We start from the raw sequence: 57,200 nt of genomic DNA on the forward strand, positions 1-57,200 counted from the left end.
CAGTCGCGGTTGAGGCGTTCGGCATCGTGGTCGGTAAGGGTAAAGCGATTGCCGGGGGCGAGCTCGGGCAGGTCGCTCTCGGCCTCGGCGGTCAGCGCATCGTGGCGCAGGTGTTCCAGGCGGATGCGGGTGAAGGCCTCGCCGGAGGCGTCGGCCTTGTAGCGGCCGGGGTAGTCGTAGTGTTCATACCCTTTATCAACGACGCCCCGCTGCGCCTCCAGTCCTTCGGCCATATGTTCGTGCAGCTGGGCCTGATGTAACTGTGAATAGCCCGGCTGCCTGAAGGAGTAGTCCTTGAGCATGGCCGAGGCGGGGCGGACNNNTGAAGGAGTAGTCCTTGAGCATGGCCGAGGCGGGGCGGACCCGGGAGACCTGGCTGAGCTTGCGCAGGTGGCGCAGCGGCGGCGTGCCGCCGGCGCGGCCGTGATAGGTGCGCTCGCCCAGGCTGGCCAGCACCTGGGGAGCGTCGGCGAAGACCAGGCGGTGGCCGCCGCCGGGCTGGTCCTCGCCTGTTTCGAAGCCTGTTTCAAAGAACTCGTGAAAATAGAACAGCCCCTCCTCGGCGGCCAGGCGCTGGATAAAGGCCAGGTCGGTCTCGCGGTACTGCACGCAGTATTCGCGCCTGGCGGGTTCGCGGGTGGCGGCGAAGGCCACGTCGGTGATGCCGCGCTCGTCGCACAGGGTGTTGATGATGGTCAGCGGCGAGACGTTCTGGAAGATGCGCGAGTTGTGGCGCAGCGAGAGGCGCCACAGTGCCGGCTGGATGGTCAGCGAATAGACGGTGCGGCGGTGCCCGCGGTCGCCGCGGCCGAAGGCGGTGGCGATGCCGTGGACCCGGCGCAGCACCGCGCCGTCCTGCCAGATCGTCAGGCTCAGCTCGCGGTCGAGGAAGGCCTCGGGGGCGAGGTCCGGGTCGCGGCTGGCGAGGTTGACCGCCAGATGGAAGGGCCGGGAGAGCGCCTCGGTCAGCGTGAAGTCGACCACGGCCAGGTCGGGCTCAATGGCCCCAGGCAGGGTGAGGGTGAATTGCAGACCGGTCGAGTTAGCCATGTGCCGTTCCCTGACAGATAAGCGTGACGGAGAGGAATCAATGCAGATTACCGGCCGCTTAGGAATGCACAAGGCAGGGATGCGGTGTGACGTAAATCGCTGATATGAATTTAAGAGATGTCTTACAAAAAGCAGAATTTCTGGTGTGCCCGGCAGTGCCGGGGCGTCGTGTGCTCTTGAGAGGAGACAGGCTCAATCGGCGGGAAGAAGACGATACCCGCCAGATCGCAGTGTTGGAATCCCACCTTGCGCAGGGTAGTGAATGGTATTGGCTGGTCCTCAGATACCCAGATAGCGGTCGCGGATATCGTCATCCAAGGCATCCGGCTGGCCGGTCCAGGCGGTGCGGCCCTTCTCGAGGATGACGCATTGGTCGGCCAGCGGCAGCAGCTCGGAGAGCGACTTGTCGACGATTACCGTCGACTGCCCCTCTTGCTTCAGCCGTCGTATGGCCGACCAGATCTCCTTGCGTATCACCGGGGCAAGGCCCTCGGTGGCTTCGTCCAGCACCAGCAGTCGCGGATTGGTCATCAGCGCCCGGCCAATGGCCAGCATCTGCTGCTCGCCGCCCGACAGGGTGCTGGCCATCTGGTAGCGACGTTCGGAAAGCCGTGGAAAGAGCGCTTCGACACGCTCGAGGCTCCAGTGGCCAGAGCGAGCCGTGACCACCAGGTTTTCGCGTACCGAGAGATTAGGAAAGCAGCGTCTCCCCTCGGGTACCAGGCCCAAGCCGGCCTGGGCGATGCGGTAGGCCGGCAGCCGTCGCAGATCGCGGGACTCGAACTCGATGCTGCCGCTGCGGGCCGGAGTGAGGCCGAAGATGGAGCGGATGGTGGTGGTCTTGCCCATGCCGTTGCGGCCCATCAGGGCGACAAGCTCACCGGCCTTGACGGAGAGGTTGACGCCGAACAGAGCCTGGGAGGGGCCGTAGAAGGTGTGGATATCGGTGACGGTTAACATGTCAGTCTCCCAGGTAGGCTTCGCGCACATCGGGGTTGCGGCGGATCTCGGCGCTGTCGCCCTGGGCGATGACACTGCCGGCGACGAGAACCGAAATACGGTCGGCGAGCCGGAACACCGCATCCATATCGTGCTCGATCAGCAGGATCGGAACCTGCTGCTTGAGTGCCTCCAGCAGGTTGGTGAGATGCGCGGTGCCTTCGGGACCGAGACCAGCCATGGGCTCGTCGAGCAGCAGTGCGCGGGGCCTGAGCGCCAGGGCGCAGGCGACCTCCACCTGGCGCCGCTCACCGTGGGAAAGCTCGGAGACCGGGGTATCGGCGCGATGGCCGAGCTGCATTCGCTCCAGGGCTTCCCGTGCCGGTGCCAGCAGGCTCTCGTCCTGGTGCACCGGTTTCCAGAAGCGGAAGCTGTGGCCCTGCAGCGCCTGGACCGCGATCATCACGTTGCGCAGCACCGACAGGGGCTCGGCCAGGGACGAGACCTGGAAGCTGCGGCCTAGGCCCAGGCGGGCTCGCTGGGCGACGCTCAACGCGGTGATCTCCTGGCCCGCCAGGTAGACGCTGCCGGCATCGGGTTTCAGGCTGCCGGCAATTTGTGCGATCAGAGTCGACTTGCCGGCGCCGTTGGGGCCGATCAGCGCATGGATCTCACCGCGTTTCAGCTCCAGGGAGACGTCACGGGTGGCCTGCAGCGCCCCGAAGCGCTTGTGCAGATGGTTGAGTGCCAGTACCACGTCAGACATGTCGTTCCCTCCCGGCCAGCCAGCCCATGACGCCATGCTTGGCAAACAGCACCACCAGCAGCAGGACCAGGCCGAGGAACAGTTTCCAGTACTCGGTCATGCCGCCCAGCAGCGTCTCCATCATCACGAACAGGATGGCACCCGCCAGCGGCCCGTAGAGCCGGCCTACGCCGCCGAGAATCACGATCACCATCAGTTCGCCGGACATGTGCCAGCTAAGCATGGTCGGGCTGATGAAGCCATTGAGGTCGGCATACAGTGCCCCGGCCAGGCCAGTGATCATCGCCGATATGACGAAGGCCACCAGGCGAATGGGATAGGGCGAGACGCCTGCGGTGGCCAGCCGAGTGTCGTTGAGTCTCGCCATGGTCAGGGCGGCACCGAAGCGCGACTTCATCATCCGCGAAGTGATCGCCATGGCCAGCAGCAGGCCGGAGAAGGCGATCAGGAAGAAGGTCCATGGCTGGCTGGTGTCGACCAGGGGCAGGCTGTTGCGCACATAGATCGGCAGCCCGTCCTCGCCGCCGTAGGTGGGCCACGAGTTGGCGAAGTAATACATCATCTGGGCGAAAGCGAGGGTGATCATGATGAAGTAGACCCCCGTGGTGCGCAGTGAGATCGCCCCGATGGCCAGCGCCAGCAGGCCACACAACATGATCGTGGCCAGCCAGATCACCAACATGCTGTCGCTGCCCGGAATCGCCACCGGCCAGCTCATGAAAGGGCTGAAGTCGAAGGCGTGGTAGGCGCTGATGCCGGCGATATAGCCGCCCAGGCCGAAGTAGGCGGCATGGCCGAAGCTCACCATGCCACCGTAGCCGATGGCCAGATTGAGGCCCACTGCGGCCATGGCGATCAAGGTGATGCGCGAGGCCAGGTTGACGTAGTAGATATGGCCCAGCAGGTGGGCCGCCAGCGGTGCCAGGAACAGCAGGGCCAGCAGGCCGATCTGTACCAGCCCCTGGCGGTCGAACCAGCCGCTCGGCAGTGCCGGCAGGCCGGGTAGGGCAGTGGTTTCACTCTTGAGCTTATCCATGGGCAGCAAACAACCCCTTCGGCTTGAACGCGAGAATGACGGCCATGAGGATGTAGACCAGCATGGCGGCCACGGCGGAGCCTACCCCGGCGGCTTCGGCCGGACTCATGAAGTTGCGGAACAGGCTTGGCAGGAAGATACGCCCCATGGTGTCCACCACCCCGACCAGGATGGCGCCGAACAGAGCACCCTTGATCGAGCCGATGCCACCGATGACGATCACCACGAAGGCCAGTATCAGCACCGGCTCGCCCATCCCCACCTGGACCGACTGCAAGGCGCCGACCATGGCGCCGGCCAGGCCGGCCAGCGCCGCCCCCATGGCGAAGATCAGGGTGTAGAGCCGCGCGATATTGACGCCCAGCGCGCCGATCATCTCACGGTCGCTCTCGCCGGCGCGGATACGCATCCCCAGGCGAGTGCGTGAAATCAACAGGTAGAGGCCGATGGCCACCAGCACGCCTACGGCGATGATCACCAGCCGGTAGAGCGGGTAGCGGGCGCCGCCGGGCAGGGTGACGAAGCCGGTCAGCATCTCCGGCGGGCTGAGCCATAGCGGCGATGAGCCGAACAGCCAGCGGGTGCCCTCGGAGAAGATCAGGATCAACGCGAAGGTGGCCAATACCTGGTCGAGGTGGGGACGGTGATAGAGGCGGCGGATGACCAGCAGCTCCACGAGCGCGCCGACGGCAGCGGCGGCCACCACCCCGGCGCTGAGCCCCACCAGGAAGGAGCCGGTGGCAGCGGTTACCGAGGCCGTGGCATAGGCACCGACCATGTAGAAGGAGCCGTGGGCCAGGTTGATCAGGCCCATGACGCCGAACACCAGGGTCAGGCCACTGGCCATGAGAAACAGCATGGTACCCAGCTGAAGGCCGTTGAGCAGCTGCTCGAAAAACAGGGTGGCGGTCACGTCATGCATCCCGTGTCAGAAGGTGACGGAAGGCCGGGTCACAGGGACCCGGCGCCGGTGGCTTACATCTGGCAGTCGGCTGCGTAGACGTCCTGGATGTCCTCGATGGCCAGGCCGACGAGGCGATTGGTGGGCTGGCCGTTCTCGCCCTCGACCACTTCGCGCACGTGGATGTCCTGGATCGGGTGCTGATTGTCGCCAAAGCGGAACTTGCCGCGCACCGAGTCGAAGTCGGCTTCGCGCAGGGCTGCGCGGAAAGCATCCTGGTCGTTCGGATGTGCCTTGTCGAGTGCGCTGAGGATCAGGTTGGCGGTGTCGAAGCCCTGGGAGGCGTAGAGCGTCGGAGTGCGCTCATAGGCTTCGCGGAAGCTGTCGACGAAGGCGCGGTTGGCCTCGTTGTCCAGGTCATAGGCCCACTGCGAGGTGTTCATGGTGCCGATGGCGGCGCTGCCCACGGCCTGGATGATGATCTCGTCGAAGGAGAAGGCGGCACCGAACAGCGGCAGCTCGACGCCGGAGTTCTCGTACTGCTTCATGAACGAGATGCCCATCCCGCCGGGCAGGAAGAAGAACAGGCTGTCGGCGTCGCTGGCGCGGATCTGGGCGATTTCGGCGGCGTAGTCGTTCTGGCCCATCTGGGTGTAGATCTCGTCGACCACCTCGCCTTCGTAGCGGTGCTTGAAGCCGGCCAGGGCATCGGTGCCGGCGGGGTAGTTGGGCGCCAGCAGAATCGGCCGCTCGAAGCCTTGCTCCCTCATGTAGGCGCCCATGGCCTCGTGCAGGTTGTCGTTCTGCCAGGCGACGTTGAAGTAATTCTCGTGGCACTGGCGACCGGCCAGGGCGGAGGGGCCCGCATTGGGCGAGATGTAGAAGGTGCCCTGGCGCACGGCGGCGGGTACCACCGCCATGGCCAGGTTGGACCAGATGATGCCGGTCAGGATGTCGACGTTGTCGCGCTGCATGAACTCGTCGGAGAGACTTCTGGCCAGGTCGGGGCGGTTGGCGTCGTCCTGGATCAGGACCTCGATGTCGTCGCGACCCGACTGCTCGATGGCGAGCATGAAGCCGTCACGGACATCGACGCCCAGGTGGGAACCGCCGCCGGACAGGGTGGTGATCATGCCGATCTTGACGTCGTCGGCCTGGGCCGCCGTCAGGGCGGAGGTCATCAGCAGGCCGAGGCCGAGGCTGGCAATAGTCTTCATGGGGATCATTCCTCTAAGCGGTCATTGCTTGTTGTTGGTTCACTGCGCTCTGATTCGTTGCGTCCTTCGTTGCTCATTGTCGTCGAGGCGCGGGCTAGCCGTCACTCGGGTAGTGCTCCTGTCGTAGCCGGAAGCGCTGTATCTTGCCGGTGGCCGTCTTGGGCAGTTCCTCGACGAAACGGATCGAGCGGGGGTACTTGTAGGGTGCTAGGGTCTGCTTGACGAAATCCTGCAGGCGTTGCACGCAAGTCTCGTCCGGCTCGATCTCGGGAGACAGTACCACGAAGGCCTCGACGATCTGCCCACGCTCCCCATTCGGTGCGCCGATCACGGCACACTCCTGCAAGCTGTCGTGGGCCTCCACCGAGACAGGCGATTCTCATGGGGTGTGGTCTTCTGCTGGTTGTCGTTGTTTGTCTTGAGAGGGCGTCCATGGGAATAGTTCAAGCATGAAATTTCAAGTTTGAAGTATCGTGCTTGAATCATGTCTTGCCGGATTCTGGCCGACCCAACATTGACAGCGAGCGTGGCACGGGTGAGTCTGTCCTTTCGGGTCGAAATGGCCTCGGCTTCACAAGGGAAGGAGGCGGACATGCTGGAAGATTGCAAGAGTGCTCGGGAGCGCTGGGGTGGCGTACACCAGCTGATCGATCGCTGGCTCGACGAGCGACGTGAGCTTCTGGTGAGCTTCATCGAGCTCAAGGAGGCGTGTGATACCGAGCTCGAGGCCGTGAGCAAGACACAGATCGATCGCTTCAGCGAGCTGCTGTTGGACTACATCAGTGCCGGCCACTTCGAGATCTATCCGCAGCTGCGCGAGGAAGCCCTGGCCTTCGAGGATCAGGATGCATTGGGGATCGCCGCACAGCTGCTCGAACGCCTGGAAATGTCCACCGAACTGGTCCTCGCCTTCGATGCCGACTACTCCACGCCGGTTCGCTGCCAGCATTTCCTGCCCAGGCTGCCCGCCTGGCTCGATCGCCTGGCCAAGGGGTTGATCGAACGCTTCGCCCTGGAAGATCAACTGATTGCACGGCTGCATGCCGCCCACACCCCGCAGGCTGCTTCGCAGGCCGAATAGGCACTTCCGAACGGGTCATCAGAACAGCCGATCAAGAATGCCGAAAAACGCCCTGGGCCAGTCACCGCCCTGGGCGTTTTGCATGGTTGGTTGCCAAGGCCGCCATGGTTGCCAGGAATCAAGTCGGCTGGTGCACCGAGTGCAAGCCATAGCAGCAGGGCTAGCTGCACCAGGGCTGCCAGCAGATAGGAAAGCGGAGGACGTCTAGGCATGCGACCTTCCATGGTTAAGCGTGTGCGCCGCGCTGCAGTTAGATGAATCTGCAAAAATCGCGCATCGAGCCAATATCATTAATCTGTTTCGTTATAGAGCCGGTTAAAACCCCACCGGACGCCTATTCTTCGCAATCATTCATCGAAAGGGAAGCCTACCGCAGCGAAACGGTCCGCTATCATTTACGAGTCGGTCTATCCGAGCGACTAGCCGGAGGTCGGATTGAGTTTTGTGCACCGCAGGCATAACATTCACCGCGTTCCGAATCCGAGCCAGGGCGGTTGTCATGTCGCCCGGCTCATCCTCACGGCGACCAATCCGAAGGAGCAATGATGAAAGATCCCGTACGTATTGCCATTACCGGCGGTGCTGGCCAGATCAGCTACTCCCTTATCTTCCGTATCGCGGCTGGCGACATGCTGGGCCCGGATCAGCCAGTCATTCTCCAGTTGCTCGAGATCGCGCCGGCCATGGATGCCCTGAACGGCGTGGTGATGGAAGTGAACGATTGCGCCTTTCCGCTGGTGCAGGACATCGTCGCCACCGACGATCCCAATGTCGCGTTCAAGGATGCCGACTTCGCCTTGCTGGTTGGTGCCCGCCCGCGCGGCCCGGGCATGGAGCGCAAGGACCTGCTCGAAGCCAACGCGGCGATCTTCTCCGTACAGGGCAAGGCGCTGAACGACAACGCCAGCCGTGACGTGCGCGTTCTGGTGGTGGGTAACCCCGCCAACACCAACGCCTTGATCGCCTCCTGCAACGCGCCGGACCTCAGCCCGCGTCAGTTCACCGCCATGACGCGCCTGGATCACAACCGCGCCCTGACCCAACTGGCCCAGAAGACCGGCAAGCGTGTCACCGACGTCGAAAACATGATCATCTGGGGTAACCACAGCGCCACCCAGTATCCCGACCTGGCCCACACCAAGGTGGACGGCAAGGCCGCTTTCGACCTGGTCGAGCGCGACTGGTACGAGAACACCTTCATTCCCGACGTGCAGCAGCGCGGAGCGGCGATCATCAAGGCGCGCGGTGCCTCTTCCGCCGCCTCTGCCGCCTCTTCCGCCATCGATCACATGCGCGACTGGGCATTGGGTGCCGATGGCGTAGTGAGCATGGCGATTCCCTCCGATGGCAGCTACGGCATCGATAAGGGAATCATCTACTCCTACCCGGTGCGCTGCCAGAACGGCGACTACGAGATCGTCCAGGGCCTCGAGGTCGACGACTTCAGCCGCGGCCGTATGAAAGCCACCGAAGATGAACTGCGTGAAGAGCGTGCTGCTGTCGAGCACCTGCTGGGCTGATTGCCTAGATAGCCGCACGACAACGCCCCGATGAGACGCCTCGTCGGGGCGTTTTTATATGATCGGATATAGATCCACACCTACCGTGGTTTGCAAAGCCGCTGTCGGAGCGCTCGGTTCGGCGTTCCGACTCCCCATCGCGACTGGCGCCGGCAGGTGCCTTGGCGGAGGCTGCTGCGTTGGCGGTCATCGCCCGCATCGACAACACCGCCGGGAGGCCTTCGGCCTCCAGTCGCGATCTGAAGATGCTCCAACAACGAAACGTTCGAATGATGGGGTTCTGTTGGAGCGCTGGTTTCCATCGCGACTGGCGCCGGCAGGCGCCTTCAATAGTGGCTGACCTTCAATCTCGCAGGCTGAGGATCCGCCAGTCTTTCTTCTCGGCCACTTCGCGCAGGGTGTCGTCCGGGTCGACGGCGACCGGGTGGTCGACCCGTTCCAGCAGCGGCAGGTCATTGTGCGAGTCGCTGTAGAACCAGGAGCCGTCCAGGGTCAGGTCCTTGTCGGCCAGCCACTCATCGAGACGCTTAACCTTGCCTTCCCGGTAGCTGGGGGTGCCGCTTACCTTGCCGGTGTAGCAGCCATCGATCACTTCCGGTTCCACGGCGATCAGGTGATCGATCCCCAGGCGTTCGGCAATGGGGCCGGTAATGAAGCGGTTGGTGGCAGTGACAATCAGCAGGGTGTCGCCCCGGGTGCGATGCCGGGCGACCAGTTCCTCGCCCTTGACCAGGATGTGCGGTTCGATCTTGCTGGCCATGAACTGCTGGTGCCAGGCGGCAAGCTGTTCGGGGGTATTGTCGACGAGGGGTTGTAGTGCCACGGCGAGGAAGGCGTGGATATCCAGCGTGCCGGCCTCATAATCGGCCATGAAGCGGTCATTGGCTTCCCGGAAGGCCACCGGGTCTACGGCGCCCTGTTCCAGCAGGAATTCGCCCCAAGCGTGATCGCTGTCGATGGACAGCAGGGTGTTGTCCAGGTCGAAGATGGCCAGACTCACGGCTTACCTCTTTTGATGATTGAATGAAGCACAGCGGCTGATAAGGGCCGCATCCGGTAAAAGACCGGGATTATGTCAGACATCGGACGCAGGTGCTAAGCCACGGACGCCGGCGTTTTCTTCTTCTTGTGAGCTGGTCGCGGCAGGGGCTGCCGCTTTGTTGTATTGATGCGCTTCACGGCATTGTGGAAGAATGGCTATCAATGATGAATTCACAAGGTGACGTCCGTGATCGACGCTGACGGCTTTCGTCCCAACGTTGGCATCATCATCGCCAACGGCCAGGGTAAGCTGCTCTGGGCGCGTCGGGTAGGACAGAATGCGTGGCAGTTTCCCCAGGGAGGCATCAAGGCAACCGAAACACCGCAACAGGCCCTCTATCGCGAGTTGGAAGAGGAAATCGGCCTGACTGCCGATGACGTCGAACTGCTTGCCTGCACCCGGGGATGGCTGCGCTATCGCCTGCCGCGACGCATGGTTCGCATGCATTCCAGGCCGGTCTGTATCGGCCAGAAGCAGAAATGGTTCCTCTTGCGGATACGCTGTCAGGAAAACCGTATCTGCATGGATCGCTCGGTGAAACCCGAGTTCGATGGCTGGCGCTGGGTCAGCTATTGGTATCCACTGGGCCAGGTGGTGCCCTTCAAGCGCGAGGTGTATCGCCGTGCCTTGAGGGAGCTGTCGCCCCGGACTCAGCGGCTGGCCCTGGAGGGGCGCTGATGCATGGAAGGCGACAGGGCCAGGATCGGCGTGGTCGCTTCGATGGTGCCGATGACACCTTTTCGCATCGATTTCCTCAGCTAGGCGGGAGATGAGAACAATGGAAAGCAAGACGCCGATGCTCGAGGTTCTGCGACGGGTCATTCAGGAAGTGAACGGGGCACGTAACCTGGATGCGGCCCTGGCCACCATGGTGCGACGTATTCGCAAGGCCATGCACACAGACGTGTGCTCCTTCTACCTCTACGATGCCGACATCAAAGAGCTGGTGTTGATGGAGACAATCGGCCTTCACAGCCGCGCTGTGGGGCAGGTCAGCCTGCCAGTGGGGGAGGGCCTGGTGGGGCTGGTGGCGGAGCGGGAGGAGCCGCTCAACCTCGAGGATGCGCCTGCGCACCCCCGCTTCCGGTATTTCGAAGCCACCGGCGAAGAGCGTTATTCGAGCTTCCTCGGTGTGCCGATCATTCATCAGCGCCGCATGCTGGGCGTGCTGGTGGTACAGCAGGGCGATAAGCGCCGCTATGACGAGGAAGACGAAGCTTTCCTCATCACCATGGGGGCGCAGCTCGCCGGCGTGCTGGCCCATGCCCTGGCCACCGGCAGCCTGACCCGGCCGAGCCTGCCGGGTGGGCAGGCCTTGTTCACCGGAGTTGCCGCATCGCCAGGCATGGCCATCGGTGAGGTCGTGGTCATTGCTCCACCGGCGGACCTGAACAGTGTGCCTGACCTGGTGCCTACCGACGTCGAGCACGAAATAAGCCGACTGCGCGTGGCCATCGGGTCTGTCCGTGAGGAAATCAAGGCTGCTGGCGAGCGCCTGGCCAGCCGGATTTCGGCCCAGGAACTGGCGCTGTTCGAGGTCTATCAGCAGATGCTCAGCGAGGCGGCCCTCTCCCAGGAGGTCGAAAAACGCATCCGCGAAGGGCAATGGGCGCCGGGTGCGCTGGCCGATGTGGTGCGCCGTCACGTGCAGTACCTGGAGCGGGTCGACGACGACTACCTCAGGGAGCGGGCGGCCGATGTGCGCGACCTGGGGCGTCGCGTGCTGGCCCATCTCCAGGAAGAGACACCCCAGGTTCCCGATATCTTCCCAGAGAGCACCATCCTGGTAGGCGATGAGATCAGCGTAGCCACCCTGGGCGAGGTGCCGCGGGAGCGTCTCGCCGGGCTGGTTTCCGTACGCGGTTCCAGCACCTCGCATGTGGCCATCATTGCACGGGCCATGGGTATTCCCACCGTACTGGGCATGGTCGACCTGCCCCTGCCGCGCCTCTCCGGTGCCCGGGTGGTGCTGGATGGGCATCGCGGCAGGCTCTTTGTGCGGCCTTCGGAAGAGCTGGAAAGTCGCTACCGCAGTCTGATTGCCGAGGAAGAGGCGCTCACCGAGGTGCTGGAGCATGAGCAGGACCTGCCCAGCGAAACCCCCGACGGCCATGTCATGCCGCTGATGGTCAATACCGGGCTGGCCATCGACATGGCGGTATCGCTGAAGAAGCGGATCAGTGGTGTCGGCCTGAATCGCACCGAAGTGCCGTTCATGATTGCCGAGCGCTTTCCCGGCGAGCAGGAGCAGGCCCGGCTCTACCGCGACCAGTTGGAAAGCTTCTCGCCGCTGCCGGTGGTCATGCGCACCCTGGACATCGGCGGCGACAAGGACCTGCCCTACTTCCCCATCGAGGAGGCCAACCCCTTCCTCGGCTGGCGCGGCATTCGGGTGACCCTCGATCATCCGGAAGTGCTGATGGTGCAGCTGCGCGCGATGCTGCGCGCCTCCTGCGGGCTCGACAACCTGCAGGTGCTGCTGCCCATGGTGACCAATGTCGACGAGGTCGACGACGCCCTGAAGCTGTTGGACCGCGCCATTCGCGAGCTGGGCGAAGAGGGTGTGATAGCGAAACGCCCGCTGGTCGGTGTGATGCTGGAAGTGCCGGCAACGCTCTATCAGCTCGATGCCCTGGCCGAGCGTGCCGATTTCTTCTCGGTGGGGAGTAACGACCTGACCCAATACCTGCTGGCAGTGGATCGCAACAACCCACGGGTCGCTGAACTATACGACGCCTGCCACCCGGCGGTGCTGTCGGCGATGTCCCGGCTGGCGGAGGAGTCCAGAAGACTCAAGAAGCCGATTTCGGTGTGCGGTGAGCTTGCCGGCGACCCGGCGGGCGCCCTGCTGCTGATGGGCATGGGGTTCGACGCCCTGTCGATGAACGCACCCAGCCTGCCTCGCGTTCGCGCAGCCATTCGCCGGGTTTCGCTGATAGCCGCAAAAGCCCTGGTGCAGGAGACCCTGGCCCTGAATACCCCCGGGGCGGTGCGTAGCCATCTCTTTTCGCGGCTCAGCGAATGGCAGTTGGCGCACCTGCTTCCGCCACGGGACTGAATAAGCCCCATGTGCCTGATTACCTTCGACTATCGCCCGGACAGCCGTTTCCCACTGAGGCTGGTTGCCAACCGCGATGAGTTCTATCGACGCCCTTCGGCGCCCTTGGCCGCCTGGCAGGAGGCAGCGGATATCATCGGTGGTCGGGACCTGGAGGCTGGCGGCGGCTGGCTGGCGGTGCATCGACGCGGCCGCTTTGCCGCCGTCACCAACGTACGTGACCCTGCGCTCAAGGTGTCGGCCGATACACCCAGTCGTGGCCATCTGGTGCGCGAGGCGTTGGAGTGCGCCGATCTCGCTGGTTGGCTGCGCACCCTCGCCGATGGTGACGGCTGGCGCTATGCTGGCTTCAACCTGCTGGCTGGCGAGATGGGCCGTCTCTGGCACCTGCATCGGGGGCGCGATCGACTGGTTCTCGGCATTGTATCACCCGGCGTTCATGGTCTCTCCAACGCCGGGCTCGACACGCCCTGGCCCAAGCTGATCAAGGCGCGCCAAGGGGTGGTCGAGGCACTGCGCCGCAACCGTTGGCCCGACGATGCCCTGGCGGCCCTGGCCGATGCCGACCCTGCCGAAGACGATCAGTTGCCCGATACCGGCATCAGCCTGGAGCTCGAGCGTCTACTCTCGGCGCCTTTCATCATTGGTGAGCATTACGGCACCCGTGCCATGAGCTGGCTGGAGTGGGATGCCGAGCGGGCTGTTATCCGCCTGGGAGAGCGTCGCTTCGGACCAGGCGGCACCTATCACGGGGAAGTCGAGGAGCATGTGGCGTTAGCCCGCTAGCGCACGTCTGGAGTGTGCCGTCATGACAGCCGCAACCAGGCGGCGTACACTTTGACTATGACCCCTTACCACAGGGATGAGAATGTCCCCCGCAACTTCCAAGGATCGTCTCTGGTCACATCTTGTCTGGCCGCTGCTCTGGCCACTCCTGCTGGCGCAGCTACTGCTGGTGCTGCTCTGTCTGGCAGTGGGCCTCATTCTCTGGCTGGCCACGCCCGATCCCACCTCCTGGGCAGCGTCCGGATGGTTGCTGTTGACGCTGCTTGTCGGTACCACACTGACCACGGCGGCCTTCCTGTTGCAGCTGCGTCACCGGCTACGCGAGTGTGAAGCTCAGGTGGAGGATGGGCTGACACGCGTTGAGCGGTTGTTGCTCGCGGCCGACCAGATATTGCCGCGCTGGATTGTGCCACCGGCACGCCCGGTGGCTTCCGACGACGCGCCTGGCGAGCGTCTCGAGAAACTCCAGGCCAGCGTGGCCCAGCTGCACACTCGCTTGAGTCAACTGCCTGACCTGGCCGGCATGTTGATGTCCGTGACGCGCCCCGCGCTGCTGCTCTACCGGGGGCGCATCGTTGGCACCAACCTGGCCTTGGAGCGGTTGCTGGGGGAGAGCGCAGAGGCGCTCGAAGGTGAGAGTCACGATAACTGGCTGCGAAGCACGCCGGAGCGTTACGACAAGCCGGGCGAAGTGCAGGTGCTCGATGCCGAAAAGCGCTGGCGGCAGCTTGATGTGGAGCGCTTCGAGTCGCGAGACCACCAGCTGCTGCTGTTTGGCGACCCACACGACCGATTGCCCCAGCTCGGGGGGCTGGTTGCCGCGCGCGAGCGGGCGCGTGAGGACTCACGACTCAAGTCGCGCTACCTGACCCTGCTGCAGCGCGAGCTGGACCCGCTGTTGTCCGGCCTGGCCGAGGAAATGAAGAACGCCGAGTGCGACCTCGTGCCAGGTCAGCTCCCAGAGCTGTGCGAGCGCCTGGCCGATGTCGCCCTGCTGGTGAAGAGTCTCGCCGGTGACGGTGTTGGCCAGGAATCACCCGACGGCTTCCTGGCATCCGCCGCGGCTTTGCCGCTGCGTATCCTCATCGTCGATGACGGGCCGGTAAACCGCATGCTGGCCAGTCAGGTGCTGGAAGGGCAGGGGTTCGAAGTCGACTGCGTGGCCGGCGGCCACGAAGCGCTGGAGCAACGCCACGGACAGGCCTACGATCTGGTACTGATGGATATATACATGCCGGACATGGATGGCATCGAAGCCGCTCGGCGATGGCGTGAGCTGGAAGCTGGTGATCCGGAGGGCTCATACAGCGTATTGGTCGCCCTTACCGCCAATGCCAACGAGGAGGACCGGCGTCGCTTCCGCGAGGCCGGCATGGACGACTACCTGGCCAAGCCCTATGGCCCCCGGGCCTTGATCGACATGCTCCGCTATTGGCGCCCCGATGCCTTCGGTGAAGCCACTACCCAATGATTCTGGACAATGATTCCGGACATCCGCGCCATCGACTCAATCGACGATCTGACAAATCCGACAACCTCCTGGGCCGGAGGCAGTCGGGAAGGTAGACTCTCGGCCTATCGACTATTCCATGCAAAACCCCATGCAGAGTTCGCCAACGATGCCTGACGACACTATCCAGCCTGCGCTCGCCCGGACGCCACTCGAGCAGCCCGCACTGGAACAACCCTCGCTCGAACAACCCTCACTCGAACAACCCTACCTGGACCTGATGCGGCTGGTGCTCAAGCAAGGCGTGGAGCGCGACGACCGCACCGGGGTGGGCACCCGCTCGGTTTTTGGTCACCAGATGCGCTTCGACCTGTCGCGGGGCTTTCCCCTGGTGACCACCAAGAAGCTGCACCTGCGCTCGATCATCCATGAACTGCTGTGGTTCCTGCGTGGCGACACCAACATCGCCTACCTGCGGGACAACGGGGTGCGTATCTGGGACGAGTGGGCCGATGAGAACGGCGACCTGGGCCCGGTCTATGGCTATCAGTGGCGCAGCTGGCCCGACCCGCGTGGCGGCCATGTCGACCAGATCGTCACGTTGCTCGACCAGATTCGCACCAACCCCGGCTCGCGCCGTTTGATCGTCTCGGCCTGGAATCCGGCACTGGTCGACGAGATGGCGCTGCCGCCGTGCCACTGCCTGTTTCAGTTCTACGTGGCGAAAGGGCGCCTCTCCTGCCAGCTCTACCAGCGCAGCGCCGATATCTTCCTGGGTGTGCCCTTCAATATCGCCAGCTACGCGCTACTGACGCAGATGATCGCCCGGGTCACGGGGCTTTCCCCCGGCGACTTCGTCCACACCCTGGGCGATGCCCATCTGTATAGCAATCATCTCGAGCAGGCCGAGCTTCAGCTCTCGCGCACACCACGGCCCGCGCCGCGGCTGGTGTTGGCACCGGGCGTCGACGACCTGTTCGACTTTCGCTTCGAACATATCGCCATCGAAGGCTACGACCCCCATCCCCATATCAAGGCCGAGGTGGCGGTATGAACGACGAGACACTGGTGCCGGTGGCGATGATCGCCGCGCTCTCCCGCAACCGGGTAATCGGTGTGGAGAACCAGCTGCCCTGGTACCTGCCGGAGGACCTCAAGTTCTTCAAGCGCATGACCCAGGCCAAGCCCCTGGTCATGGGGCGCAAGACCTTCGTGTCGATCGGCCGGCCCCTTCCCGGGCGGCTCAACATCGTGGTGACCCGCGACGAGACCTTCCAGCACGATGGCGTGCGGGTCTGTCACGACCTCGAGTCGGCGCTGTTCCTGGCCGACCAGCAGGCGACCATCGATGGCTGCGAAGAGATCATGGTGATGGGCGGTGGTGAGATCTACGCCCAGGCGCTGCCCTTCGCCAGCCGGCTCTACCTCACCGAAGTGGATGTCGAGGTAAAGGGCGATGCCCACTTTCCCGAACTGGACGGCGAGCAGTGGGAGGAGGTACAGCGCGTGCTTGGCCAGCCCGCCGAGGGCCAACCCTCCTACAGTTTCGTGGAGTACCGCCGCCGCTGATGAGAGTCGCCAGTCGGCGACATTTGTCAGCGACCGGCTTCTGGCACAAACTTGCTGTAGGCCTTGCCACTAGCCTCTGCTATCTCTAGACGGCCCGACCTGTGGATAGCCCGTCCTGTAGATAGCCCGTCCGAGCCTGCTCTGGAGGATACCGGTTTGATCGATGAGCGTTCACTCCGCCTGCTGAATGACCTGGAAGTCTGCGCCGATACCGCCCTCGGCGAGCTGCGCGGCTGTCGCGAGCGAATCCGCGAACTGCAGGACCGGGTGGCCGAGCTCGAGGCAGGCCGCCAAGAGCTGGGAGCGGCGCGCCTGGAACTCGAAGAGGAAAACCGCGAACTCGACGAGCAGAACCGTGAGCTGGAAGAGGACAACGCCCGGCTGCGCGAACGGCTGCGCAAGGGCGAGCCCGCACCCATGTTTCCGGGGACGTCGCGCCGCGCCCATGGGCTTGCCGCGCTGATCGGCCACCGGCCGCGCGACGCCGCTCCCGTCGAGCAGGACACGAAAGCCCAGGACACGAAAGCCCAGGACACGAAAGCCCAGGGCGAGCGACAGGCCTCGCTGCCCATCGAACAGGCGCCCTCCGCCGAGGCGTTGCTGGCCGAGTGGTATCAGCGCTATCCGGAGGCCTTCTTCAAGGGCCACACTCGGCCATTGAAAGTGGGCATTCACCAGGACCTCGCCGCCCGGGAGCCCTGGCCCGAGAAGCTGGTGCGCCGCGCCCTGGCCGGCTACGTCAACCTGCCGCGCTACCTCAAGGCGGTGCGTAAAGGCGCGCCGCGCATCGACCTGGCTGGCCAGCCGGATGGTAGTGTCGATGCCCAGGCCGCCGAACACGCCCATCGCAAGCTCGAACGGCTTCAGGCCGAACGGCGCAAGCGCGGCCAGGCCGCTGGCCCCGGTCGTCGCCGTGAAGAAAAGTCCACCGCAGCCAGTCGAGACAGCCGAGGCAACAAGAGCACCAGCGCCAGGGGCAGTGCCCCCGGCTCTCGTCCCATTCCACCGGAATCGCTACCCCCTGCGCCGCCGTCGACACCGGCGCCTTCCGCCCCATCCGCCCGGCCCGACCCGGAGCAGCGCATGGAGGCCAAGCTCTCGGCCCTGCTCGCCAAGCACAACGGCCAGCGTCAGTAGCACTGACCGGCAGGGTTGATGGCCTGCCCTTGCCAGCCTTGCATCGGCGGGGCATGATGTGCAGGCTCATCGCTGCCAGGTGACTGTTTCGACAGGCCTGCGGCTGCGGCCCACGGGCAGGATGCCAGCGGACCGTGAACTCAGGAGAAAGTTCGAGGTGAAGGTAGGCAGCGAAGGAAAACAGTGTTTTTTCTTATTGCGTTCCCTCATTTCCCGGTATAGAGTTCTACCTGCGAGCATTGGACTATAACAAGGCTTCGCTGCGGTCATGCCCGGCCCTGGCCACTTCCTGAGAAGGAACCGAGCCAAGCACGGCGGGACCCATGCCCAGCAAGCTACCTGTACGCATCATTCGGATTCGTGCAGTAACGATCGAAACAGTAAGCTAGTGAAAGGAACTATCGAAATGAAAAAGACACTGTTAGCGACTGCCATTGCCGGTGCCATGGTCTACGGCGCCACCGCCGCTCAGGCCGCCACCGTTTATGACCAGGACGGCACCCAGGTCGACGTCTACGGCCGTATCAACATGATGCTGAACACCGGCGGCACTGATCGTGAGCCTACTGCTAAGGAAATTGCAGATAACGATTATGCGGCTGGTGATGTTGTTAAGCAGAGCGGCACCGAGATCAACAATAACGGTTCGCGCTTTGGCTTCCGCGCCCGCAATCAGGTTTCCAGCGACCTGAGCGTGTTCGCCAACGCCGAATTCCGTTTCGATGCTGATACCCGTGCCAACCAGACCCTGCAGACCCGCTCCACTTTTGTCGGTCTGGACAGCGACAGCATGGGTCGCGTCACCGTGGGTAACTTCCTGAGCGTCTACTACACCGCCGTTGGCTCCGTGTTCGACGTGCCGCAGTACCAGACTGGCCCGATACTGGGTGGTTACGGTGCGGTCAACTCGCAGGCTGATTCCATCGCCTACTCCACGCCGAACCTGGAAGGCTTCCAGGCTCACGTGCAGGCCCAGCACGCCAGCGGCAACGATGCCGCTGCCGGTGCCCGGGACAACTCTTCTGCCCTTTCCTGGATCGGTGCGGTCAACTACACCTGGCAGGACCTCTACCTGGGCTTGGCCTATGCCCAGAACCGTAACCTGGGTGAAGATAACGACCGTGGCGCAGACTACCAATTCAATGCCGGTCGCAATGATCAGGAAGACCTGTGGGGTGCCACCGCTTCCTACCAGTTCACCCCTGAGTTTGCCGCCCGCGTCAAGTACGAGACCTGGACCGATAACGCCGATTACATTCAAGGAGATAATGACCCCTCCGTTGATAGTCGTATCGACAATGTCTGGGGCCTGGGTGCTACCTTCAACTACGGCATGGGCAACATCTACGGCGACTACTTCCGCGTTCGTTATGTGAACGACGATCTGAGCAGCAGCAATCAGTGGGTGCTGGGTGCGACCTATCGCTTCAGCACGCCGATGTTTGCCTACTTCGAAGTTTACGATGCCGACTTCTCTAGCGATCAAACCTTTGAAGACTTCAACGACGATCTGCTCTACACCGTCGGTCTGCGCTACGACTTCTAAGTCGCGCCCAAGCTGATTGCGGTACACGTCGACTCACTCGACGACAGAACCGGCCCTTCGGGGCCGGTTTTTTTTGCGCTGTGCTTTTTACCGACCATTTTTCTCCGCTCTCATCACGGTGCTTTGGCACTGACTTCCCGTGTGCCTCACGTTAGGCAAGCGAACCAGACTTGATTCGTATCAAGGAAAGGTTCACTTTAGGACTAGGTTTGTCATCACCCTGGGCCACTTTGGGGTGGATCAGGTCAGACTTTCGGTTACAGATTAAACCAAGGAGTGCCCATGTCGCTTGAGCTCCCCCGGTGCCAGTCGGACAATACGACTCGCTGCGAGCGCTGTGCCCTGCATGCGCGCTGCCTGCCTCTGGGTCTCGAACTCGACGCGCTGGAATCCTTTGCCGCCATCATCCGGAATCCGCGCCCGCTGAAGCGGGGCGAGGCGCTGGTGCGCCAGGGCGACACCTTCGAGAGCCTGTTCGTGGTGCGCTCGGGAAGCCTCAAGCAGGCAGTGACCCAGGAGGGGCAGCGCGACCAGGTAACCCACTTCTATCTGCCCGGGGAGATTGTCGGGCTGGATGGCATTGGTGAGGCCCACTGCTATGGCAGCGTGATGGCCATGGAGTCGACCTTCGTCTGCGAGCTTCCCTTCCGCCGGCTGGAGGATCTCGCCGAGCAACTGTCGGAGCTGCGCGGTCAGATCTATCGCTGCATGAGCCGTGAACTGCGCAACGACCAGCGGATGATGTGCCTGCTCTCCGGCCGTACCGCCGACCAGCGCCTGGCCAGCTTCATGCTGGGGCTATCCGAGCGCTTTCGTGCAAGAGGTTTTTCCCCCTATCGCTTCCACCTCTCCATGTCCCGATCGGATATCGGCAGTTATCTGGGGTTGGCACTGGAGACGGTTAGCCGGGTGCTCACGCGCTTTCAGCAGCAGTCCCTGGTGACGGTGGCGGGGCGTGAGCTGACCATCAACGACATTGAGGCACTGGTGGCGCTGGCGGAAGAGGGGATAGGGCGCCACTCGGGGGGGTGACGGGTATTCCCGCTTTTGCTTATGGGCACAGGATGCCATGATGGCCCCATGCCCGTATAAAAAATCGGTGGTTTGCCCTTGATCGGATGGCTGTTGTCGACCCTGCGTTCGCGCCTGTTGCTCGGAGTCAGCCTGGGCTGGTTGGTGCTGGTCGCCGCTCTGCTGGCCTATAGCCATCTCAGTGGCGGCGCGCTGGCCCAGCGTGAGAACCTCACGCATCTGGAGTACGAGGCCCAACTGATCGCCAATCATCTCGAACGATCCATCCGCGTGCGACAACAGGCCCTGGCCCGACTTCGTTATTCGCTGGTATTGGACGATGGCGATCTCTTCACTCAGTTGCAGCGCCAGGAAGGGCTGCTGGCGCTCTTCGACCGGCTGATGGTGTTCGATGCCCAGGGTGAGCCGGTGGCCGCCTGGCCCCCCTTCGAGCATGGCGGGCCCACTATCGCCAGCCGCGATTATTTCAAGCACGTCCGCGGCTTTCGCCGGCCCCATGTCAGCGAACCCTATGTGGGGGCGAGACCGGCATCCCCCAGGTGATGGTGATCGAACCGCTGCTCGATGACGAGGGGCGCTTCCTGGGCATTCTCGGCGGCAATGCCAGCCTCCACGATGGCACTTCCTTTCTTAACTTGCGCTCGCAGCGGATCGGTGAGGAGGGCCATGTCGTGCTGGCCACCGCAGAGGGGCGGATCATCAGCCATCCCAATCCCGACTATTTGATGCAGCCGGTACCTGCTGCCGACCGGCTGCCGTTGATGGACCAGGCCCTCTATGGGTGGGAGGGCAGCGGAACGGGCGAACAGCTGGATGGCCAGCCCTCATTGATGGCTTTCCGCCAGGTCTGGCCGGCCGACTGGATCGTCGGGGTCTTCCTGCCGGTGAGCCAGGCGCAGGCGCCGATACAGCGCCATGCCGTCGAGTTGCGCTGGGTGGGGCTGGCCACGGTGGCACTGATGCTGCCGCTACTCTGGTGGCTGCTCGGCCTGGTGTTGGCCCCCCTGCACCGTCTGGAGCGCCAGATCGACCGGGTAGGGCGCGGCGATGCCAAGCACCTCAAGCTGCATACCACCATGAGCGAACTGCATCAGGTCGCCGACGCCTTCAATCGCCTGGAGAACCAGCGGCGCGACGCGCTCGCCTCGCAGGAGGCGCGCGAGGCCTTTCTACAGGCGGTACTTGCCTCGTCGCCGGTGGGTATGTTCCTCGCCGATATGCAGGGACGGGTCAACTACGTAAACCCCGCGCTCGAGGTCATCTCCGGCTTCAACGTCGCGGCTTCCGGTACCTCGGGGTGGCTGTACCGGGTACACCCCGATGACCGGCCAGTTTTCATCGAGCAGTGGCGTGCCACGCTGGAGAGCGGCGATGATCACCACCTGCATTATCGCTTCCTGCGGGGCGACGAACAGCTCTGGCTGGAGGCACAGGTTAGCCGCGTGGAGCTGGGTGACACGGCGCTGGGCTTCGTCGGCATGATTCAGGACATCACCGAGCGCCATGAGCGCGAAATCCGCCAGCGTTGGGAGGCGGAGCACGACCCGCTGACCGGCTGCCTCAATCGGCGCGGCTTCGAGATCCGCCTTGAAGCGGCCTGCTCCCTGAATCGGCGCCACAGTGATCAAGTCTTGTCATTGATCATGATGGACCTGGATCACTTCAAGCCGGTCAATGATACGGCGGGCCATGCGGCCGGTGATGAACTGCTGCGGCGCATCGGCCAGTTGCTGCATGAGAATGTGCGCCAACAGGATGCCGTAGCCAGGCTGGGCGGCGACGAGTTTGCCCTGCTGCTGCCGGCCTGCCCGATTAAGCGCGCCAGCGACATCGCTGAGCGAGTTCGACAGGGCATCGAAGCGCTTGAATTCCAGGTGGATGGGCACGTTTTCCGGGTCACGGCGAGTATCGGCGTGTCGAGCCTGAATGATGAGGAGCGGGGCGGTGAGCCGCTGGTCAGGCGAGCGGACCAGGCCAGTTACCGTGCCAAGCAAAAAGGGCGAAATCGGGTGGTGGTACAGGCTGGGCCGTTGGAAGTCGGCAGCTTTTCTGGTGCTGATCCTGGCGGGGCTGGTGGGACTGAAGCCGGACGGGCAGGGTGATGTCGATTGCACAAGCAGGATTTGCTTGCTGATCAGAACAACACTCCCCCCGAGCAAGTGAGGGTGAACTCATCAAGCTGTGCGATAGTTTTTCCAATGCTGAGTAGCGACAGGTCTTTACCCGGCCTTCCGATGAGCTGAATGCCGATGGGCATGCCGTGATCGCCCTGGCCAATCGGCAGGTGCAAGCAGGGAAGCCCCAGCAGTGTCCAGGGGCGACAGTAGACAGGGTCACCAGTGGTGCTCAATCCCGCCGTGGCTTCACCAATTGTGCTGGGTGCAATCAATACGTCGGCATCGGCAAAAAACGTGTTTTCCAGTTGCTCGATTGAATGGTTCCGGTAGGCGATGGCATCCAGATAGTCGGGTAGATCAATGGCGCGGCCTTGCAGGATAATCTCAACCAGCTCCTGACTCATCTCCTCGCGGTAGCGTTCAAATTCGTGGACCAGTGTCCGCGAGGCCTCGTAGGCCATGATCGCTTTCTGGCAATCCACCAGTTCTTGAAAGTCCGTGCCTCCTGCCAGAACTTGCGTCTTGCCTGCCATGTCATCGAGCCTGCGATGACTCTCTGTCATTAGCGATCGAACATCCCCATTCAGGGAGATTCCTTCGATATCGATAAGCCAGTTGATACGCCATTCGCTGATCGGGCAGGAGGGTACGCTGGTGTCATGACGTTGGGTGGCAGCATTGAAGAGCCGGATGCTGTCATCCACGCTCGAGGTGAACCAGCCAACGGTATCGAGCGTCTTGCTGAATGCCATGACGCCGGCGGTTGGCACAATGCCTGCGCTGGGCTTGAAACCCACGACGCCACAAAAACTGGCGGGCCGAATGATGCTGCCGGCGGTTTGCGAGCCAATAGCCGCTTGTACCATCCCATCGGCAACAGCAGCGGCTGACCCGCTGGAAGACCCACCTGGCGTGCGCATCAGGTCATGGGGGTTGCGAGTCTTGCCGGGCGTAAAGTAAGCCATTTCCGTGCTGATGGTCTTGCCGATAGGGATGGCGCCTGCTTGTCTCAAAGCCGCAACCAATGAGGCGTCGGTCAAGGACCTTGGTGCATGAAGGTAGGTTGTGCCCCACCGGGTGGGCATGTCGATGGTGTCGTAGATGTCCTTGATGCCGATGGGCATGCCTTTGAGACATCCATCAGGTGCCTGGTCTTGTTCTGTCAGGGCCTGGGGCTCTGGCTTGAGATACTGGAAGGCGCCGACTGTCTCCTCACGTTTGGCAATGCGTTCGTAGCAGCGTGCCGAGGTGAGGGGGGATGTGTCCGATTGGTGGGATTTCATTATAATTTAGTCTCTTAGTCACTGATTTTGCGCATCATCCTCACCTATACCGCATAGGCTCCGGGTACTGCGCTGCGTACGCCTTGCGCTTCACTCCGCTCGCCTATTGGTTCAGCGCTTGCCAAGATGATACCTGGGTAACGGGATGGCCACGCTCTGTCGCCTGCTTGACGGCTTCGATCTTGGATTCTCCGGTATATCATTGACGACTCATGGGGCCTCCTGAGTGTCTTCAGTATAAGGCCTGGAGGTGTCTACCATTGCTGGGTAAGATCAGCCCCTCGTCGTGTAGATCCAGTGTCAGCCTGGGGGCGCCGGAGCGCCCTTTCCGGTGGTGGTAGGCCAGGGCTACTCGCTGGTTGATCTCGGTCTGCCGTTGGCGACGAGCCGAGGGGATGTTGTCGATCTTCAACCAGGCGTAGTAGCCGCTGCGGGCAACACCAAGGACCGAGCACATGCGCTGGGTACTGAACACCTCGCGGTGCTGGCGGATGAAGGTGTACTTCACTTCAGGTTCTTCGCAAAGTACACCGCGGCCTTTTTTGTTATTGCTACTTCCTCTGACATTTCAGCAAGTTGTCGTTTTAATCGAGCATTCTCTTCGGCCAAGGCTTGTTCACGTTCAGAGACATTTTTCTTTTGCTGGACCTTGGCTCGCCACTGGTAGAGCTGGCTGGGTTGAAGGCCAAGATCACGGGCAGCGGCTGTAACACCGACGCGATCAGCAAGGGCCAGAGCCTCCTCGCGGTAGGCATCGGAGTAGCGGGTACGGGTCTTTTTCATCGGGGTAGCTTGCTTCACCATGGGTCACCTCGTTGCAGTGTACTGCGTTAACGGGGTGTCCACTGCTACTGGGTAGGATCAAACGCCGCCTACCCGCTGCCGCTGGTCCTGGAGGCATACGGCTATACCCGGCACGGGGGCCGCTGGTTGTCCCCACTGTCGGAGTCCGGCACGCCTGGTGTGACCGTCACCAAGGACGGGACCCGCTGGCATACCGCCCACTACAGCGACCGGGCTGCCGGGCTGCCGGAGTGGGGGGACGCCTTCGACCTGCTGACCCATTGGGAGCACGACGGCGACCCGGGGGCAGCACTGCGGGCCGTGGGCGCCATGATGACCACCAAGGACGGGCGCACCCTGACCGAGTACAACCAAGACCGCTACCGGGACGCCCGTCAGGCGGAGGCCCTGGACGCGTTCGAGGATCTGGGCGACCCGGAGACCGGGGAGGGGGATGCCATAGGCGAGGAGCGCAGCAAACCCACCCGCCGGGCCTTCGCCTTCACCCCCGTCGGGGAGCTGGTCGCCAACCTCCGCCCCGTGTTGTGGTTGGTCCGGGGCTATGTCGAGGCCGATTCGCTGGCGCTGGTCTACGGGGAGCCGGGTCACGGGAAGTCGTTCCTGACCATCGACCTGGCCGCCAGCATCGCCAGCGGCACGCCCTGGCACGGGGCGGAGACCAAGCCGGGAGCCGTGTTCTATATCGCGGGCGAGGGCCATAACGGGCTTGCCCGCCGCTTCAAGGCGTGGGAAACCAACCGGGGGGCTAGCCTGGCGGGGGTGCCCTTGTACGTTTCGCAGCGGGCCGCCCCGCTGGATGATACGGCGAGCGCTGCCGAGGTCCTGCGCACCGTCGATACCCTGGCCGCGGAGACCGGACAGGCGCCCGTCCTTATCGTGGTGGACACGCTGGCCCGTTGTTTTGGCGGTGACGAGAACAGCGCCACGGACATTGGGGCTCTCGTTGCCAACCTGGATGCCTTGCGGCACCGCTGGAACGCGACCGTGCTGGTGGTCCACCACAGCGGTAAGGACACCGCACGGGGTGCCCGTGGATCCACGGCGCTCCGCGGTGCTGTGGATGCGGAGTACCGGGTAACCAAGGATCCCGCCGGCCTGGTGACCCTGGAGGCCACCAAGATGAAGGACGCCGATGCCCCTGAGCGCTGCGCCTTCCGGCTGGCGCCTGTCGAGTTGCCGCTGGTAGACGATGAAGGGGCCCCTGTCTGGTCCTGCGCACTTGAGCCGACCGAGGCGCGCACCGGGCCACCCAAGCGACCGCGGCGGGGTTCCCACGCGGGGCGCGTGCTGGAGATCCTGGAGGGGTTGGCCAGCTTCCCCGATGACAGCGAAGCAGGGGAACCAGGCTGCCGGGTTACCGTGGAAACGCTGCGGGGGGAGCTGGAGCGGGACGGGGTAGACCGCCGCCGGGTATCGGAAGCCCTGGAAAGGTTAGCCGTTCTGGGGTGGGTTCTGCTGGAGGACAATGGCGATTCCGTCCGGTTGCTGTTTCTGCCCTAGGTTGCCGGAAACCGGGTCCCCGAGTTGCCGGGTTGCCGGGTTCCTATAGGAAACCCGGCAAACCCGGCAGACGCCACGGGGGAGACCTAACCCGGCAAACCCGGCACTAGCTGGCGATATAAAACAATAAGTTATGGATTAAAACCGGCACAACCCGGCACTAACCCGGCAGCCAACCTTTCGTTGACTCCCCACAACCCCCCGCCCGGCTAGCCCGTCTGGGGTTGCGGGTCCTTCCTGACAGTGCCGCTCCCCACGAGGGGCGCCGAGCGCGGTGTTCGAGAGTTTAATAATTTCCCTGACGCTCTCCGAGATTTAGATAATGGTTTTTTAAATGCTTTCTAGCTCCGATTTTTGCAAAAGCCACTATTATTACTACTTGGAATGCGGGGATTATCATAAAGCGTAGCGAGTACATTTCTTGGAAGACAGCTATGAGCATAATTGTTCCAATCAATAATGCTATTGTCGCCACTATAGTAATAAATCCATTTCTTATCGTGATGGGGTTTACTTTTTTGAATAATATGGGGGTTATATGGGTTGCAAGATATGCCCCAAAAGCTACACTAGCAAAACGAAGAAAAAGGAAGTTCATTAAAAATAGGAAGCTGCTTCCATCTCGAGCGTTGTCGCCAAGCATGCCAATTAAAAATAACACCATGCCGAGTGAAAGCCATCCGACTACAAAAATCGCAAGAGAAACAGCTATCGCCAATACGGCCATCACGAATCACCATCTATAAGGGAGCCTATGAAAACAAGGGCGGTTGCAGAAATGGCCCCACCATAGGTGATGATGAAAACGTTCCAGTTGGAGTTTGCAATTCCTTCATATAGTGGTGCAAACATAAGGGTGAATGGGAAAAAAATAAAAGCGATTGTTCCTCCGATGAAGCCTAGATTGTCTACAACAATTCCCATTGACAAGAAAAAACCCCATATGCCGGCTACCCAATAAATAATTAACCCCGGTATTTTGAATATTTGTCCCATTTTGATTCCTTTGCTTGGCTAATGATCCTTGGCTAACAATAGCTAATAGGCTATCAAGGTTGCAACTATTGAGACACTGAAAGAGGTGAAAATCGTTGGTAGTAGGAACGGTAAAGCGCTAGCCGGTAGCTATTGATGACCGAAAAAAGAGTGGAGATTCCTGTAATGCTCTGATTTTTAAATATTTTCATTCCAGATGTTGATGAGATATGGGTGTCGCCCTCGGAAGTCTAGGGTATGACCGATGACAGACCACCACAGCACCGCCACCGCCCCGGACGCCGACGAGCTGCTGCACTACCTGAGGGGCTATGCTGACCGATACCAGCGCCAACACTGCCGCCGCCTGGAGGCCGTCACCCTGCCGCGGGACACGTGGCGGGCGCTGGGCAAACCGGAAACCGCCGCCGGGCTGCGGATCAAGCCGGAGGTCGGGGACACGTGATTAAAGGGGGAGGCTATGCGGAAGGCTATATTTACTGCGCTGCTGGCGCTGTTGTTGTTACCGATGACCGCCGAGGCCGAGTGGAGAAACTACGAAACGGAATGGGATCGCAGCTTTAATCGGGAGGTGGCGCTGGCCCTGGCCGCTAACAACGTCCGGGGATGCGGGGAGTTCAAGCACAAGCGCCATATCAAAGGCGGGAGCGAATACCTAGTTTATTGCACCGCGGACGGGGAGAGGTGGCGGGCTTACCTGGTGTTCGCCGGGGTTCAGCGGGTTACGGGGCCCTTTGAGCCGCACCCTATGTTTGATTGACGGTCCCGCACGGGGCCCGCCTGTTATAACCCCGCCGGGCTAGGGCTCCGCCGCTGCCGCCCCTGGTGGGCTCCGCCGCTGCCGCCCCTGGTGGGCTCCGCTGTTGCCGGCCTGGTGGGCTCCACCGCTGCCGGGCCCCTCTGCTGCCGGGCTGTCTCCGCTGCCGGGCCCCTCTGCTGCCGGGCCCCTCTGCTGCCGGGCTGCCTCCGCTGCCGGGCTGCCTCCGCTGCCGGGCTGCCTCCGCTGCCGGGCTGACTCTGCTGCCGGGCTGCCTCAGCTGCCGGGCTGCCTCCGCTGCCGGGCTGCCTCTGCTGCTGGGCTCCGCCGCTGCCGGGCTGCCTCTGCTGCCGGGCTGCCTCTGCTGCTGGGCTACCTCCGCTGCTGGGCTGCCTCTGCTGCTGGGCCCCTCCGCTGCTGGGCTGCCTCCGCTGCCGGGTGCTATTGTATATTCCCAAAAAGCCTATTAACAGGCTCTGTTATTCTTTATAGTATGGAATAAGGTTATATCTGATAGGAATTTTCCATGCCAGACCATCGCCGCCGGGGCAGGGAATGCAGGCCGACACAGCAAGACGAAGCCGGGTATTGGCGCTTGCTGCGCGACCTGGCGGACCACGGGGACGCCCATGCCGCCGGGCTGTTGTTGATGCTGCGGGAAATCCGAGAACTGAAAGAGGGCAGAGCATGACCACCAACGCCGCCAACCTGGCCGCCGCGATTACCCGGCAGGCCGCACGCCGCGAAGCCGCCACCCTACGTCTGGCTAGCCTGGACGGTTCCGATACTCGCGACCGCCTGACCCACGCCGAGGCCGTGGAGCGTGACGCCGCCGAGAAGCTTTGGAGGGCCTTTGCACCTTCCGAACAATGGGGCACCGTCCCCGGAGTGGAGGAGGTTCGGACGGCTGCCGAGCGCCGCACGCCGCGAAGCCGCGATAACCTCGGGAACGACCGGGATGCACACTTCAACGGCTGCCGGGACCACCTGGAGCGGGTCACCGCTAACGTTGCGGAGCTGTCGGAGCTGTCGGAGGCGGAAACCGAGGAGCGGGAAGCCCTGGGGGAGGAGCTGGCGGAGATCAACGCCGCGGGATACGGGGTGCAGCCTACCCGCAAGGGGCTGACAGCCATGGAAGATGCCATTGCCTGTCAGTGTGCCGAGCTGGCGCGGGTCAATCTGGCCCTTGCCGACCTGGAATCAGGCGAAGACGACACGGGGGGCGCCTCTGCCGACCTGGAGGCCGCCCAGCAGCGGGTAGACGAGCTGGCCGCCGCTGCTGCACTGGGGGAAGCCGATGAGGCGGAGCTACGGGCCGCGGCAACCGCCCTGGCCAAGTCGAGGCAGCGCGCCAGCACCCCACAAGATGCCGCGAAGCATAGCGAAGCCGCCCGTCGCGGGCTGGAGCGGAAAGCCGAGGAACTGGCCGCCGGCATCGACCACATTGAACAGACTAGGTGGGAGGTCGAGGCGGAGGTCTGCCGGGCCGAGTGGGCGGAAGCCGAGCGCCGGCTGGTGGACCTGCTGGAAGGTGGCGAGCTGGTGGAGGTTATGAATCGGCTGCGCGAGTCCCGTACCGCCCACCACCGGGCGCACAGGATCGCCTACGGGAACGCCCCTACCCTTATCGGAAAGGACCGGCTCGAGATTACCGGGCCCCTGCTGGAACACCATACGATGCGTTGGCTCTTCCGCGTTTAACGGTGCGACTCCTCCCCCAGTATCGCGGGCCTAGTGCTAGGGGGGACCGGAGCAAAACGCCCGCCGCTGGCAAACCCGAACGGCTCCTCCGCGGGCGCCAGCACTCAAGGCCCTTCGGGGCCTTGTTTCATTGGGAGCCACGCCGCTGTCGAGTGCACAACCCCCCGCGTCAATTCATGAGCCCCGCGATTCGGCAATTGCTGGGCTACCTGACGCTGAGAACCGAGCCCTTAGGGTCGTCCATACCTTGCAGGGTGTGGGGGTGTGTGTGGGGGCGGAGGTGGTTCTGATTGGATTGCTAAGCGAGGGAGCGAAGCTAAGCTATTGAATTAATTGGCGCCCCCACCAGGATTCGAACCTGGGACCTTCCCCTTAGGAGGGGGACGCTCTATCCAGCTGAGCTATGGGGGCGCAACGGCTGCGCATTATATGGGCTTGGGGCGGCAAGATAAACCGTAACGGCCGAAGCCCTTGCTTGCGTACCACTGTCACACCCCGTCACAGGACTGCCCATCGGCTGTAATTGGGCGGTATAGTAGTGCCTTTTCATTCCTATTCGTTATTTGCATGTTCCAGGAAGTCTCATGATCAAGCGTCTTCTCCCTATTCTGATTCTGGCCATTGGCGTGACTGGCTTCCTGACATTGCGTCTGATGCGTCCGGAACCGGTCGAGGTGGTGGTACAGGAGCGTAGCTGGCGGGTCGACTCCATGGTGGTGGCCTATAGCGAGCATGTGCCGGTGTTGCCGCTCTTTGGCGAGGTGGTCTCGCCAGACCGGGTTAGCCTGGTGGCCCCCATGGCGGCGCGGGTCGCCGAGCGACCGGTGCAGGAGGGGCAGCGTGTCGCGGCTGGCACGTTGCTCGTTGCACTGGATGAAGCCGATACACTGCCGCCCTTGCGTCAGGCCGAGGCCGAGGTGGCGGATATCGAGGCGCAGATCGCCAATGAACGGATCCGCAACGAGAACGACCGTGAAGCCCTGGCGCGGGAACGCGATATTGTCGCCAACGCACAGCGCCAGTTGGAGCGAACCCGTTCGCTGGTCGATCGCAACCTTGCCTCTCCCTCGGACCTGGATAATGCCAGCGATTCCCTGGCACGTGCTCGCCTTACAGTGGCCACCCGCGAGGGGGCCATTGCCGAGCACCCGGCACGGCTGCAAAGTCTGGAGGCGCGGCTGGCCAGAACCGAGACAGTGGAGCAGGCGGCACGGCGGGACGCGGATCGCAGCCGCGTGGTGGCACCCTTTGACGGTGTCGTTACCGGTATTCGGGTCGCCCCCGGTGATCAGGTGGCCTCAGGAGCGGCGCTGATGAGTCTTTATCCCCGGGAAGGGCTGGAACTTCACGCTCGTGTACCCCGGCGCTACCTGGCCGAGCTGGGCGAGTCGCTTGAGCAGGACGAGCCGTTGATAGCGGAGGCGGTGGAGGGCGTTCAGCGTTTCCGGCTGCAGCGACTGGCCGGAGAGAGCAATCCGGGCGGTACCGAGGCGATCCTGGTGCTGGCAGGAAGCGCCTCTGGCCTTCGCCCAGGGACGCTGCTACCGGTTCTGTTGCAGCGCCCTGCGGTGGCCGAGACCCTGGCGGTGCCCTTCAGCGCCCTGCACGGCAGCGATGTGTTATACCGCATCGATGAGCAGGACCGCCTGCAGCGTCATACCGTGACTCGTCTGGGGGAGACCCTTGGCACTGACGGTGAACGCTGGGCGCTGGTCAAGCCTGACGGGCTTGCCGCTGGTGAGCGCGTCATTGTCACGCACCTACCCAACGCCATGCAGGGGCTAAGGGTCGAAGTCGCCGAGCCACAGCCATGAGTCGTAAGCGGGGGATCATCGGTTTTTTCGTGCATCATCGGGTCGCCGCCAACCTGGTCATGCTGGCAATGTTGCTGGGGGGTGCCCTGGGCATCGCTCGCATGAATGTACAGTTCTTCCCGAGCTTTGCCCTGGATGTGGTGAGCGTGCGGGTGGTGTGGAGCGGGGCCTCTGCCGAGGATATCGAGCAGGGCGTGACCAACCCGCTGGAACAGCGGCTGCGTAGCCTCCACGGCTTGAAGCGAATGACCTCCACTTCGGCACAGGGCATCGCCAACATTACCCTGGAGTTTGTCGAGGGCAGCGACCCGGTGTTGGCCCTTGACGATGTCCGCCAGCAGGTTGACGGCTTCACCAGCCTGCCGGCGGATGCTGAATCGCCGGAGGTTTCCCGGGTGGTACGCTACGAGCCGGTGGCACGCCTGCTGGTGCGCGGCGAACTCGACGAGCGAGAGTTGCGCCAGTTGGTGCACCGTTTCGAGAACGAACTGCTACTGCGCGGCATTGATCGCGTGCAGGTGAGTGGTTTGGCCCAGCAGCAGATCAGCGTTGAAGTGCCGGCGGAGCGACTGCAGAGTTTGTCGCTGTCGCTGGATCAGATTGCCGAGCGGATCCAGGCCATGTCCCGAGACCTGCCCGCCGGTATTCTGGGCCAGCAGGATAGCGCCCGGGAGCTGCGTTCGCTTGAGCAGCGCCGTGACCCACTGGCGTTCGAGAATCTGCCGATTCTCAGTAGCGACCGGGTGCAGCTGCGCCTGGGCGATATCGCGGTGGTCCGCCAGGAACCGAGAGAAGGGCAGCTGAGGCTCAGCCGCGAAGGCGAGGCGGCAGTGGAAATGCAATTGCAGCGTGCCGAGAGCGGTGACTCCCTGGCTGCCGCAAGAGTGCTCGATGAATGGCTGGCCGACACCCGGCCGAAGCTGCCGCCAAGCGTCGAGCTGGAAGTGCATGACGAGTCTTGGCAACTGATCGACGAGCGCATCTCGCTGCTCATCAGTAATGGGGCAGGTGGTCTGCTGCTGGTGGTGATCCTGCTCTACTTCTTTCTTCCGGCACGGGTGGCTCTGTGGGTGGCCATCGGCATTCCCACTGCCTTCATGGCGGCGCTTGGGGTGTTCTGGGGCATCGGCGGCTCGATCAACATGATGTCGCTGTTTGCCCTGATCATGGCGCTGGGGGTGATCGTCGACGATGCCATCGTGGTGGGCGAGGATGCCGATGCACATCATCGCGCAGGGGAGGCCCCGAGGCATGCCTCGGCGGGCGCGGCGCGGCGCATGCTGTGGCCTGTGCTCGCCTCGTCGCTGACCACGGTGGCGGCCTTCATGCCGCTGCTGATGGTGGGCGGTATCATTGGCAATATTCTGGGCGATATTCCGATCATCATGATCTGCGTGTTGATCGCTTCGCTGCTGGAGTGCTTCGTGGTGTTGCCGGCGCACCTGCGCAATGCCTTCGTTCCCGGTCGTCCCGGTTCGCAAGCCGAGCGCCCTCGTCGCGGGCTGGGCAATCTTCGCCAGGGTTTCGAGAACGGCTTCCAGCGCTTTCGAGAGGGTCCCTTTCGACGCTTTTCTGCGCTCTCCTTGCGTTATCGGGGTGCTACGGTCGCCATGGCCTTGGCGGTGGCAATCGTGACGGCGGGCCTGCTGGCCGGTGGACGTATCGGGTTCAACTTCTTCCCCGCCCCCGAACCCAGCGTGCTCTATGCCAACGTCAACTTCGTTGCCGGTACCGAGCGGCAGCGGGTGGACCGTTTCCTCGATCACCTGCAGACCAGCCTCGACGAGGCCGAGCAGTCGCTGGGTGGCGACCTGGTAAAGATGGCCGTGGTCCGCCACGCTGCCACCATCGATGGCGGTGCGCCGAGCCGCAGTGCCGACGAGGTGGGGTCGATGATGGTGGAGCTGATTTCGTCGGATCATCGCGACGTACGCAACAACGCCTTTATCGCCGCCTGGCGTGAGCGCATCCGGCTCCCGGCGGGACTTGACAACCTCACCATCAACGAGCGCGCTGCCGGCCCGCCGGGCAGGGACGTCAACATTCGCCTGACAGGGGAGGATGCCATGGCCCTGCGGCTGGCGGCCGACTCACTACGACAATCGCTTTCCAGCCTGCCCGGTGTGCTGGATACCCAGGACGACATGCCCTGGGGGCGGGAGCAACTGATCTACCGGGTCAATCCTTGGGGCGAGGCCCTGGGGCTTACCACCGCCGAGCTCGGGCGACAGTTGCGAACCGCCTTTGACGGACAGGTCGTGCAAATACACCAGGCGGGGGCCGATGAGATCGAAGTGCGTGTCCATCTGCCACGGGAGCAGCGTGAGCGTATCGCCACGCTGTCGAGCCTGGCCGTTCACCTTCCCGACGGGCGCCAGGTGGGGCTGGATCAGGTCATGGACCTGTCACACCGACAGGGCTTCGAGGCGCTGCGTCATGCCGATGGCCAGCTGTCGGTGGAGGTTACCGCTGAACTCGATACGGCGGTCAGCTCCGCTGACCGGGTGCGCGAGTCGCTGTCGGCTGCGGTGTTGCCTGCCCTGGCCCGGGATCACCACCTGAGCTACAGCTTCGAGGGGCGTGCCGCTGACCAGCGCGAGACCCTGGCCGACATGCGTACTGGGCTGCTGATAGGCCTGGGGCTGATGTACGCTGTGCTGACCTGGGTCTTCGCCTCCTGGAGCCTGCCGCTGATTGTCATGGCGATTATCCCCTTCTCGCTGATCGGTGCACTGCTGGGGCACTGGTTGTTGGGGATCGACCTGACGATCCTGTCACTGTTCGGCCTGTTCGGACTCTCGGGTATCGTGGTCAACAACGCCATCATCCTGGTCAGTTTCTATCGGCTGCAGCGTGACCGGGGCCTGGCCATCGACGAGGCGCTCAACGAGGCGGTGGTTCAGCGTGTGCGGGCGGTGTTGCTTACCTCGCTGACCACCATCGGCGGGCTGTTGCCCCTGCTGTTCGAGACGTCGCTGCAGGCCCAGTTCCTGATTCCCATGGCGGTATCCATCGCCTTCGGGCTGGGGGTCTCGACGCTGCTGGTACTGCTGGTGATTCCGGCGTTGCTATCCTGGCTGGAGCATGGTCTGGAGCGGTGGGCACGGCGAGACACGCCGCCAGTGGCGACACACGAGGAGAGTCCACATGGAGGTTGATGAGTATCGTCGTCACGACGGCCTGGGTCTGGCGGCGCTGATTCGCAGCGGCGAGGTGAGTCGTGATGAGGTGTTCAAGGCGGCCTGTGCTGCCGTCGAGGCCGACAATCCGAGCCTGGCGGCGGTGGTTCGCACCCGCTTCGAACGGGCCCGGGCCGAGGGCCGGCAGGTTGATTTCGCGGCACCCTTTGCCGGGGTGCCGACCCTGACCAAGGACCTGTTGATGGCCCTTGAAGGCGAGCCGCTGGCCTTCGGCAGTGCGTCTCTTGCCGACTGGAAAGCCCCGGCGGATTCGACCCTGGTCACCCGCCTGCGCGAGGCGGGTTTCTCCATTCTCGGTCAGACCGCCACGCCGGAACTGGGGTTGATGGGCATCACCGAGCCGCGTGCCTTTCCTCATCCGCGCAATCCCTGGAATCCCGCCCATTCTCCTGGTGGCTCCAGCGGTGGCTCAGCGGCTGCGGTGGCCGGGGGCCTGGTGCCGCTGGCCATGGCCGGCGATGGCGGCGGGTCGATTCGCATACCCGCCAGCTACTGCGGGCTGTTTGGCCTCAAGCCTTCCCGGGGCAGGGTGCCGCTGGGCCCGATGCATGCCGAAGTGTGGCAGGGCGCCGTGGTCGAACACGCTGTGACGCGGTCGGTTCGCGACAGCGCCGCGCTGCTCGATGTCACCAACGGTATGGATGAGAGCGACCCCTACCCTGTGAAGCGCGAGCGGGGCTTTCTGGCGGCGCTGGAACGTCCGCCTGGACCGCTGAGTGTCGGCGTATCCCTGGGCGACCCCCTGGGCAAGCCGATGGGCACCGTGCTCGATCCCCAGGTCCGCCAGGCCGTGGAGCAAGCGGCGGCAACCCTCGAAGGGCTTGGGCATCACATCGAGTGGGCAGAGCCGCCGGTCGATGGCGAACGGCTTGCCGACAGTTACCTGACGCTCTACCTGGGTCATCTCACCGCCGACCTGGCATGGATCAGCCAGCAAACCGGCGTACCTGTGTCGCGCCTGGACATCGAGCCTTCCACACGCGCTGTTGCCCGGCTGGGGCGTCACCTGCCGGTGCGCGACTATGAACTGGCCAAGCGTTACTGGAACGAGGTGGCGCGCAGCATGGGTGCCTTTCATCGACGCTACGACATGTTGCTGATGCCGGTGGCCGCCGCTCCGGCACCGCGCCTGGGCGAACTCTACCCGCCACCGGCACGGGAACGTCTGATGTCGCTACTGGCGATTCCGGGCATCGCCAGGCTGGCGCTCAAGGCGGGCATGCTCAAGCGTCTGGCGCGAGATGCTCTGGCCCGCACTCCCTATACCCAGTTGGCCAACCTCACAGGCCAGCCGGCCATGTCGTTGCCGCTGCATGTCACGCCAGAAGGCTTGCCGGTGGGCGTGCAGGTGGTAGGTGCCATGGGCGATGAGCGCCGCCTGCTGGCGCTGGCGGCCCAGGTCGAGGCCGAGGTGCAATGGCAACGGCACCTGCCCAGGCCGGTCGAAGGCAGGTAGAATGCCCGCCACATTCCGCGGTTGCCGAGCCCTGCATGCCTGATCACGCTTCTCCCTTCTCGTTGGCCGGCGACCGTCACTTCGATGGTCTGGCCGAGAAATTTGCCGGCAGCCTCTATGGTGGCCCTCGCGGGGCGCTGCGTCTGGCCCTGCTCGATCGCCTGCTGCCGGAAATGCTCGACCTCTACGGCCAGCCGGTGCTCGACGTGGGCGGTGGTCTGGGCCAGCTCTCGGGCTGGTTTGCCCGGCGGGGTCATGCGGTGACTCTGGTCGAGCCGGCCTCCGACATGCTCGATCATGCCCGTCAGGCACTGGCTGGGCAGCCGATCACCTTCGTCGATGCATCGCTGCAGGCACTGTCGCAGCGTGCGGCAGGCCCATGGTCGTTGATTGCCTGTCACGCGGTGCTGGAGTGGCTGCACGACCCGCGTGCGGCGCTGGCTACCCTGGCGGGCCAGCTGGCGCCGGGAGGGCAGCTGTCGCTGATGGTGTTCAACCGCGATGCGTTGCGCATGTCAAATGTGGTCAAGGGCAACCTCGAGAAGGCGCTGGACGACCGCCTCGAGGGCACCGGCAAGCGCCAGCGGCTGACGCCGATCTCGCCGCTGACCCACCGCCAGATCGAGGCCTGGAGTGCCGAGAACGGCCTGGCCATCGAGGCAGTGGCGGGCATTCGTGTCTTTCACGACTATCTGCGCCACCCCCCGGCCACCGAGGCCGACTGGACTCGGCTGGTGGAGCTCGAGCAGCGCTACTGCCGCATGGAGCCCCACTGGCGGCTGGGACGCTACCTGCTCTACACCCTGGTTCGCACCGATACCCTCACCTGATCAAGGAGCTCCTCGATGCCCGCCGAGACCCCGGTCTGCCAGCTGCTCGAACGCCAGGACGCCGACTATAGTGGTTGGCTGTGGGCATCACCGCCCCGTGACGCCTGGCTCGAGGCTGTCGAGGGTGGGGCGAGGCAGGGCAGCGTGCTCAGCGCCGACCATGCGGTGCTGCAAGCCTGGCGGGCCCTCGGCCGCAAGGCCAACTCTCCCTTCGATACCCCGGTTTCGGCCGAGCCCCTGGGGGTGGTGCTGTTCTGGCCCAAGGCCCACGCCCTGGGAGAGTGGTGGCTGTTTTGGCTTTGCGCCAATCTGCCTGCGGGAACGCGGCTGCAGCTGGTGGGGGAGAACCAGGGCGGTATCAAACGGGTGCTCAAGGTGCTGGCGGCGCTGGGACTGGGCTGTCGAAAACGCGATAGCGCTCGGCGCTGTTCGCTGTTCGAGACGCGCCTGGGCCGGGTGGATATCGACCCGGAGGCGGCGTGGTCCTCCTTCGCGGCCGAGGGGCTGACCCTGATCAGCCACCCGGGCGTGTTCGGCCACGGCAAGCTTGATGATGGCACCAGGCTGTTGCTCGAGCAGTTGCAGAATGTGCTGCCGGAAGGCGGGGCGAAAGGGCGGGGCGAGCTACTCGATATGGGTTGCGGCGACGGGGTGCTGGCGGCCTGGCTGGCGCGGCGCGGTCACAGGGTCACGGCGGTGGACGTCAATGGCTTTGCCGTCGAGGCGACCCGGCGCACCCTGGCCACCAACGACTTGCAGGGCGAGGTGCTGGCCGGCGATGTCTACTCGACCCTCGGCGAGCGGCGTTTCGAGGTCATCGTCAGCAATCCCCCGTTCCATCAGGAGCGCAGCATCGACTACGGCCCGGCCGGGCGCCTGATTCGCGAGGCGCCCGAGCACTTGCGGCCGGGCGGCCGGCTCATCCTGGTGGCCAACACCTTCCTGCCCTACCCGGATCTGCTGGAGAGTACCTTCGGCGGCTTTGAAATCCTTGCCGACGACCGGCGCTTTCGGGTCTATCGAGCGGTGAAGGCGAGGCGCTGATTCTCCTGATATTCAGGCTAGCCTTCAGGCGACGCGTCCGTGGTGCTGGGTCGTGTCGCCGCGTCCGGCAATCAGGCCTTTGACGGAAATATCTTCATCGAGGTCGTCCCAGTGCAGTCCCTTTCCGGAATAGCTGATCCGGTACTGCTCGCGTTCAACGGGGCTGGCATGCAGCAAGCGGGGGAACCAGGCCAAGGGCACGCCCAGGGTCCGGCCGTCGCTGAGTTCGACCCACATGGTGTGCTCGTCAAAGCTGACGGTCTTGGCGGAAATGCTCATTCCAGGCCCTCTCGATCTCGCTGCGATGTGCTTCCACCAGCTGCATGAGCTGTGCAAGCTGCTTTCTATTGTAGCCACAGCTGTTGGCGATGGCGATTTGTGGCATGACCCATATCTTGGCTTCGCCGTCTCCGCTCTCGGCATGGATATGCATGGGTTCCAGCGGGTTCCCTTCATTCGAGTAGAAGAAGAAACGAATTCCCTTGTAGCGGAATACCACGGGCATGGTGCCTCCATGCGTTACTGTTGCGGATCGCGGTAGGCGATATCCGTGATCACGTAGGTGGTGTCGCCGGCCGGTGCCTTCACCGTCACGTCGTCGTCCAGCGCCTTGCCCAGCAGGGCACGGGCCAAGGGTGCGTCGACGCTGATCCAGCGCTTGGCGGTATCGGTCTCGTCATGGCCGACGATGCGAATGCGCATCTCCTCGCCTTCCTCGTCTTCCAGGGTGACGAAGGCACCGAAATAGACCTTGTCGGTCGCCGCCGGCAGCCGGTCCACCACCTGTAGTTCGTCGAGCCGCTTGGTCAGGTAGCGGATCCGCGCGATGACGCGGTTGAGCTCCTTCTTGTTGTAGGTGTAGTCGGCGTTCTCGCTGCGGTCCCCCAGTGCCGCCGCCTCACCGACCTTGGCCGACAGGGCCGGGCGCTTCACCCGGGAGAGGTGGTCGAGGATGCCGCGCAGGCGTTCCGCCCCCTCGAGGGTGATCAGGTTGCTCTTGGGTTCCTGGCGCGGGTCCTTGGCCGGGTCGCGCCAGCGGGTCATGTTGCGGCCCTTCATGCCATTCCGCTCCTGTTTGGACTGAGAGTCGCAACATACGCCATTCTCCCGGCGCTGGCCAAGCGTCGGAGCGGGAAGAGGCCCGAGCCCTGCTGGCGACGCTCTGATCCTTCCTGGCTGTTCCTCTCTTCCGCAACCCTCCTCCTGGCCCTGCCCTTGGCTGCCGTGCCGGTCGCCCTGACCGCACAGCAGTTGGCTTTCCGGTCCCCGGTCATGATAATGGTCGCCATTCGTCGATTGGAGAATGGCATGCCCAACAGCCACGACCAGAACCTCGACTACGACCAGAGTCGCGAGATCACGCTTCTTCCCGGCTTTTCGTTGGCCGATGTGGAGCTGCGCGAGCGGCGCTGCTTGTATCAAGGCTTCTTTCGCCTGGAAGAGGTTCACCTTCGACATCGCCTCTTCGAGGGTGGCTGGAGCGGCGAGGTGGTGCGTGAGGTGCATTGCCGTCATGATGCTGTGGGGGTGCTGCTTTACGATGTGGAGCGAGATTGCGTCGTACTGGTGGAGCAGATCCGCGCCGGTGCCTTGTCCGACCAGGTTTCGCCCTGGAAGCTCGAAGTGGTAGCCGGCCTGGTCGAAGCAGGGGAGAGCCGGGCCGAGGTGGCTCGCCGCGAGGCCATGGAGGAAGCCGGCTGCCCCGTTGACGATCTGATTGAATTGCACACCTACTACCCGAGCCCGGGTGCCTGCGACGAACGGGTGACTCTCTATTGTGCCCTCGTCGATTGTGGCGGGCTGGGAGGCGTGCATGGGCTCGACGAAGAACACGAGGACATTCGCGTCCACGTGCTACCGTTTACCGAAGCTTGGGAACTCCTGCAGGCTGGCCGACTCGACAATGCCATGTGTCTCATCGCCTTTTACTGGCTGGCTGCCGAGCGAGCATCTCTGAGAGCAAGGAGGTAGCGTGGCAAGAACCGCCTATGTGACCGACCTGAAGGGCCTGCAGGGGGAATGCAGTGCCAACTACCTGCGCCTGTCCCGGCTGCTGGGTGATCTTGGCGAGGGTGAATCGCGCCAGCTGGAGCTGACAGGGCGCAATGGCCGCTTCGGCACCCTGCAACTGGAGATACTTGAGCAGGCACCCTATACCACCATGGCGCGGGTCACCCAGAGCGGTCTCATGGAGGGGCTCATCGAGCCGCCGCGCATGCGGGTGCATCTCTATCATGACGTGCGCATGGCCGAGGTCACCGATTTTCAGCGCGAACGCCACTTCGACGGCCGCTACCGCTACCCCAACCTGCGCATGTTCCAGCCCGACGAAAAACTGCAGCTCAATCGCTTCCTTGGCGAGTGGCTGGCCCATGGCCTGGCGCACGGCCACCCCGCCGACCTGCCCGAACTGCCTTGACGAGGGCGTTACCTTGATGAGCGAGCTGCCCTGATGCGTATCGTCCAGATCACCGACTGCCACCTCCATGCCGATCTCCGGGCACGCTCCCGGGCCGGCTTCCCCCTGCGCCAACTCGAGGCGGTGGTGAACGCCGCCATCGGTGAGCATCCCGACCTGGTGCTGGTCACCGGCGATGTCAGCCAGGATGAGACCACGGCCTCCTATGAGCTGGCCCATGGGGTGCTGTCGCGGCTGGATTGCCCCTGGTTCTGGCTGGCCGGCAACCACGATCAGCCCCAATTGATGGAGCCGGTCAAGGCCATCCGCCGGGAGGTCGATCTCGGCGGTTGGCGCCTGTTGACGGTGGATACCTGCGTGCCTGGCCAGGCCCATGGCGAGATCGGGGAAACGCGTCTTGCCGAGCTGGTCGAGCGGCTGGGAGCGGACGACCGGCCCACGCTGCTGGCCATGCACCATCCGCCGCTCATCCTGGGCTCGGAATGGCTCGATGCCATCGGGCTAAAGGATCGCGACGTTCTGTGGCAGACCCTGGCCGACTTTCCCCAGGTAAGAATGATCCTCTGCGGTCACATTCACCAGGCGCTGGCCAGCCAACGGCAGGGGGTGGCCATCTACGGTGCCCCCTCCACGACCGATCAGTTCCTGTCTGGCTCGGCTGATTTCGCCATCGACGAGGCCTCTCGTCCCGGCTATCGCATCGTGGAGCTGGCCGGCGGCGAGTGGCTGACCTGGGTGGAGCGTGTCGACCTCTGACAGCGTAGCGTTATTCATATATCGACTAAAAAGATAGGCAATCATTCTTTTACGTTATTATGGTTCCGGCGTTAACCTGTCTCGCATGATCCTACTTGCCCTTAGTCATGCGAGGTACCCGGGCCGATGACCAGTCTTCATGCACCCGCACGCGAGCCGGCCGCCCAGGCTGCCGGAGCGGAGCAGGCGTCTCTTTCGACCCAGCGCCTGACCCATCTCCAGCAGTTGGAAGCCGAGTCCATCCATATCATTCGCGAGGTGGCCGCCGAGTTTGCCAATCCGGTGATGATGTATTCCATCGGCAAGGACTCCTCGGTGATGCTGCACCTGGCGCGCAAGGCCTTCTATCCCGGCCCGCCGCCGTTCCCGCTGCTCCACGTGGACACCACCTGGAAGTTCCGCGAGATGATCGAGTTCCGCGATCGCATGGCGGCTGAGGTGGGCATGGAGCTGCTGGTGCATACCAACGAAGAGGGGCGTGCCGCCGGCATCAACCCCTTCGACCACGGTTCCAGCGGCTATACCGACGTGATGAAGACCGAGGCCCTCAAGCAGGCGCTGAACAAGTATGGTTTCGATGCCGCCTTCGGCGGTGCTCGTCGCGACGAGGAGGCAAGCCGGGCCAAGGAGCGGGTTTTCTCGTTTCGCGACAAGTTTCACCGCTGGGACCCCAAGAACCAGCGCCCGGAGCTGTGGAATCTCTACAACGCCCGCATCAACAAGGGCGAGTCGATCCGCGCCTTTCCGCTCTCCAACTGGACCGAGCTGGATATCTGGCAGTACATCCATCTGGAGCAGATTCCCATCGTGCCACTCTACTTCAGCGCCCCGCGCCCGGTCGTCGAACGCGACGGCATGCTGGTGATGGTCGATGACGACCGCCTGCCGTTGGCCGAGGGCGAGGTGCCCGAGCAGAGGTGGGTTCGCTTCCGTACCCTGGGTTGCTATCCGCTCACCGGCGCCGTGGAGTCCAAGGCCGCCACGCTGCCCGAGATCATCCAGGAGATGCTGCTGACGCGCACCAGCGAGCGCAGCGGCCGTGCCATCGATCACGACCAGGCCGGCTCCATGGAGAAGAAGAAGCGCGAGGGTTATTTCTAATGGCACACCAATCGAATCTCATTGCCGAGAATATCGAGCAGTACCTGCACGAGCACGAGAACAAGGACCTGCTGCGCTTCATCACCTGCGGCAGCGTCGACGACGGTAAGTCGACCCTGATCGGTCGGTTGCTGCACGATTCAAAGATGATCTTCGACGATCACCTGGCGGCGATCACCCGGGACTCGAAGAAGAGTGGCACCACCGGCGAAGCGGTGGACCTGGCGCTGCTGGTCGATGGCCTGCAGTCGGAGCGCGAGCAGGGCATTACCATCGATGTGGCTTATCGCTTCTTCTCCACCGACAAGCGCAAGTTCATCATCGCCGATACCCCGGGCCACGAGCAGTACACCCGTAACATGGCTACCGGTGCCTCCAACGCCAGCCTGGCGATCATCCTGATCGATGCCCGCTACGGGGTGCAGACCCAGACCCGCCGGCACAGCTTCATCGCCGACCTGCTGGGCATCAAGCACCTGTTGATCGCGGTCAACAAGATGGACCTGGTGGGTTTCGAGGAAGCACGCTTCAACGAGATCGTGGCCGACTATCGGCGCTTCGCCGAGCAACTGTCGGCCAGCGACATCCGCTTCGTGCCGATCTCGGCACTGGAAGGCGACAACGTGGTCAACCGCAGCGACCGCTCGCCCTGGTACTCCGTCGACGGCGAGCCAGGCCCGGCCCTGCTGGAGTTGCTGGAAACCGTCGAGGTGTCACGGGACCGCAACGTGGTCGATCTACGCTTTCCGGTGCAGTACGTCAACCGACCGAACCTGGATTTCCGCGGTTATGCCGGCACCCTGGAGGCGGGCATATTGCGCCCCGGGCTTGCGGTCAAGGTGCTGCCCTCGGGCAAGACCAGCCGCGTCGAGCGGGTTGTCACCTTCGATGGCGATCTGGAGGCCGCCTGGCCGGGCCAGGCGGTCACCGTCACCCTGGAAGACGAGCTCGATATCTCCCGTGGGGACTGGATCGTCGCCGAGGGTGCCGATATCGCCCTGTCGAACCGTTTCGATGCCGATATCGTCTGGATGCACGAGCAGCCCCTGGCGCCGGGCCGTCAGGTGGACATTCGCCTGGCGGGACGCTCGGTCTCCGGCCAGGTGAGTACCATTCACCACCAGGTGGACGTCAACACCCTGGAGCGGCACGGCACCGATCAGCTCGAGCTCAATGCCATCGCCCGCTGCCGCGTCGAGCTGACCGCCGAGGTGGCCCTGGATCCCTACGAGCAGAGCCCTGGCACCGGCAGCTTCATCGTCATCGACCGGCTGACCAACGTCACCGTGGGGGCGGGAATGATACGCTCCATCGCTGGAGACGAGGAGAAGCCAAGCGGTGAGATTGACTGGGCTGCCTTCGAGGCGGACCTCAATGCGCTGGTGCGCAAGCACTTCCCCCACTGGGAGGCGAAGGACGTGCGCGACCTGCTGACACGCTGATCGCGTCATCCTGCTGTCTTCGATGCCCTGCTAATACTGTCTTCGAAGCCCTGTTAATGCTATCTACGAAGCCCTGTTAATATACGGGGCTTCGTTTTTTCGGCTGTCGATTCGCTTTTCCATCCTGCACCAGGGATTTTTATGCCGCCCAACGCCGTACCCCATGATGTTCCCTTCCGCGAGGCGGTGCATATCTGGCTGCGTATAGCCCTGTTGAGCTTCGGCGGGCCCGCAGGCCAGATCGCGGTCATGCATCGTATCCTGGTAGAAGAAAAGCGGTGGATCGGCGAGAACCGTTTCCTGCATGCCTTGAACTACTGCATGCTGCTGCCCGGCCCCGAGGCGCAGCAGCTGGCGATCTATATCGGCTGGCTGATGCACCGCACTCGGGGCGGTCTGCTGGCGGGTACGCTCTTTGTGCTGCCGGGTTTCATTGCCATCCTGGCGCTAAGTTACCTCTATGCGGCGTTGGGCAATGTGGGCCTGGTCGAAGGACTCTTCTTCGGCCTCAAGGCGGCGGTGCTGGCCATCGTGGTAAACGCAGTGGTGCGGATCGGCAAGCGGGCCTTGAAGAACAACGTCATGCTGGGCATTGCCGCCGCGGCCTTCGTGGCCATCTTCTTTCTGGATATCGCCTTCCCCCTGATCATCGTTTCGGCGGCCCTGATCGGCTATTTCGGCGGTCGGGCGGGCTCGCCGCTGTTCCAGGTAGGGGGCGGCCATGGTGCCAGCGGGGAAAGGGGGCTTGCCGATAGCGACTCATTGCTCGGCGAGCAGTTGCCGGATCATGCCCGCGTCAATCGGGCCTGGTCGCTCAAGGTCTCGGCCATCTTCCTTTCCCTATGGCTCACCCCGGTGCTCCTGCTTATTGCCGTGCTCGGCTTCGACAGTGTCTTTACCCAGATCGCCACCTTCTTCAGCCAGATGGCCGTGGTTACCTTCGGCGGTGCCTACGCGGTGCTGAGCTACGTGGCCCAGGCAGCGGTTCAGAACTATGGCTGGCTGGCGCCGGGGGAGATGCTCGACGGGCTGGGCATGGCCGAGACCACACCCGGCCCCCTGATCCAGGTGGTACAGTTCGTCGGCTTCATGGGGGCATTTCGCGACGCCGGCGCCCTGGACCCCTGGGTGGCGGCGACTTTTGCCGCGGTGCTGACCACCTGGGTGACCTTCGTGCCCTGCTTCCTATGGATATTCCTCGGCGCGCCCTACGTGGAACGGTTGCGCGACAACGCCGCCCTGAGCGGCGCGATGACGGCCATCACCGCCGCCGTGGTGGGGGTGGTGCTCAACCTGGCGGTGTGGTTCGGCATCCATGTGGTGTTCGGCGAAGTGGGGGAGTGGCGCGGGGCGGGCCTGCGGCTGCTGATTCCCGACCTGGCCACCCTGGATCCATTGGCCCTGCTGCTCTCGGCCGGGGCCATGTTGGCGATATTCCGTTTCAAGCTGGGTATGCTCAAGGTGCTGGGTGGCTGTGCGCTGCTGGGTATGGTGTTTTCCCTGCTGAGTTAGTCATTGTCGGAAAAGTGTCTGCGCCCGGCCATACGGCGTTAAAAATCAGCTCAAAGTACTCATTTACACTCCGTAGACTCCGTCTTTTCGCTAATTTTTGCCTTGTCTGACCATCGCTCGTCGACTTTTCAGACAATGCCTGGTGTCCGCTGCGTTGGTTGTGTGAGTGGCGCCATTGGCTTGCACTTGGGTCGCAATGCTCCACACTGGCCGGTACACCTTCCGGTTGATGGGCTGGGGCCAGGCACGCAGTGCAGGCAGGGAAGGACGGGGCGACACGGGCAGGACGACACGGGCAGGACGACACGGGCAGGACAAGAGGAGAGCCATCATGCAGGTTGAACAGGCCGAGTCGAGACCATGGCGTGATGCTGTTTCCGGGCTCTCCGCCTGATGGCTGATCGCCCCCGGGCACCGCAACGGATCCGGCGCCTGCTACGCGCCATCGCCAGGCCGATGAAGAGCGACCGCGGCCGTGGCGGTCCCGTGGTGCATCCCTACCGTGGCTATGGCTCCACCCGCGAGGCATTCCTGATGGGGCGTGTCTTCCGCCAAACCAGGCTGGGGCGTGTCATTCCCCCTTATGGCGCCATGCGCGATGTCGCCGATGTGGCGCGCCGCGTCATCAGGCGGGGTCTTCCCGACGTCGAGGTGCACGTCACCCTTGGCGGCAATGACATGACGGTGACTACGGATCGCGATGGCTATTTCAACGCGAAGCTCGCGCTGCATCACCCGCTGCCACTGGGTACCTCCTGGCATCGCGCTGACCTTCATGTCGTGACCCATGGCGGGGCGGAGCCCATTCACAGCTTCACTGATGTCTATATTCCTCCGCAAAACACCGACCTGCTGGTGATCAGCGATATCGACGACACGGTGATGTATACCGGCGTTGCCGACAAGCTGCGAATGCTCTATCGCTTGTTCGTCAAGCAGGCCCACCAGCGTACCGCCTTCCCCGGCGTGGCTGCCTTCTACCAGGCGCTCTATATCGGCCAGCGTGAAGAGGCGCGCCGCCCGATCCTGTATGTCTCTCGGGGTCCCTGGAGCATCTACGAAATGCTTGAGGAATTCTTCCAGATCAATGACATCCCGGTGGGGCCGATCCTGTTCCTGAGGGAGTGGGGCATCTCTTTGCGAAGGCCCTGGCCACGCCGCGCCGAAGAGCACAAGTACGCCTTGATTACCCGTATGCTGGCACTGTTCGATGACCTCCCGTGCGTACTTATCGGCGACAGCGGCCAGCACGACCCGGAAGTCTACACTCGTATCGTCAAGGACCATCCTGGTCGGGTGAAGGCCATTTATATACGTCGCGTTGAAAGCCGAGCCGACCGTGAGCGAGCCATCGACCTGCTGCGCGAGGAAATCGACCACACCGACTGCGAACTGCAGCTGGCCGCCGATAGCACGGCAATGGCGGTACATGCCCGTGAGCGGGGGTTCATCTCCGAAAGCGGTCTGCAGGCGGTGCGTCGGGATTCCCGTGAAGAGACGATCTGACGTCGATTATGCCAATGCTTACCCCTGCACCATGAAACCCGCTCTGGTAGGCTTGGTCCAACCCTGAGATGCCGTGATCTGCTCTGCTGGAGTACGCCCCTCGATGATCGTGCTATTGATCGCCATGCTGCTGGCTATCTTTCTGCTTCCCAATGCCTGGGCCAAGTGGGTGCTGGCGCGTCACTCCCGTGGCCGGGACGACTATCCCGGTACCGGCGCCGAGCTTGCCGAGCACCTGCTGCGGCGAATGGGCGTCGAGGGGGTGCAGGTGGAGCTGACCGAACAGGGCGACCACTACGATCCCGAGGCGCGGCGGGTGCGGCTCTCACGCGATCATTACGAGGGGCGTTCCCTCACCGCCGTGACAGTGGCGGCCCATGAGGTGGGGCATGCGATCCAGCATCACCAGGGTTACGCGCCGCTGATCGCCCGATCCCGACTGGTGGGTGTGGCGCAGAAGGCCGAAAAGCTCGGCGCTCTGCTGATGATGGCGGCACCCTTCCTGTTTATTCTTACCCGCTTGCCGGGGGGCCTCGCCATCGTGGTGGTGGCAGCGGTTATCAGCTTCGGAACAGCGGCACTGGTGCATCTGGTGACTCTGCCGGTTGAATTCGATGCCAGCTTCCAGCGCGCCCTGCCGCTGCTCAAGGACTATGTTCCCCCTTATGACATGCCCGGTGCCCGGCATGTGCTGACTGCCTGCGCCTTCACCTATGTGGCGGCGTCCATGGCCAGCATACTGAATCTGGGGCGCTGGCTGGTGATACTGAGGCGTTGATGGGTCGCTGTGACACTCGACGACATGATCTGCGGCTATTCCGGCGACAGCCCCCGGCGCCGCTCACGTAATCCGGTCAACTACCTCGGCCGGTTGGCCATCACGACCGCCCGGCGGGGCGCGGGATAGCCCTCGCGGGTCCTTGACGGGTCCTCGGGGTCGAGGAAGTCGGCCAGCGACTGGAAGGTCATCCACTCGGTGGTGCGCTGTTCGTCGAGGGTGGTGACGGCTTCGTCGACGACGCGCACGTTAATGAGCCCGCAGCGTTCGAGCCATTGGCAGAGCGCGGCCGAGGAGGGCAGAAAGTAGACGTTGGGCATGGCGGCGTAGCGCTCGCCGGGTAGTAGTACGGTGGTCTCGTCGCCCTCCACGACCAGCGTTTCGATCACCAGTTCGCCGCCGGGGCGCAGGCAATCCTTCAACTGCAGCAGGTGCTCCAGCGGCGAGGGCCGGTGGTAGAGCACGCCCATGGAAAATACCGTGTCGAAGAAGCCGAGCCCTTCCGGCACGTCCTCGATGCCCACCGGCAGGAAGTGAGTGCGGCCGCCGTCGGCATCGCCGACGAAGTGGCGTAGCGCCTGGAACTGATAATAGAAGCGCGGTGATGGATCGATTACCAGCACGAAATCGGCACCCGCGCCGGCCATGCGCCAGGCGTGGTAGCCGCTGCCACCGCCCACGTCGAGTACCCGCCGACCGGCCAGAGGGGCCAGATGCGGGGCGACTCGCCGCCACTTCCAGTCGGAGCGCCACTCGGTCTCGATGTGAATGCCGGCCAGCGAGTAGGGGCCCTTGCGCCACGGCATGAGTTTGCGCAGCAGGTTCTCGCACTGGCGGCGTTGGGAATCGGGGAGGGCGCAGTCGACCGTGACGGTTTCGGCATCCAGGCGCACGTCGCGTGCTTCGGGCAGGACGGGCAGCTTTGCGACCGCCTTTTCCCAGGCCGGCAGATCGCCGAAGCGGTGACGGTCCAGCCCACGGGCCATCTGCTCGGGAAGCCGCGCGAGCCAACTTTCCAGGCCCTGGTCGATGAAGGCGCGATAGAGCGGACGTTGCACGACGGGAATCGTCACCTCAAACCTCCTTGAATGCGATCAGTGAGGCGAAGTTGAGGTACTGGAACCAGGTCAGTGAACGCGAGAAGCCGCTTCGGGCGAGGCGATCATGATGGGCATCGAGGCTGTCCGGCACCAGCACGTTCTCCAGCGCGTTACGCTTCTGGCTGATCTCCAGGTCGCTATAGCCGTTGGCCCGCTTGAAGTCGTGGTAGCGCTCCACCCGCCAGGCGTTGTCCTGCTCGTCCAGATCGACCACCTTCTCGGAAAGCACCAACACCCCGCCGGGCTCCAGGGCTTCATGGAGCCGGGAGATCACGGCGTCGCGGTCCTCGCGGGGCAGGAACTGCAGGGTAAAGTTGAGGACGATCATGCCCGATGGCCGATAGTCGAAGGTGCGAATATCCCCTTCGATGACCTCGATGACATGGTCGGGACATGCTTCCGCCAGGGTATCTCTGGCCCGCGCCACCATGGCCGGCGAGAGATCCACCGCGGTGAGCCGGAAGGCATCGGGAGGCAGTTGGCCGGTCAGGGCCAGGCTCGCCGCGCCTAGCGAGCAGCCCAGGTCATAGACATGGGCGCCGTGGCGCAGGTGGCGCTGGGCGATCAGCCCCAGCATACCCAGTATCTGGCCGTAGCCGGGCACCGAGCGGCGAATCATGTCGGGGAAGCAGGCGACGACCTGCTCGTCGAAGGAGAAGCGTGCGACACGGTCCAGGGGTGTGGAAAAGATCGCGTCACGGTAAGATGCATTACTCATGGGGCATGCCGGAAAGTGCAGATTGGCCACTATGTTACGCGTGTCGTAGGCTGGCTGCATCAATGGACGAAAACGAACAAGGAGGATTCGTATGATCCACTCCCCGATCGATCGAACTGATGCGTGGAAAGCATTGGCCGGCCATGCCGGTGAGATGCGTAAGTGCCACTTGCGCGAGCTGTTCGAGGATCCTCGGCGAGGCCGGGCCTTCTCTCGCAAGGCGGCAGGCCTAACGTTGGATGTCTCCAAGCAGCGATGGTCCGACGAGACCCTGGCGCTGCTGCTCGACTTGGCCAGGGAGGCGCGCGTACCCGAAGCCATCAACGCACTGCTTGCCGGGGAGCGTGTCAATGTCAGCGAGGATCGTCCGGCGCTGCACACGGCGCTGCGCCTGCCTCGCGAGGCCGCTTTGGAGGTGGAAGGGGAGGATCTGGTGCCTGGTGTGCATGCCACCCTGGCAAGGCTGGAAGCCATGGTCGAGCGGTTGCATACCAGCCAGTGGCGCGGCGCCACCGGTCGACCCATCCACGATGTGGTCAATCTCGGGGTAGGAGGTTCCGATCTCGGCCCGCTGATGGTTACGCACGCCCTGGCGGACTATCGACCCGCCGGCGCTGCGCATATCGAGGTGCACTTCGCCTCGACCATGGATGGATCGCAGTTGGTCGATTACCTGAGCCGCTTCAACCCCGAGACCACCCTTTTCGTGATCTCGTCGAAATCCTTCACCACCATCGATACCCTCTCAAATGCCCGTACCGCAAGGGATTGGCTGCTGACGCGGTTGGTGCGCGACGGCGATGGCGGCGTGGACGAGTCCATGGTGATGCGCCAGCACTTCATTGGTGTCTCGGCGAAGCCCGAGAAGATGTGCGAGTGGGGCATTGCCGAGGCCAACCAGCTCGAGTTCTGGGAGTGGGTGGGAGGACGCTATTCGCTGTGGGGCGCCATCGGTCTGCCCATCGCCCTGGTGGTAGGGATGGCACACTTCCGTGACTTCCTCGCCGGCGCTCATGCCATGGACCGCCACTTCGCCGAAGCACCTCTCGCCGACAACCTGCCAACGCTGTTGGCCCTGGCGGGCATCTGGAACGTCAACTTCCTCGATATCCGGGCCCACTCGATCCTGCCCTACGATGGCCGGCTGGAGTATTTCGCCGCCTATCTCGAGCAGCTCGAGATGGAGTCCAACGGCAAGTCGGCGACCCATGATGGCCGCGAGGTGGCTTATTCGACCTGTCCGGTGCTCTGGGGGCAGCTTGGTCCCAACGCGCAGCACGCCTTTTACCAGCTGCTGCACCAGGGCACCCAGCCGGTGGTCTGCGACTTCATTGCCCCGCTGCGGCGCTACGATGATGTCGTTGAACCGGAGACCCGCGAGCATCTCAAGTCGCAGCATCGCTTGACCCTGGCCAACTGCTTCGCTCAGTCGAGACTCTTGATGCTGGGTGACGACGCCATCGACGAGACGGGGGAACGACCCGGCCACAAGCGCTACCGGGGCAACCAGCCCTCCACCACGCTGCTGCTCGATCGCCTGACCCCCGCCACCCTCGGCGCGCTTATCGCGTTGTATGAACACAAGGTATTTGTGCAGGCGACGATCTGGGGAATCAATCCCTTCGACCAGTGGGGTGTCGAGCTTGGCAAGCAGATCGCCGGAGAGACCGGGGAGATCCTGGCGAAGCGCACCGGCGGTGAGCATATGGATGCGTCCACACGGGCCTTGGTGGCGGCCGTCTGGCAGGCGGAAGCGGAAGACGCGGGCGGTGACGAAAGATGATACGAAAGTGAAACTGGCAATGCATACAGGTATTTGGGTATGCTGAGTGCACTGAAGCGCGGGCCGCCCGCCAGCGGTGTACTCTACCTCCATGGTTTCAACAGCGGCGTTGGCTCACCCAAGGCGGCGCTGGTGCGCTTGGCCTGCAAGGCATTGGGGCTGCGCTGCGAGACGCCCCAACTGCCGCACCGGCCGGCGGCCGCCTATCGGCTCGCCGAGGCACAACTCGGCGAGCTGGGGCCGAATCCGCTGGTGGCCGGCAGCTCCATGGGCGGTTTCCTGGCCACCTGCCTGGCCGAGCGCCATGACCTGCCCGCGGTGGTGATCAACCCGGCGGTGCGGCCGGTGCGCCTGGTGACGGGCTGGGTCGATGAGGTCTTCGTCAACGCGCATACCGGCGAGCGCTTTGCCATCGAGTCGAGCCACCTCGAAGAGCTGGCGAGCCTGACGCCGCAGTCGGTCTCGCCCCAGCGCTATCTGCTGTTACTGGGGACGGCCGACGAGAGCCTCGAGCCGGCGGACGCCTTCGACCTCTACCGTGGTGCCCGGACCATCCTGCACCCCGGTGGCGATCATGCCTTCGGCATGCTGGCAGAGTATCTTCCAGCGATTCTCGCCCACGGTGGCCACTGCCTGGAACCTGGGTGCATTTCCGATCAGGATCTGGATATGGACGACGCATGACACAGTACAGCGCCAGCTCAATCGAAGTACTCTCCGGCCTCGACCCGGTGCGCAAGCGCCCCGGCATGTATACCGACACTACCCGCCCCAATCACCTGATCCAGGAAGTGATCGACAACAGCGTCGACGAGGCGCTGGAGGGGCATGCCCGGGAAGTGGTCGTTCGGCTGCTGGAGGATGGCGGCATCGAGGTCAGCGATGACGGCCGCGGCATGCCCATCGACATGCATCCCGAACATGGCGTCACGGGGATCGAGTTGATCCTGACCCGGCTCCATGCCGGCGGCAAGTTCTCCCAGTCCAGCTACCGCTTTTCCGGTGGACTGCACGGGGTCGGAGTCTCGGTGGTCAACGCCCTTTCACGCCGTCTGGAGGTCGAGGTGCTGCGTGACGGCAGCCGGCACGCCATGGCCTTTGAGCATGGCGAGAAGGTCTCGGAGCTGACGGTGACAGGCAGCGTGGCCAAGCGGGTCACAGGCACCATCGTGCGCTTCTGGCCCGACCTCAGCTATTTCGACAGCCCCCGGCTGGCCATGGGCCGGCTACAGCACCTGCTGCGGGCCAAGGCGGTGCTCTGCCCGGGGTTGAAGGTCACGCTGGTCGAAGCCGACGGTGCCGAGAGCATCTGGCAGTACGAGGATGGCCTGCGCGACTACCTGGCCCAGGCCACTGACGGCTACGAGGTACTGCCTGCCTCGCCGCTGATCGGCCATTTCGCCGACGACGAGCAGGCGGTGGACTGGGCGATACAGTGGCTGCCCGAGGGCGGTGAGCCGCTGATGGAGAGCTACGTCAACCTGATCCCCACGACCCAGGGTGGTACCCACGTCAATGGCCTGCGTTCGGGCCTGCTCGAGGCCCTGCGCGAGTTCTGCGAATACCGCAGCCTGCTGCCGCGGGGCGTCAAGCTTACCGCCGACGATCTCTGGGAGCGTGTCTCCTATGTGCTGTCGGTGAAAATGCTCGACCCCCAGTTCGCCGGGCAGACCAAAGAGCGGCTATCGTCGCGGACCGTGGCGGCCTTCGTGGCCGGGGTGGTCAAGGATGCCTTCTCGCTGTGGCTCAATCATCACGTCGACCAGGCCGAGGCGCTGGCCGAGCTGGTGATCAATGCCGCCCAGCGGCGACAGAAGAGCGCCAAGAAGGTAGCGCGCAAGAAGGTCACCTCGGGGCCGGCCCTGCCGGGCAAGCTGGCCGACTGCTCCGGGCAGGACCCGGCCCAGGGCGAGCTGTTCCTGGTGGAGGGGGACTCGGCCGGGGGTAGCGCCAAGCAGGCACGCAACCGCGAGACCCAGGCGATCCTGCCGCTGCGCGGCAAGATCCTCAATACCTGGGAGGTCGAATCCCACGATATCTACGGCTCCCAGGAGGTCCACGATATCGCCGTGGCGGTAGGGATGGACCCGGGCAGCGACGATCTCTCCAAGCTGCGCTACCACAAGATCTGCATTCTCGCCGATGCCGATTCCGACGGCCTGCATATCGCCACCCTGCTGTGCGCGCTCTTCGTGCGTCACTTCCCCACGCTGGTGGACGCCGGCCATGTCTACGTGGCCATGCCTCCGCTCTACCGCATCGACCTTGGCAAGGAGGTTCACTATGCCCTGGACGAGAGCGAGAAGGCGGCGATCCTGCGTCGGCTGGAGGGCAAGCGCGGCACGGTGAACGTGCAGCGTTTCAAGGGGCTGGGCGAGATGAGCCCGCTGCAGCTGCGTGAGACCACCATGGCGGTTGAGACCCGACGCCTGGTACAGCTCACTCGCCAAGTCGGCGATGGCACCATGGAGATGATGGACATGCTGCTGGCGAAGAAACGCGCCGGTGACCGCAAGAGTTGGCTCGAAGATTACGGCAACCTGGCCGATATCGAAGTTTAGAGGGGGAGCCTGACTTCGCTCGGCTAGGTTCTCTAGCCAAGCATGAGCGTGATGAAGCTGCCGAGGTGAGCGGCGCCGGGAACAGGCCGAAGCGGAGGTCCTTTTCCAGGGAAGGAAAAGGTAGCGCCCAGGGATGGGTTCACAGCGCCTCTGCATAGGCCTGATGCCGGTCAAGCCGCGGTTTGAGGCCGGCGAAACTGCCAGCCTCTTGGAGGCGTAACCCGATGAAGAAAGAGATCGATCGATGACCATGGATATCCAGGTCGCGGAGGGCGACGTCGAACGTCTCTCGCTGCGCGAATACACCGAGAAGGCGTACCTCGACTACTCGATGTACGTGATTCTCGACCGCGCCTTGCCGCATATCGGCGATGGCATGAAGCCGGTGCAGCGGCGCATCATCTACGCCATGCGTGAGCTGGCGCTGGGTGCCAACGCCAAGTACAAGAAGTCGGCGCGCACCGTCGGCGACGTGCTGGGCAAGTTCCACCCCCACGGTGACAGCGCCTGCTACGAGGCGATGGTGCTGATGGCGCAGCCGTTCAGCTACCGCTATCCCCTGGTGGATGGCCAGGGCAACTGGGGTAGCCCCGACGATCCCAAGTCTTTTGCAGCGATGCGCTACACCGAAGCGCGCCTGTCGAAGTTCGCCGAGGTGCTGCTGGCCGAACTGGGCCAGGGCACCGTGGACTGGACGCCCAATTTCGACGGCACTATGAACGAGCCGGTGGTGCTGCCGGCACGCCTGCCCCACGTGCTGCTCAACGGCGGCACCGGCATCGCCGTGGGCATGGCCACCGATATACCGCCGCACAACGTCAGCGAAGTGGTCGAGGCCACCTGTCACCTGCTGCGTAACCCGGATGCCACCACGGCGGACCTGGTCGAGTTTCTGCCGGCCCCCGATTTCCCTTCCCATGCCGAGATCATTACCCCCCGTGCCGACCTGCGCAAACTGTACGAGTGCGGCCGTGGCTCGGTGAAGCTGCGGGCACGCTACGTCCTCGAGGAGGGCAAGGTCGTGGTCACCGCGCTGCCCTATCAGGTCAGCGGCTCCAAGATCCTGGAACAGATCGCCGCCCAGATGAACGCCAAGAAGCTGCCCATGGTGGCCGACCTGCGCGACGAGTCGACCCACGAGGACCCGACACGGCTGGTGATCGAGCCGCGCTCCAACCGGGTCGATATCGAGGCATTGATGGCGCATCTGTTCGCCACCACCGATCTCGAGAAGAACATCCGCGTCAATCTCAATGTCATCGGCCTGGACGGCCGGCCGCGGGTGATGCCGCTGCCCGACATGCTCGGCGAATGGCTCACCTTCCGCCGCAAAACCGTCCGCCGGCGCCTGGAGCATCGACTGGGCAAGGTGGAGGACCGGCTGCACATCCTCGAGGGCCTGCTGGCGGCCTACCTCAATCTCGACGAGGTGATCCGCATCATCCGCGAGGAGGATGAACCCAAGGCCGAGCTGATGCGGGCCTTCGCACTCACCGATCGCCAGGCCGAAGCGATCCTCGAGCTGCGCCTGCGCCACCTGGCCAAGCTCGAGGAGATGAAGATCCGTGGCGAACAGGACGCCCTGGAGGAGGAGCGCAAGCGCCTCAAGGAACTGCTCGGCAATGAAGCCGCCCTGACTGACCTGATCGAGGAGGAGATCCGCGAGGCGGGGCGGGAGCACGGCGACGCAAGGCGTGCGCCGATCGTCGAGCGCGAGGAGTCCCGAGCGCTATCCGAGGTCGAGCTGATGGGGGCCGACCCCATCACCGTGGTGCTCTCCGAGAAGGGCTGGATTCGTGCCGCCAAGGGACATGATATCGATCCCGAAGGGCTCTCCTACAAGTCCGGCGACAGCTTCGCGTTGGCGACTCGAGGCAAGACGAACCAGCCTCTGGTACTACTTGACGACACCGGGCGTGCCTATACCCTGGCGGCTCACAACCTGCCCAGTGCCAGGAGTCAGGGCGAGCCGGTGACCGGTCGCGCGAACGTGATGGCGGGGGCGCATATGGCCGGAGTCATGCTGGCCCCACCGTCCACCCGCTATCTGCTCGCCTCCGATGGTGGCTATGGCTTCGTGGCGCGCCTCGAGGATCTGACCGGCAAGAACAAGTCGGGCAAGTCGGTGCTCTCGGTGCCCAAGGGCTGCCGTGTCATGGCGCCGGTTCAGGTGCCGGAGGGGCAGGGCAGCTACGTGGCGGCGGTATCCAACGAGGGTCGTCTACTGCTCTTCCCGCTCGACCAGTTACCTGAGATGGCCAAGGGCAAGGGCAACAAGATGATCGATATTCCCGGCGCGCGTGCCGCTCGGCGCGAAGAACTGGTGCGCGATATCACCGTGCTGCCGGAAGGGGCGTCGCTGGTGATCCATGCCGGCAAGCGCAAGTTGACGCTCAAGGCCGCCGACCTGGATTACTATCGTGGCGAGCGTGGTCGGCGTGGCAGCAAGCTGCCCCGCGGCCTGCAGAAGGTCGATAGGCTGGAAAGCTCGGCAGACTAAAGCCATAACCTGACGGCCAGGGGTAGGTCGAAGAGGAGGTCATTTGCCATGGATGGCAAATGTAGCGCCCAGGGATGGGTTCACAGCGCCTCCTCGAAGACCTGGCGCCGAAAGCCGTCCTATCAGCGTATCCTGAGGCATGCATGACACGACGACTGCTGATTCGCGCCACCGGCGCGGCACGACCCGGCCAGCTGGCCGGCCTGGGCCAGGCCATGGCGCGCAGCGGCGCGCGGCTGCTCGACATCAACCAGAGCGTGACCTTCGGCATGGTCTCGCTGGAGGCACTGGTAGGGCTAGACCGTGAGAGTGATCTGGAGAGCGCTTTGAGTGCCGCCGGGGACACCCTGGGCCTCGAGGTACAGGCGATCCAGGTCAGCGCCGAGGATTACCAGCGCTGGAGCGTTCAGGCCAGCGAGCCACGTCTGATCCTCACACTGCTGGCGCCCCACCTACCGGCGGGCATCCTGGCCGAGGTGGGGGCGCTCACCGCCGAGCATGGCCTGACCGTGGAGCTGATCCATCGTCTCTCCGGCCGTGAGCCGCTGGACGGTGGCGTACCCCGTGATCACCACACCCAGGGCGCCTGCGTCGAGTGCTGGTTGCGCGGCGAGGAAGTGGATCTCGACGCACTGCGCGAGAAGGCGCTGGCACTGGGCGCCATGCATGGCGTCGACATCGCCATCCAGGAGGATTCCATCTGGCGCCGTCATCGTCGCCTGGTCTGCTTCGACATGGACTCGACCCTGATCAAGGCCGAGGTGATCGACGAGCTGGCGCGCCGCCATGGTGTCTACGACGAGGTGGCCGAGATCACCGAACGCGCCATGCGCGGGGAGCTGGATTTCCAGCAGAGCTTCCGCGAGCGTATGGCGAAGCTCAAGGGGCTTGATGAGGCCGTGCTCGCCGAAATCGCTGAAACCCTGCCGATGATGGATGGCGTCGAGCGGCTGATGTACCACCTCAAGCGGCTGGGCTATCGCACGGTAATCCTGTCCGGGGGCTTCACCTACTTCGCCCAGCACCTGCAGCAGAAGCTTGGCTTCGACGAGGTGCATGCCAACGAACTGCTGATCGAGAACGGCAAAGTGACCGGCGAGGTGCGCGAACCGATCCTCGATGCCAATCGCAAGGCCGCCCTGCTGCGGGAGATTGCCGCGCGCGAAGGCCTGACCCTGGAGCAGACCATCGCCGTGGGCGACGGCGCCAACGACCTGAAGATGCTTGCCACCGCGGGGCTGGGCATCGCCTTTCGCGCCAAGCCGCTGGTGCGCAGCCAGGCACGACAGTCGATCTCGACCCTGGGCCTCGATGCCGTGCTCTACCTGATGGGCTATCGACAGGTGGATCTCGAAGACGAGGGACGCTGAAGCGCTGGTTCCAGGAGGCTTT

The 57,200-nt window shown here is 63.6% G+C and carries 51 protein-coding genes, 1 tRNA gene and 2 pseudogenes; 36 read left to right on the forward strand and 18 right to left on the reverse strand.

Annotated elements, in window-relative coordinates; genetic code table 11:
* From tssI to DU490_RS05185, 7 genes and pseudogenes are all read right to left on the reverse strand, one after another.
* Positions 1 to 1,050: pseudogene (tssI, locus tag DU490_RS05155) on the reverse strand (type VI secretion system tip protein TssI/VgrG); the annotation flags it as partial.
* 279 nt (positions 1,051 to 1,329) lie between these two features.
* On the reverse strand, positions 1,330 to 2,010 hold the full coding sequence (locus DU490_RS05160) for an ABC transporter ATP-binding protein (RefSeq protein ID WP_114573269.1): 681 nt from the start codon (positions 2,008 to 2,010) through the stop codon (positions 1,330 to 1,332).
* Position 2,011: 1 nt separating this feature from the next.
* Positions 2,012 to 2,755 (reverse strand): ABC transporter ATP-binding protein, encoded by a 744-nt coding sequence (locus DU490_RS05165; RefSeq protein WP_114573270.1) that lies wholly within the window; start codon positions 2,753 to 2,755, stop codon positions 2,012 to 2,014.
* On the reverse strand, positions 2,748 to 3,791 hold the full coding sequence (locus DU490_RS05170) for a branched-chain amino acid ABC transporter permease (RefSeq protein ID WP_114573389.1): 1,044 nt from the start codon (positions 3,789 to 3,791) through the stop codon (positions 2,748 to 2,750). The genes DU490_RS05165 and DU490_RS05170 overlap by 8 nt, the downstream gene beginning before the upstream one ends.
* Positions 3,784 to 4,713, reverse strand: coding sequence for a branched-chain amino acid ABC transporter permease (locus DU490_RS05175; protein ID WP_404872832.1), 930 nt, complete (start codon positions 4,711 to 4,713; stop codon positions 3,784 to 3,786). Before DU490_RS05175 ends, DU490_RS05170 begins: the two co-directional genes overlap by 8 nt.
* A 53-nt stretch (positions 4,714 to 4,766) precedes the next feature.
* Entirely contained in the window at positions 4,767 to 5,909 is a 1,143-nt protein-coding gene (locus tag DU490_RS05180) for an ABC transporter substrate-binding protein (RefSeq protein WP_114573271.1), read from the reverse strand.
* 94 nt (positions 5,910 to 6,003) lie between these two features.
* Positions 6,004 to 6,273, reverse strand: coding sequence for an AMP-binding enzyme (locus DU490_RS05185; RefSeq protein ID WP_114573272.1), 270 nt, complete (start codon positions 6,271 to 6,273; stop codon positions 6,004 to 6,006).
* Between the two features lie 228 nt (positions 6,274 to 6,501).
* Here DU490_RS05185 and rsd point away from each other — a divergent pair, with 228 nt between their 5' ends.
* Entirely contained in the window at positions 6,502 to 6,990 is a 489-nt protein-coding gene (gene rsd / locus DU490_RS05190) for a sigma D regulator (protein WP_114573273.1), read from the forward strand.
* Between the two features lie 545 nt (positions 6,991 to 7,535).
* Complete coding sequence (locus DU490_RS05200; RefSeq protein WP_114573275.1) at positions 7,536 to 8,510, forward strand: malate dehydrogenase; 975 nt, start codon at positions 7,536 to 7,538, stop codon at positions 8,508 to 8,510.
* Positions 8,511 to 8,853: 343 nt separating this feature from the next.
* Here the strand turns inward: DU490_RS05200 and DU490_RS05205 are convergent, their stop codons facing one another.
* The gene (locus DU490_RS05205; protein WP_114573276.1) at positions 8,854 to 9,510 is read right to left on the reverse strand and encodes an HAD family phosphatase; all 657 of its coding nucleotides are present in this window, start codon (positions 9,508 to 9,510) and stop codon (positions 8,854 to 8,856) included.
* Positions 9,511 to 9,738: 228 nt separating this feature from the next.
* On the opposite strand from DU490_RS05205, the gene DU490_RS05210 reads away from it, so the two are divergent.
* From DU490_RS05210 to DU490_RS05260, 11 genes are all read left to right on the forward strand, one after another.
* Entirely contained in the window at positions 9,739 to 10,230 is a 492-nt protein-coding gene (locus DU490_RS05210; RefSeq protein WP_114573277.1) for an RNA pyrophosphohydrolase, read from the forward strand.
* A gap of 118 nt (positions 10,231 to 10,348) precedes the next feature.
* Positions 10,349 to 12,610, forward strand: a complete 2,262-nt coding sequence (gene ptsP, locus DU490_RS05215; protein WP_114573391.1) for a phosphoenolpyruvate--protein phosphotransferase — start codon at positions 10,349 to 10,351, stop codon at positions 12,608 to 12,610.
* A gap of 9 nt (positions 12,611 to 12,619) precedes the next feature.
* Positions 12,620 to 13,396: an NRDE family protein gene (locus DU490_RS05220; RefSeq protein ID WP_114573278.1), complete on the forward strand. Its 777-nt coding sequence runs from the start codon at positions 12,620 to 12,622 to the stop codon at positions 13,394 to 13,396.
* A gap of 82 nt (positions 13,397 to 13,478) precedes the next feature.
* Positions 13,479 to 14,867: a response regulator gene (locus DU490_RS05225; RefSeq protein WP_181869971.1), complete on the forward strand. Its 1,389-nt coding sequence runs from the start codon at positions 13,479 to 13,481 to the stop codon at positions 14,865 to 14,867.
* 259 nt (positions 14,868 to 15,126) lie between these two features.
* A complete protein-coding gene (locus DU490_RS05230; RefSeq protein WP_258801356.1) occupies positions 15,127 to 15,900 on the forward strand; it encodes a thymidylate synthase in 774 nt (257 codons plus the stop codon).
* Entirely contained in the window at positions 15,897 to 16,415 is a 519-nt protein-coding gene (locus DU490_RS05235) for a dihydrofolate reductase (RefSeq protein ID WP_114573281.1), read from the forward strand. The genes DU490_RS05230 and DU490_RS05235 overlap by 4 nt, the downstream gene beginning before the upstream one ends.
* A gap of 156 nt (positions 16,416 to 16,571) precedes the next feature.
* A complete protein-coding gene (locus DU490_RS05240) occupies positions 16,572 to 17,552 on the forward strand; it encodes a ProQ/FinO family protein (RefSeq protein ID WP_258801320.1) in 981 nt (326 codons plus the stop codon).
* 406 nt (positions 17,553 to 17,958) lie between these two features.
* Positions 17,959 to 19,098 (forward strand): porin, encoded by a 1,140-nt coding sequence (locus DU490_RS05245; protein ID WP_181869972.1) that lies wholly within the window; start codon positions 17,959 to 17,961, stop codon positions 19,096 to 19,098.
* Positions 19,099 to 19,380: 282 nt separating this feature from the next.
* Positions 19,381 to 20,130, forward strand: coding sequence for a fumarate/nitrate reduction transcriptional regulator Fnr (gene fnr / locus DU490_RS05250; protein WP_114573283.1), 750 nt, complete (start codon positions 19,381 to 19,383; stop codon positions 20,128 to 20,130).
* A gap of 78 nt (positions 20,131 to 20,208) precedes the next feature.
* Entirely contained in the window at positions 20,209 to 20,673 is a 465-nt protein-coding gene (locus DU490_RS05255) for a hypothetical protein (RefSeq protein WP_147270446.1), read from the forward strand.
* Entirely contained in the window at positions 20,673 to 22,232 is a 1,560-nt protein-coding gene (locus DU490_RS05260; RefSeq protein WP_114573285.1) for a diguanylate cyclase, read from the forward strand. The genes DU490_RS05255 and DU490_RS05260 overlap by 1 nt, the downstream gene beginning before the upstream one ends.
* A 32-nt stretch (positions 22,233 to 22,264) precedes the next feature.
* Here the strand turns inward: DU490_RS05260 and DU490_RS05265 are convergent, their stop codons facing one another.
* On the reverse strand, positions 22,265 to 23,530 hold the full coding sequence (locus tag DU490_RS05265; protein ID WP_114573286.1) for an amidase: 1,266 nt from the start codon (positions 23,528 to 23,530) through the stop codon (positions 22,265 to 22,267).
* A 274-nt stretch (positions 23,531 to 23,804) separates the two neighbouring features.
* Positions 23,805 to 24,334: pseudogene (locus tag DU490_RS17415) on the reverse strand (transposase); the annotation flags it as partial.
* A gap of 126 nt (positions 24,335 to 24,460) precedes the next feature.
* Here DU490_RS17415 and DU490_RS05280 point away from each other — a divergent pair.
* Positions 24,461 to 25,834, forward strand: coding sequence for a helicase RepA family protein (locus tag DU490_RS05280; RefSeq protein WP_147270448.1), 1,374 nt, complete (start codon positions 24,461 to 24,463; stop codon positions 25,832 to 25,834).
* A gap of 286 nt (positions 25,835 to 26,120) precedes the next feature.
* Here DU490_RS05280 and DU490_RS05285 read toward each other — a convergent pair whose 3' ends face one another.
* Both DU490_RS05285 and DU490_RS05290 read right to left on the reverse strand, forming a co-directional pair.
* The gene (locus tag DU490_RS05285) at positions 26,121 to 26,561 is read right to left on the reverse strand and encodes a hypothetical protein (protein ID WP_114573290.1); all 441 of its coding nucleotides are present in this window, start codon (positions 26,559 to 26,561) and stop codon (positions 26,121 to 26,123) included.
* Entirely contained in the window at positions 26,561 to 26,830 is a 270-nt protein-coding gene (locus DU490_RS05290) for a hypothetical protein (RefSeq protein WP_114573291.1), read from the reverse strand. The genes DU490_RS05285 and DU490_RS05290 overlap by 1 nt, the downstream gene beginning before the upstream one ends.
* Positions 26,831 to 27,074: 244 nt before the next feature.
* Here DU490_RS05290 and DU490_RS05295 point away from each other — a divergent pair, with 244 nt between their 5' ends.
* From DU490_RS05295 to DU490_RS05305, 4 genes are all read left to right on the forward strand, one after another.
* Positions 27,075 to 27,275, forward strand: a complete 201-nt coding sequence (locus DU490_RS05295) for a hypothetical protein (protein WP_114573292.1) — start codon at positions 27,075 to 27,077, stop codon at positions 27,273 to 27,275.
* A 15-nt stretch (positions 27,276 to 27,290) separates the two neighbouring features.
* Entirely contained in the window at positions 27,291 to 27,590 is a 300-nt protein-coding gene (locus tag DU490_RS05300; protein ID WP_114573293.1) for a hypothetical protein, read from the forward strand.
* Positions 27,591 to 28,113: 523 nt separating this feature from the next.
* Positions 28,114 to 28,278 (forward strand): hypothetical protein, encoded by a 165-nt coding sequence (locus DU490_RS17140; protein WP_181869973.1) that lies wholly within the window; start codon positions 28,114 to 28,116, stop codon positions 28,276 to 28,278.
* Complete coding sequence (locus tag DU490_RS05305) at positions 28,275 to 29,288, forward strand: hypothetical protein (protein WP_114573294.1); 1,014 nt, start codon at positions 28,275 to 28,277, stop codon at positions 29,286 to 29,288. Before DU490_RS17140 ends, DU490_RS05305 begins: the two co-directional genes overlap by 4 nt.
* A gap of 334 nt (positions 29,289 to 29,622) precedes the next feature.
* On the opposite strand, the gene DU490_RS05310 is transcribed toward DU490_RS05305, so the two are convergent.
* Positions 29,623 to 29,699 (reverse strand) — tRNA-Arg (locus DU490_RS05310).
* Positions 29,700 to 29,872: 173 nt separating this feature from the next.
* Between DU490_RS05310 and DU490_RS05315 the strand changes: the two genes are divergently transcribed.
* Genes DU490_RS05315 through DU490_RS05335 form a run of 5 tightly spaced genes read left to right on the forward strand, consistent with a single transcriptional unit; the run spans position 29,873 to position 37,632 of the window.
* The gene (locus DU490_RS05315; protein WP_114573295.1) at positions 29,873 to 31,102 is read left to right on the forward strand and encodes an efflux RND transporter periplasmic adaptor subunit; all 1,230 of its coding nucleotides are present in this window, start codon (positions 29,873 to 29,875) and stop codon (positions 31,100 to 31,102) included.
* Positions 31,099 to 34,260, forward strand: a complete 3,162-nt coding sequence (locus DU490_RS05320) for an efflux RND transporter permease subunit (protein WP_114573296.1) — start codon at positions 31,099 to 31,101, stop codon at positions 34,258 to 34,260. Before DU490_RS05315 ends, DU490_RS05320 begins: the two co-directional genes overlap by 4 nt.
* Positions 34,250 to 35,758 carry an amidase gene (locus DU490_RS05325; RefSeq protein WP_114573297.1) on the forward strand — a complete coding sequence of 503 codons (1,509 nt, stop codon included), beginning with the start codon at positions 34,250 to 34,252 and terminating at the stop codon, positions 35,756 to 35,758. The genes DU490_RS05320 and DU490_RS05325 overlap by 11 nt, the downstream gene beginning before the upstream one ends.
* A gap of 35 nt (positions 35,759 to 35,793) precedes the next feature.
* Positions 35,794 to 36,588, forward strand: a complete 795-nt coding sequence (locus DU490_RS05330) for a methyltransferase domain-containing protein (RefSeq protein ID WP_114573298.1) — start codon at positions 35,794 to 35,796, stop codon at positions 36,586 to 36,588.
* A 15-nt stretch (positions 36,589 to 36,603) separates the two neighbouring features.
* A complete protein-coding gene (locus tag DU490_RS05335; RefSeq protein ID WP_114573299.1) occupies positions 36,604 to 37,632 on the forward strand; it encodes a methyltransferase in 1,029 nt (342 codons plus the stop codon).
* A gap of 24 nt (positions 37,633 to 37,656) precedes the next feature.
* On the opposite strand, the gene DU490_RS05340 is transcribed toward DU490_RS05335, so the two are convergent.
* The 3 genes from DU490_RS05340 to greB are packed head-to-tail and all read right to left on the reverse strand — an operon-like array spanning position 37,657 to position 38,691.
* Positions 37,657 to 37,911: a DUF2442 domain-containing protein gene (locus DU490_RS05340; protein ID WP_114573300.1), complete on the reverse strand. Its 255-nt coding sequence runs from the start codon at positions 37,909 to 37,911 to the stop codon at positions 37,657 to 37,659.
* Positions 37,880 to 38,137 carry a DUF4160 domain-containing protein gene (locus DU490_RS05345; RefSeq protein ID WP_114477305.1) on the reverse strand — a complete coding sequence of 86 codons (258 nt, stop codon included), beginning with the start codon at positions 38,135 to 38,137 and terminating at the stop codon, positions 37,880 to 37,882. The genes DU490_RS05340 and DU490_RS05345 overlap by 32 nt, the downstream gene beginning before the upstream one ends.
* A gap of 14 nt (positions 38,138 to 38,151) precedes the next feature.
* Positions 38,152 to 38,691, reverse strand: coding sequence for a transcription elongation factor GreB (greB, locus tag DU490_RS05350; protein ID WP_114477306.1), 540 nt, complete (start codon positions 38,689 to 38,691; stop codon positions 38,152 to 38,154).
* Positions 38,692 to 38,940: 249 nt separating this feature from the next.
* Here greB and DU490_RS05355 point away from each other — a divergent pair, with 249 nt between their 5' ends.
* The 8 genes from DU490_RS05355 (at position 38,941) to DU490_RS05390 (ending at position 47,146) form a co-directional block, all read left to right on the forward strand.
* The gene (locus DU490_RS05355) at positions 38,941 to 39,603 is read left to right on the forward strand and encodes an NUDIX domain-containing protein (RefSeq protein WP_114573301.1); all 663 of its coding nucleotides are present in this window, start codon (positions 38,941 to 38,943) and stop codon (positions 39,601 to 39,603) included.
* 1 nt (position 39,604) lies between these two features.
* On the forward strand, positions 39,605 to 40,051 hold the full coding sequence (locus DU490_RS05360) for a DUF1249 domain-containing protein (protein ID WP_114573302.1): 447 nt from the start codon (positions 39,605 to 39,607) through the stop codon (positions 40,049 to 40,051).
* Positions 40,052 to 40,084: 33 nt separating this feature from the next.
* Positions 40,085 to 40,807, forward strand: coding sequence for a phosphodiesterase (locus DU490_RS05365; RefSeq protein WP_114573303.1), 723 nt, complete (start codon positions 40,085 to 40,087; stop codon positions 40,805 to 40,807).
* Positions 40,808 to 40,933: 126 nt separating this feature from the next.
* On the forward strand, positions 40,934 to 41,908 hold the full coding sequence (gene cysD / locus DU490_RS05370) for a sulfate adenylyltransferase subunit CysD (RefSeq protein ID WP_114573304.1): 975 nt from the start codon (positions 40,934 to 40,936) through the stop codon (positions 41,906 to 41,908).
* On the forward strand, positions 41,908 to 43,350 hold the full coding sequence (gene cysN / locus DU490_RS05375) for a sulfate adenylyltransferase subunit CysN (protein WP_114573305.1): 1,443 nt from the start codon (positions 41,908 to 41,910) through the stop codon (positions 43,348 to 43,350). Before cysD ends, cysN begins: the two co-directional genes overlap by 1 nt.
* A gap of 141 nt (positions 43,351 to 43,491) precedes the next feature.
* Positions 43,492 to 44,862, forward strand: a complete 1,371-nt coding sequence (gene chrA, locus DU490_RS05380) for a chromate efflux transporter (RefSeq protein WP_114573306.1) — start codon at positions 43,492 to 43,494, stop codon at positions 44,860 to 44,862.
* 393 nt (positions 44,863 to 45,255) lie between these two features.
* Entirely contained in the window at positions 45,256 to 46,368 is a 1,113-nt protein-coding gene (locus tag DU490_RS05385; RefSeq protein WP_258801324.1) for an App1 family protein, read from the forward strand.
* 103 nt (positions 46,369 to 46,471) lie between these two features.
* Positions 46,472 to 47,146: a zinc metallopeptidase gene (locus DU490_RS05390; RefSeq protein WP_114573308.1), complete on the forward strand. Its 675-nt coding sequence runs from the start codon at positions 46,472 to 46,474 to the stop codon at positions 47,144 to 47,146.
* An 80-nt stretch (positions 47,147 to 47,226) separates the two neighbouring features.
* Here DU490_RS05390 and cmoB read toward each other — a convergent pair whose 3' ends face one another.
* Positions 47,227 to 48,219 carry a tRNA 5-methoxyuridine(34)/uridine 5-oxyacetic acid(34) synthase CmoB gene (gene cmoB / locus DU490_RS05395; protein ID WP_114573309.1) on the reverse strand — a complete coding sequence of 331 codons (993 nt, stop codon included), beginning with the start codon at positions 48,217 to 48,219 and terminating at the stop codon, positions 47,227 to 47,229.
* Position 48,220: 1 nt separating this feature from the next.
* A complete protein-coding gene (cmoA, locus tag DU490_RS05400; RefSeq protein ID WP_114573393.1) occupies positions 48,221 to 48,964 on the reverse strand; it encodes a carboxy-S-adenosyl-L-methionine synthase CmoA in 744 nt (247 codons plus the stop codon).
* A 91-nt stretch (positions 48,965 to 49,055) separates the two neighbouring features.
* On the opposite strand from cmoA, the gene pgi reads away from it, so the two are divergent.
* The 5 genes from pgi to serB all read left to right on the forward strand — a co-directional run bounded on the left by pgi (position 49,056) and on the right by serB (position 57,178).
* Complete coding sequence (gene pgi / locus DU490_RS05405; protein WP_114573310.1) at positions 49,056 to 50,747, forward strand: glucose-6-phosphate isomerase; 1,692 nt, start codon at positions 49,056 to 49,058, stop codon at positions 50,745 to 50,747.
* Positions 50,748 to 50,786: 39 nt separating this feature from the next.
* Positions 50,787 to 51,431, forward strand: a complete 645-nt coding sequence (locus DU490_RS05410; RefSeq protein WP_114573311.1) for a YqiA/YcfP family alpha/beta fold hydrolase — start codon at positions 50,787 to 50,789, stop codon at positions 51,429 to 51,431.
* Positions 51,428 to 53,308, forward strand: a complete 1,881-nt coding sequence (gene parE / locus DU490_RS05415; RefSeq protein ID WP_114573312.1) for a DNA topoisomerase IV subunit B — start codon at positions 51,428 to 51,430, stop codon at positions 53,306 to 53,308. Before DU490_RS05410 ends, parE begins: the two co-directional genes overlap by 4 nt.
* Positions 53,309 to 53,552: 244 nt before the next feature.
* Entirely contained in the window at positions 53,553 to 55,808 is a 2,256-nt protein-coding gene (gene parC / locus DU490_RS05420; protein WP_114573313.1) for a DNA topoisomerase IV subunit A, read from the forward strand.
* A 143-nt stretch (positions 55,809 to 55,951) separates the two neighbouring features.
* Positions 55,952 to 57,178 carry a phosphoserine phosphatase SerB gene (gene serB / locus DU490_RS05425; protein WP_114573314.1) on the forward strand — a complete coding sequence of 409 codons (1,227 nt, stop codon included), beginning with the start codon at positions 55,952 to 55,954 and terminating at the stop codon, positions 57,176 to 57,178.
* Positions 57,179 to 57,200 lie beyond the last annotated feature (22 nt).

The organism is Halomonas sp. DQ26W (assembly GCF_003339685.1).
In the GTDB taxonomy this organism is placed as follows: domain Bacteria; phylum Pseudomonadota; class Gammaproteobacteria; order Pseudomonadales; family Halomonadaceae; genus Halomonas.

Coding starts and splice junctions, on each gene's coding strand:
- DU490_RS05160 (WP_114573269.1), bottom strand. CDS start 2,010: ATGTTAACCGTCACCGATATCCACACCTTCTACGGCCCCTCCCAGGCT.
- DU490_RS05165 (WP_114573270.1), bottom strand. CDS start 2,755: ATGTCTGACGTGGTACTGGCACTCAACCATCTGCACAAGCGCTTCGGG.
- DU490_RS05170 (WP_114573389.1), bottom strand. CDS start 3,791: ATGGATAAGCTCAAGAGTGAAACCACTGCCCTACCCGGCCTGCCGGCA.
- DU490_RS05175 (WP_404872832.1), bottom strand. CDS start 4,713: ATGCATGACGTGACCGCCACCCTGTTTTTCGAGCAGCTGCTCAACGGC.
- DU490_RS05180 (WP_114573271.1), bottom strand. CDS start 5,909: ATGAAGACTATTGCCAGCCTCGGCCTCGGCCTGCTGATGACCTCCGCC.
- rsd (WP_114573273.1), top strand. CDS start 6,502: ATGCTGGAAGATTGCAAGAGTGCTCGGGAGCGCTGGGGTGGCGTACAC.
- DU490_RS05200 (WP_114573275.1), top strand. CDS start 7,536: ATGAAAGATCCCGTACGTATTGCCATTACCGGCGGTGCTGGCCAGATC.
- ptsP (WP_114573391.1), top strand. CDS start 10,349: ATGCTCGAGGTTCTGCGACGGGTCATTCAGGAAGTGAACGGGGCACGT.
- DU490_RS05220 (WP_114573278.1), top strand. CDS start 12,620: ATGTGCCTGATTACCTTCGACTATCGCCCGGACAGCCGTTTCCCACTG.
- DU490_RS05225 (WP_181869971.1), top strand. CDS start 13,479: ATGTCCCCCGCAACTTCCAAGGATCGTCTCTGGTCACATCTTGTCTGG.
- DU490_RS05230 (WP_258801356.1), top strand. CDS start 15,127: ATGCGGCTGGTGCTCAAGCAAGGCGTGGAGCGCGACGACCGCACCGGG.
- DU490_RS05235 (WP_114573281.1), top strand. CDS start 15,897: ATGAACGACGAGACACTGGTGCCGGTGGCGATGATCGCCGCGCTCTCC.
- DU490_RS05245 (WP_181869972.1), top strand. CDS start 17,959: ATGAAAAAGACACTGTTAGCGACTGCCATTGCCGGTGCCATGGTCTAC.
- fnr (WP_114573283.1), top strand. CDS start 19,381: ATGTCGCTTGAGCTCCCCCGGTGCCAGTCGGACAATACGACTCGCTGC.
- DU490_RS05260 (WP_114573285.1), top strand. CDS start 20,673: ATGGTGATCGAACCGCTGCTCGATGACGAGGGGCGCTTCCTGGGCATT.
- DU490_RS05265 (WP_114573286.1), bottom strand. CDS start 23,530: ATGAAATCCCACCAATCGGACACATCCCCCCTCACCTCGGCACGCTGC.
- DU490_RS05285 (WP_114573290.1), bottom strand. CDS start 26,561: ATGGCCGTATTGGCGATAGCTGTTTCTCTTGCGATTTTTGTAGTCGGA.
- DU490_RS05290 (WP_114573291.1), bottom strand. CDS start 26,830: ATGGGACAAATATTCAAAATACCGGGGTTAATTATTTATTGGGTAGCC.
- DU490_RS05295 (WP_114573292.1), top strand. CDS start 27,075: ATGACAGACCACCACAGCACCGCCACCGCCCCGGACGCCGACGAGCTG.
- DU490_RS05300 (WP_114573293.1), top strand. CDS start 27,291: ATGCGGAAGGCTATATTTACTGCGCTGCTGGCGCTGTTGTTGTTACCG.
- DU490_RS17140 (WP_181869973.1), top strand. CDS start 28,114: ATGCCAGACCATCGCCGCCGGGGCAGGGAATGCAGGCCGACACAGCAA.
- DU490_RS05305 (WP_114573294.1), top strand. CDS start 28,275: ATGACCACCAACGCCGCCAACCTGGCCGCCGCGATTACCCGGCAGGCC.
- DU490_RS05315 (WP_114573295.1), top strand. CDS start 29,873: ATGATCAAGCGTCTTCTCCCTATTCTGATTCTGGCCATTGGCGTGACT.
- DU490_RS05320 (WP_114573296.1), top strand. CDS start 31,099: ATGAGTCGTAAGCGGGGGATCATCGGTTTTTTCGTGCATCATCGGGTC.
- DU490_RS05325 (WP_114573297.1), top strand. CDS start 34,250: ATGGAGGTTGATGAGTATCGTCGTCACGACGGCCTGGGTCTGGCGGCG.
- DU490_RS05330 (WP_114573298.1), top strand. CDS start 35,794: ATGCCTGATCACGCTTCTCCCTTCTCGTTGGCCGGCGACCGTCACTTC.
- DU490_RS05335 (WP_114573299.1), top strand. CDS start 36,604: ATGCCCGCCGAGACCCCGGTCTGCCAGCTGCTCGAACGCCAGGACGCC.
- DU490_RS05340 (WP_114573300.1), bottom strand. CDS start 37,911: ATGAGCATTTCCGCCAAGACCGTCAGCTTTGACGAGCACACCATGTGG.
- DU490_RS05345 (WP_114477305.1), bottom strand. CDS start 38,137: ATGCCCGTGGTATTCCGCTACAAGGGAATTCGTTTCTTCTTCTACTCG.
- greB (WP_114477306.1), bottom strand. CDS start 38,691: ATGAAGGGCCGCAACATGACCCGCTGGCGCGACCCGGCCAAGGACCCG.
- DU490_RS05355 (WP_114573301.1), top strand. CDS start 38,941: ATGCCCAACAGCCACGACCAGAACCTCGACTACGACCAGAGTCGCGAG.
- DU490_RS05365 (WP_114573303.1), top strand. CDS start 40,085: ATGCGTATCGTCCAGATCACCGACTGCCACCTCCATGCCGATCTCCGG.
- cysD (WP_114573304.1), top strand. CDS start 40,934: ATGACCAGTCTTCATGCACCCGCACGCGAGCCGGCCGCCCAGGCTGCC.
- cysN (WP_114573305.1), top strand. CDS start 41,908: ATGGCACACCAATCGAATCTCATTGCCGAGAATATCGAGCAGTACCTG.
- chrA (WP_114573306.1), top strand. CDS start 43,492: ATGCCGCCCAACGCCGTACCCCATGATGTTCCCTTCCGCGAGGCGGTG.
- DU490_RS05385 (WP_258801324.1), top strand. CDS start 45,256: ATGGCTGATCGCCCCCGGGCACCGCAACGGATCCGGCGCCTGCTACGC.
- DU490_RS05390 (WP_114573308.1), top strand. CDS start 46,472: ATGATCGTGCTATTGATCGCCATGCTGCTGGCTATCTTTCTGCTTCCC.
- cmoA (WP_114573393.1), bottom strand. CDS start 48,964: ATGAGTAATGCATCTTACCGTGACGCGATCTTTTCCACACCCCTGGAC.
- pgi (WP_114573310.1), top strand. CDS start 49,056: ATGATCCACTCCCCGATCGATCGAACTGATGCGTGGAAAGCATTGGCC.
- DU490_RS05410 (WP_114573311.1), top strand. CDS start 50,787: ATGCTGAGTGCACTGAAGCGCGGGCCGCCCGCCAGCGGTGTACTCTAC.
- parE (WP_114573312.1), top strand. CDS start 51,428: ATGACACAGTACAGCGCCAGCTCAATCGAAGTACTCTCCGGCCTCGAC.
- parC (WP_114573313.1), top strand. CDS start 53,553: ATGACCATGGATATCCAGGTCGCGGAGGGCGACGTCGAACGTCTCTCG.
- serB (WP_114573314.1), top strand. CDS start 55,952: ATGACACGACGACTGCTGATTCGCGCCACCGGCGCGGCACGACCCGGC.